This window comes from Kribbella sp. NPDC051620, from assembly GCF_044453825.1.
GTDB lineage: Bacteria > Actinomycetota > Actinomycetes > Propionibacteriales > Kribbellaceae > Kribbella.
In genome coordinates this window covers 56,189-111,115 of the sequence record NZ_JBITDB010000007.1, presented here as the reverse complement: position 1 = coordinate 111,115, position 54,927 = coordinate 56,189, and the positions used below count along the sequence as shown (strand labels likewise).

Here is a 54,927-nt window from a genome sequence, read left to right as displayed (position 1 = left end):
GGGCGATGTCGCGACGATCATCGTTCCGAACGTGCTGCTGGTCCGCAAGAACATGTCGGACGAGCTGGCCGAGAAGCTGACCCGGGCGATCTTCGAGAACAAGGACGCGCTGGTTCAGGTGAACGCGGCGGCCAAGGGCATCACCCTCGAGCAGGCGGCGGACACGGCGCCGGTCGAGCTGCACCCGGGCGCGAAGAAAGCGATCGACGCCCTGAAGTAACACAACTCCACAGACCGTCCTCCCCCGCACTCCAGGCGCAGCGGGGGAGGGCGCAGGGACTCACCGCCGCACACCAGGCGCAGCGGCGGTGGGAACCAGGCCCACCCTCACAACCAGGCGCAGTGGGGGAGGGTTTCAGATCGGGCCCGCACCGTCGGAGGCATCCGGCGGAGGCGGGCCCGATCGCTTACCTAGCCAAGCCACCCGCCAACCCGGACCGGATCGCCTGCCCAGCCACCTACTGCCTCACCCAGAGCGGCGACAGCTTGCGACTACTTCCTGCGCGCCTGGGGAGGTGAGCAAAGCGGAGTGGCGCGCGCTCTTCAGCGAGGTGGGACCGGCGGTGATTCAGGTGAGGGCGGAATCGGGGTGCCGCGCAGGTAGTGCGACAGGGCGGAGTCACGCTTCGGGTGCGCGTGGTACTTCGTCGGCACCACGCGTCCCTCGGCGCTGTCCCAGGCGGTGTCCGCCAGCCGCCACATGCGGTGGGCCAGGCGTCCCGCAGTACCGGTGTGTGGGGAGAACGGGTGCGCCCGGGTCGGCGCCGTCTCCTCGGCGGTGAGCAGCTCGTCGGTCAGCGCGCTCACGCCGTCGTTGTCGAGCTCCTCGCCGAGCATCCGGCTGTACTGCCCTTCGAGCCACTCGTGCTCGTTGAGCAGCCGGTCGATCTCCTGCCAGACCTCATCCGGGCTCAGATGCTGCACCCGGCTGTCGCCGTACTGGCGGGCTTTGAGGAAGCGCAGCGATCTCTCCAGCTGCCGGGCGTTCCCGACGTACCGGTTGACCATGCTGCGGCCGTCCGGGAGCCGGCGGACATGCGGGAGCAGGACGTCCTCGGCGGCGGCCAGGTGCTGGGCCGCGATGGCGTAGAACCAGTCGGTCTCGTGCCGGCGGTCGGGACGCGCGGCGGCCGGCTCCTGCGCGGGAGCGGCCAGCTCGCGAATCTTCTCGTGTTCGTAGGTGAGGGCCAGTTCGAGGGTCGAAGCGGTCATCGTCAACCACCTCCTGGGGGGTACACCCACTGTGTGCCCAAGACGGTGCCGGCGCAACCGGCCCGACACCGTCCGTAACCAAGCCGTCAGGCCTCGGAGCTCTTCTTCCACAGGTTGATGCCGGCCTCGACGGCGTCGGCGTCGATCGCGTCGAGCTCTTCCTGGGTGAACTTGAGGTTGCCGACCGCGGCCAGGTTGTCCTCCAGCTGGGCGACGCTGGAGGCGCCGATCAGGGCGCTGGTGACCCGGTCGTCGCGCAGAGTCCAGGCGAGCGCCAGCTGGGCGACCGACTGGCCGCGCTGCTTGGCGATCTCGTTCAGCGCGCGGACGTGGCCGAGCGTCTCCTCGGTGAGCTGGTCGGTACCCAGCGAGGTGCCCTTCGAGGCCCGGGAGCCCTCGGGGATGCCGTCCAGGTAGCGGTCGGTGAGCAGCCCCTGCGCCAGCGGCGAGAAGGCGATCACGCCGACGCCCAGCTCGCCGACGGTGTCGAGCAGGTCCTCCTCGATCCAGCGGTTCAGCATCGAGTACGACGGCTGGTGGATGAGCAGCGGAGTACCGAGGTCGGCCAGGATCGCGGCCGCCTGGCGGGTTTTCTCCGCGGAGTACGACGAGATGCCGGCGTACAGCGCCTTGCCGGAGCGGACGGCGCTGTCGAGCGCGCCCATCGTCTCCTCCAGCGGGGTGTCGGGGTCGAACCGGTGCGAGTAGAAGATGTCGACGTAGTCCAGACCCATCCGGTCCAGCGACTGGTCGAGCGAGGCGAGCAGGTACTTGCGGGTGCCGCCGCCCTGGCCGTACGGGCCCGGCCACATGTCGTAGCCGGCCTTGGTGGAGATCAGCAGCTCGTCGCGGTACGGCTTGAAGTCGCGGGCGAAGTGGCCGCCGAAGTTGGTCTCGGCCGAGCCGTACGGCGGGCCGTAGTTGTTCGCCAGGTCGAAGTGGGTGACGCCGAGGTCGAACGCGCGGCGGAGGATGTCGCGCTGGGTGTCGAGCGGCCGGTCACCACCGAAGTTGTGCCACAGGCCCAGCGAGATCGCCGGCAGCTGCAGTCCGCTGCGGCCACTGCGCCGATAGGTCATCTGGTCGTCGTACCGGTCCGGAGCGGCTACGTAGTCAGTCACAGTTCCTCAGTCTGCCCCATGTCGTGACAAGTCCGCGAACCCTTGTTTTGCGTGGCTTGTGAGTGTCAGTGCTGCGCCTTCTTGATCAACGTCGGCCACGGGTCAGGCGGTGACGAGGCGTAGAACCGCAGTACGCCGAGTAGCCGGCTGGCCGGGGGAGCGGTCCAGTGCCGCCGGCCTGGTTGCGGTTGTTTCGGGAGCCCGCTGATCCCCCAGCTCAGGTGGAACCACAACGCCGAAGCCTCGAGCCCCTCCGCCTGGTCGGTCCCTCCGCCAGCGGCGCGATAGCCCGGAAGGGTGGCGGCAACTTGCTCGAGGGTGAGCTTGGCGAACTCCATCCCGGGCGGTCCCCAGGCGGCGTCGCCCCAGTCGATGATCGCCCGCAACCGGCCGTCGTGCGTCATCAGGTTCTGCTGCGCCAGATCGCCGTGCAGAAGTACCGGCTTCTGCTCCGGGATCAGCGTGGCGAGGTGGTCGAACACGCCGAGAAGCCACGCCGCGATCCCGACGTCGAGATAGCCCTGCGCCGCCAGGGAGTCCACGGTCGGGCGAGGATCTCCGCCACCGTCATCGTCCGGCGCTCCCATCGGTCGCTCCGCTTGATGGAGCAGGGCCAGCTGGCCGCCGACTTCCTGCCAGAACTCCCGCGGCGGGGTCTCGCCGTCGACCAGGTCGGTGCCGTGGACTCGTTCGAGGACCATGTACGGCTTGTCGATGAGCGTGCGGGTCGTGTCGAACTCGATGATCGCGGGGGTGCGGACACCGGCCGCGATGGCCGCGGGGATGACGGTGGACTCCTTGAGCAGGTCCTGCTCGAAGGCCGCGCTGCGGGGGATCCGGAGGAAGAGGTCGTCCCCCAGCGCGTAGGCGCGATTGGCGACCCCACCTGGTACTTCGTGGACGGCTTCGACCGGTACGCCGAAGCTGGCCGCCAGCGGCTCGAGTTCTGGGTGCGGAGTCATCAGGGAATACTGGCAGCTGTGCGGAGAGACCTGGATCCGGAGATCATCAGCAGCAGGGACTTCTACGCCGTGCTGAACGCAGTGGTCGTGCCGCGGCCGATCGCCTGGGTCTCGTCCCGGTCGGCGGACGGCGTGCTGAACCTGGCGCCGCACTCGTTCTTCACCGTTTCCTGTGTCCGGCCGCCGATGGTGCAGTTCACCTCGGTCGGGCGCAAGGACAGCCTCAACAACGTCGAGGCGACCCGCGAGTTCGTGGTCAACTTCGCGGCCGAGCCGTTGTTCGAGCAGGTGAACGCGACCGCGACGGACTTTCCGCCGGAGATCGACGAGTTCGCCGCCGTCGGCCTGCACCAGGAGCCGAGTGCAACGATCGCTGTACCACGGGTGGCCGAGTCGCCGGTGGCGATCGAGTGCACCCTGCACACCACCGTCGAACTGGGCGACTCAACCGTCGTCATCGGCCGGGTCCGCCGGATCAGCATCGACGAGTCCGTCCTGGACGGCAACCACCCCGAGATCACCAAGCTCCAGCCGCTCGCCCGCCTCGGCCGCAACGAGTGGTCCACCCTCGGCGAGATCCGCGACATCAGCCGAATCCGCTACGCCGACTGGCCAGGCGACTACGCAGGCCCCAGCACCACCTAACCCACCAGACACCGACCCCGCCCACCAGCAAACGCCGGTCAGAGGACCTCCGGGTCGGGGAACGCTGGGGAGGGGAAACGCCGCGCGAGGGAATGCCAGGCGGTGAACGCCGGCCAAGGGAACGCCGGGTGGGGGAAGCCGGTCAGGGAACGCTGGCAAGCGAACGCCGGTCAGTGGATCGTTGGGCGGGGGAACGTTGGGTAGGGGGAATGCCAGGCGGGTGAACGCCGGGCAAGGGAACGTCGGGTGGGGGAAGCCGGTCAGGGAACGCTGGGAAGCGAACGCCGGTCAGTGGAACGGTGGGTAGGGGAACGTTGGGTAGGGGGAACGCTGGGCGTGTGAACGCCGGGCAAGGGAACGCCGGGTGGGGGAAGCCAGTCAGGGAACGCTGGGAAGCGAGCGAACGCCGGTCAGTGGAACGGTGGGTAGGGGAACGCTGGGCGGGGGAACGTTGGGTAGGGGAATGCTGGGCGGGGGAACGCCGGGCAGGGGAAATTGCTGCCAGGGAACGCGGGCAGGGGAATGCCGAGCAGGGGAATGCCGGGTGGGTAAACGGCGGCCAGGGGAACGCCGGGCAGGGGAACGCCGGCCAGGGAAATTCGGGTGGGAACTCCGGGTCGGAAACATTTTGGATTTTTCACCTATCCGGGGTGTGGACGGGACCGAAGTACTGATGTCAGTCGCGACCCAGCGGCGTGTGTCCCCCCACAGAAAGAGATCGTCATGTCTCACACCATCAAGCGTGTCGCCCTGGCTGCCTCCGCCGTTTCGTTGCTCTTCGCAACCGTCGCCTGTGGCAGCGATGACGACAAGTCGAGCGGCAGCCCGTCGGCCGGCGCCTCGACGTCGGCCTCGACCTCGGCCGACACCCCGTCGGCGATGCCGTCCGTCGACAACGCGGCCGGCCTGGTCGGCCCTGGTTGTGCCGACTACGCCAAGGCGAACCCGAGCGGCGCCGGTTCGGTCGACGGTATGGCCGCCGCACCGGTCGCCACCGCCGCCTCCGGCAACCCGCTGCTGAAGACCCTCGTCGCCTCGGTCTCGGGCAAGCTCAACCCGAAGGTCGACCTGGTCTCCACCCTCAACGGCGGCGAGTTCACCGTCTTCGCGCCGGTCGACTCCGCCTTCGCGAAGATCCCCGCGGCCACGATCAACACCCTGAAGACGAACACCGCGCTGCTCACCAAGATCCTGACCTACCACGTAGTCGCCGGCCAGCTCGACCCGGCGGCGGTCGTCGGCAAGCAGACCACCGTCGAGAAGGGCTCCCTGACCGTCACCGGTTCAGGCAACAACCTGATGGTCAACAACGCCAAGGTCATCTGCGGCGGCGTCAAAACCGCCAACGCCACCGTCTACCTGATCGACACCGTCCTGATGCCCCCGGCCTGACCCTCACCGTTGTTGCTTCAGGCAACCATCCTGCCTGCCGCGACCGACCGGGCGCCGCCTCCTCTGCTGGGGGCGCCGCCCGGTCTTCACGTCCCCACCCCCCTGCGATGACGAGCCTGCCTACTCGCCGGATGGACGGCATTTGGCGTTCGTCCGCTACCAGGGCCCGTTCAGCAGCGAGGGACTTCCGGCCGATTGCAGTCTGTGGATCGGCGATCGGCGTACCGGCGCGGCTCGGCAGATCACCAGCAACCTAGGCGCCGAGTGCGATCGCGAGTACAGCCCGACCTGGTCACCGGACGGAAAACGACTGACCTACTGGCGCGATCCGTACGTCGGTGGCCAGCCCGCCGGGACGGCGGTGTTCACAGTCCGCGCAGACGGTACCGGAGGACGCCGGCTCACCAACCCGGCGATGTTCGCCGGCTCGCCGTCCTGGTCACCTGACGGGCGGACGCCCACACATCGTCAAGCAAGGCGGCTCATTCCCCGACTTCTACACCCACGGCACCTGGCAATCCAACGCCACTAGCCGCGGGTGGGGCAGAGCTGAGGTGATGGGCCAGCGTGGCCGCGAGGCGCGGGTGGGCAGAGCTGAGGTGATTGGGCAGCGTGGCCGCGAGGTGCGGAACTGCTCGAGTGTGCGGTAAGTAACCGGCTGATCCGGATGGCCCCGGGGCAGCGCGCGGGATGTGCGGGGCGCTCCAGCAGGCGATGGTGACGAGCGGCGGGCGGCGGGCGGCGGGTGGCTGGTGCGTCGGGGGTCCAGTTTTGTGGTGGGTGGATGCCGTGTGGCAGCGGAGGGCAGGTGCCGGGAGTTGTTGGAGTGCAGGGATGGGCGACGGCGGGAGCTGGCGGGTGGGGAAGTGGTCAGGTGGGTGGGTGGTGGGTGATTGTTTGGAGGGTGGTCAGGGTTTGGGTTAGGTCTTGGGGGGTGGTTTGGTGGTTGGAGATCGAGATTCGCATGTAGCGCTTGTTGTGCCAGGTGGTGCCGCCCATCCAGGCGGTGCCGGTGGATTGCAGGGCGGTGATGACTCGGTCGGTCTCGGTGTCGGTGCCGAAGGAGACGAGGATCTGGTTGAGGACTACCTCGTTGCCGATTTCGTAGCCTGCGGAGGACAGTTGGTCTGCGAAGGACTTGGCCAGGGAACAGCAGTGGTCGACGAGGTGGGCTACGCCTTCCCGGCCCAGCTCTTGGAGGCCGGCCCAGACAGCGAGGCCCCGGGCTCGGCGGGATGATTCGAGGACGTAGTCGCCGGGCTCTGGGGCGCCGGAGCTGACCAAGTAGGACGCGGTGTAGCCGAGGGCGGCAGCGTGGGATTCGGGATGTGCCGAGAACACGAATCCGCTGTCGTAGGGGAGGTTGAGCCACTTGTGGCCGTCGCAGCCCCAGGAGTCGGCTAGCTCGAGGCCGGCCACTTGGTGGCGGTGGGTCGGGCTTGCCGCCGCCCAGAGGCCGAAGGCGCCGTCAACATGAACCCATCCGCCGTACTCGTGGACCAGCTCGCAGGCTTCGCCGAGGGAGTCCGAGGCGCCGGTGTTCACGTTGCCTGCTTGGAGACAGACGATCAACGGGCCTTCGTGACCGATCAGCCGGGTCCGCAGGTCGTCGAGATCGATCTGCCCGTTCTCCTTGCTGAGAACAAGTTCCAGCGCATTCGAGCCGAACCCGAGCAGCCGCAGCGACCGATCGATCGTGGCGTGCCGTTCGTCGCCGGCCAGGATGCGGACGCGCGGTGCACCGGCCAAGCCGTCCTTCTCCACGTCCCAGCCCGCGTTCTTCAGGACGTGATGCCGGGCTGCCGTGAGTCCGACAGTGTTGGCAGCCTGAGCGCCGGTGACGAAGCCGACCGATGCCGTCGCTGGAATGCCGAGCAGATCCTTGAGCCATTCACCTGCGGCATCTTCGGCAGCCGCCGCAGTAGGCGAGAGCACGCTGTTCCACCCGTTCTGATCCCAGCCGACCGCCAGGATGTCGGCAGCACTGGCGGCAGGCAGTGCTCCGCCGACGACGAACCCGAAGTACCGCGGCCCGGCGCTCGCGACGAGTCCACCCTCGGCAAGCGTGACGAGCTCGTCGATCACCTCACCGGGTGGGCGGCCCTTCTCCCCGAGTGGCCGCCGGAAGTCGTCCCTGACTTCGGCGAAGCTCTTGGCCGCACCGACCGGCCGCTCACCCAGTGACTCCCGGTACTCCGCCGCACGCGCCGCCGCCCGCCCGAACAGCTCCCGCAGTTCGGGTCCGGACTGATCTGCCATCTGCTCTTCCATGAAGGCGACTGTGCCATGCCACTCGTCCAGCCCACGCGACGCGCGCATCTCGTCACGACGCCTGGTCGAGTTCGTTCAAGAGTGCGACGAAGCGTGGAGACAGCCCCGGACCTGCGTCCTCGTCGATTCGCGTGGCCAGATGCCAGCCGTCGGCAGCGACCAGGTAGACCCAAGGACTCAGCGGCCCGGGGTCGGTGGCGTGCGACCGCCCCGCCAGGTTGAGCATCATCCCGAGCGCAGGGAGCACGGACAGGTCGGAGATCACGTGCACGAGCAGCAGGTCGCGGACCGGCATCGCCGCGAGTACGCCGTACGGCGGGTTCTCCACGTGCAGGGACTCGCGCAGGACGGTGTCGAGCACGAGCGCCCGGGAGGCGGCGAAACTGCTGCCACTGATCATCGCGACGTGGGTGCCCTCATGCTCCGCGTAGCTCACCCTGTCGGTCATGGCGCGCAGGTTCCGCAGACCGTACGACTCCGCCTCGGCCCAGCTCAGGCCAAGATCGAGCTCCGGGGCGAGATACATCGTGATCGCGCCGGTGGAACTCATCGCCGGTAGCGACAGCAGACCCGGCACGAACTCCGGCGCACCGTCGGCCAAGCGTGGATCCAGCGAGTCCTTCGCCGCCAGGCGCTGGACGAGCTCGGTCCGCGGATCCGTCGGCCGGGGCGCGGGACCCCGGCGCAGGAGGCCGGCCAGGCGGTCGAAATGCTCTCCCACCAGACGCGGCCAGTAGTCCGGTCGTTCGTTTGCGACGATCCGGGCCAGGTTGGTCAGGCCAGCCTCGAGCTGTCCATCCGGCGGTGCCGTCCCCGGTTGGCCGGCTCCGAGCGGTTCCAGCTGCAAAATGAGTGCTCCACGGCCGTCGTACCCGCCGTGCAGGCCGACGGCAGCGGCGGCTTCGAGGCTGAGGCGCACGAGGTGTGCGGCCTCCGCCGGGGACAACGGCGGCAGCGCCGGATCGGAAAGGTTGCCTGAGGCCCGTTCGGTGGAGTCGTCGTGAATGATCATGCTGTCCACCTCCTTCGTCAGAGAAAGTACGAGCGAAGGCCCCGCCATCGGCCGGCATCTGCGGAGCCTGTGGACAACCGGGCGTTATCCTGCGTCAGCCATCGATCGAACCGAACACCGAGGAGTCACCCCATGTCCGGCACCCCCAGCGCAGACCGCACCCCGGCCGAGGGTGTCGTGCGCCAAGAGGTGACGAGCCGGTCCGCCTCGGCCACCCGCATCTCGCTGTCGCACATCACCGCCCAGAACGAGACCAACCTGCTGGGCACCGTGCACGGGGGCGTGGTGATGACGCTGGTCGACTCGGTCGCCGGTGTCGTCGCGGCCCGGCACTCGGGCGGTGCCGCGGTGACCGCGTCGATGGACGAGATGGTCTTCGTGGTTCCGGTCCGGGTCGGTGACGTGGTCCACCTGTCGGCCCAGGTGAACTGGACCGGGCGCAGCTCGATGGAGATCGGCGTCCGCGTCACCGCCGATCGCTGGGACGCGGTCGGGCCGCAGGTACACGTCGCGACGGCGTACCTGGTGTTCGTGGCGGTCGACGAGCACGGCAAGCCCCGCCCGGTACCGCAGGTGATACCGGAGACCGACGACGACCACCGCCGGATGCGCGAGGCGGAGATCCGCCGCAGTCACCGGCTCGCTCGCCGGCAAGCGATCATCGCCTCCCGCGAAGCCACCGAGGCCACAGCCGCCGTCGGAATATCAGCAGCGACGGACCCCGCCGAGGCGACCGAATGAATCTGGTCGGCAGCGCCAGGCGCCACCCCTCCGCCATCCTGCTGGTCGTCCAGTTGCTCGGTGTGCTGATCTACCCGGCAATGGAAGGCTCGCGCACCGGCCGGGTCGCGTTCGAGATCCTCGGCATCGTCTTCCTGACGCTCGCCGTCTTCTCGGTACGCGCGACTCCCGGTCTCACCTGGGTGAGCGTCTGCCTCGGCATCCCCGCCGTCGTGCTGTCGCTGATCGACGCGTTCCGCTCCACGGACACGATCGTCCTGATCTCCAACCCACTGCATGCGGCCTTCTACTTCTATGCCGCCTATTGCCTGCTCCGCTACATGCTCTCCGACCACGACGTCAGTGCGGACGAGCTCTGGGCGACGGGCGCGACGTTCACCCTGGTTGCCTGGGGTTTCGCCTACCTGTTCGTCTTCGTCCAGGCGCTGGTCCCCGGCAGCTTCACCGCAGCGGTCAATCCGGGACAAGACCGCACCTGGATGGAGCTGCTGTTCCTCAGCTTCACCACGCTGTCCAGCACAGGCCTGAGCGACATCGTGCCGATCACGTCCTGGGGCCGCTCGGTCGTGATGATCGAACAACTGGCCGGCCTCGGCTACGTCGCCATGGTCGTGTCCAGGCTGGTCGGCCTGACCGTCGCCAAACGCAATTAGCCCAACTAGCCGCGCGGCCAACCCGCCAGCAGATCGGCCGCGGCGCGATGCGCGACCTCAGGCGCCGACTCCATCGCCGCCACCCGGAAACACACCAGCGCGCCCTCGTGCAGCAACAGCAGCCGATCCGCCAGTTCCTCAACGTCCGAGAACCCGCCCAACGCGGCCTGCGCCATGAACTCGGACCGCATCCACTGCTTCTGCGCCACGATCACCGGCATCGCCGGATGGTCCGGCGCGGCCAATTCGACGCTCGCGTTGATGAAGCCGCAACCACGCCGGGACTCGGCCATCCAGTCCGTCAGCGCAGCGAACAACGCAAGGATCACCTCGGCCGGTGTCTGCGGCCGAAGCGCTGCCAGTTGGTCATCGAGAAACGCGTGCCAGACCCGGTTCCGCTGCTCCAGGTACGCCGCGATCAGCCGGTCCTTCGACCCGAACCGGTCGTACAGCGTCTTCTTCGTCACCTCGGCCGCGTCCGCGATGGCGTCCACCCCGACCGTCCGGATCCCGCGCTCGTAGAAGAGCGTCGACGCGGCCCGAAGGATTCGCTCACCCGCAGGCGTCAGCCGCTCCGCCTCCAGCTCACCGCGGTCCGTCAGCAATCCGACCATACTGACAGTATACCGACCGGTGTGGTTACTTAGGACCATGATCACCCGACGCGCACTCCCCGTCCTGGTCGGCGCCGGCTTCGTCGTGTTCTGGAGTTGCGGCTTCATCGGCGCGCGCTGGGGCACGGAGTACGCCTCTGCCTTCGACCTGCTTGCCTGGCGCTACCTGGTCGCCGGCGCACTCGCTGCCGCAGTACTGCTCAAGCGCCGACCGCACCTGACGCGCAGCGACCTCATCACCCACTCGGTGATGGCATTCCTCACCCAGTGCGTCTACCTGGGCCTGATCTTCACCGGTATCGACCACGGCATCTCCGCGGGCGTCACTGCGCTCATCGGCTCGCTCCAGCCGATTCTGATTGCCACAGTCGCCGGACCACTACTCGGCGAGCCAGTCAGCCCGAAGCAATGGATCGGCCTCCTCCTAGGCCTGGCAGGAGTTGCGTTCGTCGTCGCCGACGACCTAGGCGCCACCGCTACCCCAGCCCTGACGTTCCTACTCCCGGTCGGCGGCCTGCTCGGCTTGGTGATCGGCACAGTCTGGGAGCGGCACCGCAAACCAACGACGAACCTCCTGGACGCGCTTTGCCTGCAAAGCCTGGTCTCCTGCGTCTTCTTCGTCGTAATAGCCGCTGGTACCGGACAGTTGACCGTCCCGAACGACCTGCAGTTCTACGGCGCCGTGGTGTGGCTGGTCGTGCTGGCCACCGGGGGTGGCTGGGGCCTGTACCTCGTCAACCTCCGCCTGTCCGGCGCCACCAGGATCAGCAGCCTCCTCTATTTGGTCCCACCGACGACGATGCTCTTCGCCTTCCTGTTGTTCGGCGAGACGATCGGCGTCCTCGCGGTTGGCGGAATGCTGCTTTGTGCAATCGCCGTTCTGCTCATCACGGCTCGCCCAGGCGGCAGAAAGACCCGGACCTCGTTACGCTGCGACAATGGCGGAACCACGGTGGCTGGATGACCAGGAGCAGCGGGCATGGCGAGCGTTCATCGCGGCCCAGCGCGTGGTGAACGGCCGGATCGAGCAGCAGTTGCAGCGCGACGCGGGCATGCCGCACACGTACTTCGAGATCCTGGTCCGGCTCGCCGACGCGGACGAGGGCCGGCTGCGGATGAGTGAGCTTGCCATGGCCACCCTCGGTTCGCGCAGCCGTCTTTCGCACGCGGTGAACCGGCTCGAGAAGGTCGGCTGGGTCCGTCGCGAGGGGATCGAGTCCGATCGGCGAGGCCAGGTCGCGATCATCACCGAGGACGGCCGCCAGAAGCTCAAGGACACCGCGCCCGGCCACGTCGAGACTGTCCGGCAGGCGGTCTTCGATGCCCTCAGCGCTGAGCAGGTCGACCAGCTGCGCGACATCTGCGCGGCTCTGGTCCGGCACTCGGGTGGTACCTACGACAGCGCCATCTGGGAACCAAAGGCCTCCGGTACGCCGGCGCAGTAACCCCATGGGCCAGAATGGCCGTGATGAACACCACCGGACGCCGGGTACTGGCAGTAGCGGCCGCGGCGACTCTCCTCGCCGGCTGCAGCGACTCGGACACCCCCACTGCGGGACCTAGTACTGCGCCCTCCTCCTCGATCACCCGGCAGACCCCGCCGCCGACCGAGACACCCACGCAGACACCGACGCAGGCGCCCACCAAAACTCCCAGCAGCACGCCGCCCTCCGACGGCTGTGTGGACCAGACGCTGCAGCAGCTGACCCTGCGTGAGCAGGCGGCCCAGCTGATCATGACCGGCATCAGCACCAAGGGCATGACGGCGGCAGAGCGATCCATCGCCAAGGCTCAGAAGCCAGGCGGCCTCCTCCTGATGGGCCCCGGCGCCAGTGCCTCCCACACCCGTACTGCGATGGCCGCTGTCACCACAACGGCCACAGTGAAGGGCATCCGGCCGTTCATCGCCGCCGACCAGGAAGGCGGCAAGATCCAGCGCCTCAAGGGCTCTGGCTTCGACCGCATCCCCGCGGCGACAGTGCAGGCGACCTGGTCCGACGACAAGCTCACTGCTCGCGCCAAGTCGTGGGGTGCCCAGCTCAAGCAGGCGGGGGTCAACATGGACCTCGCGCCGGTCGCAGACGTAGTACCGGCGTCTCTGGGGGACAAGAACGCTCCCATCGGGGCGCTGGACCGTGGCTACGGCGACACGCCCGGCAAAGTCGGTCCGCATGTCGCCGCCTTCGTCAAGGGGATGGAGCAGGCCGGGGTGATGACTTCGGTGAAGCACTTCCCTGGCCTCGGCCGGGTCAAGGGCAACACCGACTTCTCCTCTGGGGTGGTCGACACCGTCACCACCCGCAACGACGACTCACTGTCGTCCTTCGCCGCGGGGATCCAGGCCGGCTCGGACCTGGTGATGGTCTCCACCGTCACCTACACCAAGATCGATCCGAAGAACCGCGCCGTGTTCTCACCCACGGTCATCGGCGGCATGCTGCGCGGTGACCTCGGGTACGCCGGAGTCGTGATCACCGATGACGTCGGGGCGGCAGCAGAGGTCGCGTCGGTCCCTGCCGGCCAGCGGGCGACCCGCTTCGTCGCGGCCGGTGGCGACATCGTGATCACCGCCAAGGCCTCGCTCACCTCGACGATGGTCAACGCACTGGTCGTGAAAGCCCAGCAGGACAAGACCTTTGCGGCCGAACTCCAGAGCAGCGTCGGCCGGGTGCTCGCCCTCAAGCAGAACCGTGGCCTGCTGAGCTGCTGATGAGCGACCCGACCCAGGAGCCCGACTACCGGTTCACGCTCGCCAATGAGCGGACCTACCTGGCGTACCTGCGGACTGCGCTGGCCTGCTACGCGGGCGGCCTGTCCGCCGTGCAGTTCCTGGATCTCGGCCCCGACCGCTGGCCTGCGCGCGTCATCGGCGTAGTACTGGTCGCTGCAGGCATCACCACCACAGCCCTGGCCTTCCGCCGCTGGCAGACCAACCTGACTGCCATGCGGACAGGCGGACCGCTGCCGGTGACCCGGCTGCCTTTGATGCTGGGGGCAACCATCGTCACGGTCGGCCTGATCGGCCTGCTGTTCAGCCTGTGGCGATGAACACCCCGCGTGACCCTGGCCTCCAGCCCGAGCGCACCTTGCTCGCCTGGCGCCGGACCTCGCTCGGCCTGGTCGCCAACGGTGTCCTGCTGCTGGCCTCCGGTCACGGTACGTCGGACGTCCGGCTCGGCCTCGGTATCGTGGTCACCGCGCTGGCCCTGTCCTGCTGGGCCGCCGTGACCGCCGTCTACCGCCGGCGCGTCGAACCGACGGCCCTGGGGTCCGAGCGGATCCTGCGGCTGGCGGCCGGGCTGGTCCTCGTAGTCGGCCTGTTCGACCTCTATGCGGTGATGACGCGCTGAAGTCTCCCGGTCACTTTGCGGTCGGATTGAGTCTACGTGTTCATCATCTCGCGGTACCTTGAGCAGGCGGATGCTCCGTCAGCGGTCCGTTGCCCCTAGCATGTTCACGGTTTGTCCCTCGTTCACCCGGAGCTTGAAGTGCCGTTACGTCTGCGTCCGAACGACCCGACGTTCTACGACCTTTTCACCGAATCCGCCAACCACCTGGTCGACGGGTCCCGGATCCTCGCTGAGCTGCTCGGCAGCACGGCGGGAACCGGCCTGTCCGCGAGCCAGCAGATCGCTACCCAGATGAAGGATGCCGAGCACGCCGCGGACGAGACCACCCACTCGATCATCCGCCGCGTCAACTCCACCTTCGTGACCCCGTTCGACCGCGAGGACATCTACCGGCTGGCCTCCGACCTCGACGACGTCATGGACTACATGGAGGAGGCGGTCGACACCATCCACCTGTTCAACCTCGACAAGCTGCCGGCCGAGGCGGCCGAGCAGATCGAGGTGCTGCAGCGGATGGCGACGCTGACCGCGGAAGCGATGCCGCGGCTGCGCACGATGAAGGACCTGGCCGAGTACTGGATCGAGATCAACCGGCTGGAGAACACCGGTGACGCGGTCCACCGCCGGATCGTGGCCAAGCTGTTCAGCGGTGAGTTCGACGCGCTGACGGTGATGAAGCTGAAGACCGTGGTGGATCTGCTGGAGGCCGGGATCGACGCCTTCGAGCACGTCGCCAACACGGTCGAACAGATCGCCGTCAAGGAGAGCTGAGCGTGGAGCTCGCGCTCGTCATCGCGGTCGTCGTGATCGCGCTCGCCTTCGACTACACCAACGGCTTCCACGACGCCGCCAACGCGATCGCGACCTCGGTCTCGACCCGGGCGCTGACGCCGCGGGTGGCGCTGGTGATGGCGGCGTTCTTCAACTTCGTCGGCGCCTTCCTCGGTACCGAGGTGGCCGACACCGTCGGCAAGGGCATCATCACCCTGCCGAGCGGGCGGCACGGCCTGGTGATCGTGATCGCCGCGCTGGTCGGCGCCATCACCTGGAACCTGATCACCTGGTACTTCGGTCTGCCCAGCTCCTCGTCGCACGCCCTGATCGGCGGCCTGGTCGGCGCCGGCCTGGCCTCGACCAGCGTGGTGCTGTGGTCCGGCATCGTCGACAAGGTCGTCATCCCGATGGTGCTGTCACCGGCCATCGGCTTCCTCGGCGCCTTCCTGCTGATGACCGCGATCCTGTGGATCTTCCGGCGCCGGAACCCGGGCCGGACCACCCGCGGGTTCCGGCTGGCCCAGTCGCTGTCGGCGGCCGGGATGGCGCTCGGCCACGGTCTGCAGGACGCCCAGAAGACGATGGGCGTGATCTTCCTGGCCCTGCTCACCACCGGGCACGTGGACAAGAACGAGGGCATCCCGACCTGGGTGAAGATCTCGGCCGCGACCGCGATCTCGCTGGGCACGTACTCCGGTGGCTGGCGGATCATGCGGACACTCGGCCGCCGGATCATCCACCTCGACCCGGCCCGCGGCTTCGCCTCCGAAGCGGTCGCCGCGACCGTGCTCTACGTGATGGCGATCGGCCTGCACGCGCCGGTCTCCACCACCCACACGATCACCTCGGCGGTGATGGGCGCCGGCGCCACCAAGCGGCTGTCAGCCGTGCGCTGGGGCGTCGCGAAGGGCATCGTCCTCGCGTGGGTACTGACCATCCCGGCCGCCGGCCTGGTGGCGGCCGCCGTCTACTACGTGGCCCACTTCATCCTCGAATAGTTCATTCTTCGAGCAGTTCACCGCGATTTCACCCGGCGCGCTTAGCGTGAGAGCGCTCCTGACGCCGCCCTCCCTCTGGGATGTGATCGTGATGGACCTTTCGTTCCTCGTCATCGTGGTGATCATCACCGCCCTGGTCTTCGACTTCACCAACGGCTTCCACGACACCGCCAACGCGATGGCGACCTCGATCGCCACCAGAGCGCTGAGACCGAAGGTCGCCGTCGCACTGTCCGCGGTACTGAACCTGGTCGGCGCGTTCGTCTCCACCGAGGTCGCCAAGACGATCTCCAGCGGGCTCGTCGACGATGCCAAGGTAACCGTGCCGATCATCTTCGGCGGCCTGGTCGGCGCGATCCTGTGGAACCTGCTCACCTGGTACGTCGGACTGCCGAGCTCCTCGTCCCACGCGCTGTTCGGCGGCCTGATCGGCGCCACCTGGATCGCGGCCGGCAGCGGCGCGGTCCACTTCGGCACCGTCGTCCAGAAGATCATCATCCCGGCCGTCGCCGCCCCGATCGTGGCCGGCGTGGTCGCCCTGCTCGGCACCTACCTCGTGTACACGATCACCCGGCGGGCCCGGAAGAAGAACGTCGACGACGGCTTCCGGGTCGGCCAGATCGCCTCCGCGTCGCTCGTCTCGCTGGCGCACGGTACCGGCGACGCGCAGAAGACGATGGGCATCATCACGCTCGTGCTGATCACCTCGGGCAGCCTGGCGTCGGGCTCCAAGCCGCCGCTGTGGGTGATCTTCGCGGCCGGCCTGGCGATCGCGGCCGGCACGTACCTCGGCGGCTGGCGGATCATCCAGACGATGGGCAAGGGCCTGACCGAGATCGAGTCGCCGCAGGGCTTCGCGGCCGAGACCAGCTCCACCGCCGTACTGCTCGCCTCGTCGCACCTCGGCTTCCCGCTGTCGACGACCCAGGTCTGCTCGGGCAGCATCCTCGGCGCCGGCCTCGGCAAGCGTCTGGCGGAGGTCCGCTGGACGGTCGCCGGCCGGATGGCGCTGGCCTGGCTGTTCACGCTGCCGGCCGCCGCGATCGTCGGCGCGCTGGCCGGCCGGGTCGCCAACTCCGGCAACATCGGCGTGACGATCATCGCCATCGCCGCGGCCGCCGCCGGTGGCTTCATCTACCTGGCATCGCGCCGCAAGCCGGTCACGGCCGACAACGTCAACGAGTACCCGGGCACGACGGCCCCGGCGTCCGCAGTACCGGCTGCCTGAGGAGGATCTGATGCACATCGACTGGAGCGCACTCGGCCAGGTAGCGATCGCGAGCCTCGCCTTCGGGGTCGGCATCGCGGTGCTGTTCGCCGTCGGGATCAACGCGATGTCGCGGCGCGCGGTCGCGGTCGAGGCGAAGAAGAGCCCGCCGCCGGTGGACACCGCGGTAGCCGGCCTCTGCTTCCTCGCCTGCCTCGCCGCGGTCTTCTACGGCCTGTACCTGATCATCCCGCAGTTCCACTGAAACTGAGCGCGTCAGCGGTTCCAGCGGCGGACCGACCTCGCTACGTCCTTGGGGCGCAGCGAGGCGACCGCGCTCTCCCAGTTGTTGTAGAGCGAGTCACCGAGCAGGGTGAGGCTCAGGAACGCCTGCGGGCGGACCGCCATCACCCAGGTGGCCGCGGCGGCGTGGCCCTGCTGGTAGAGCAGCCGGTCGGCCGTCGCCTCGATCCGGGCCTTGCGGTCGTCGGGCGCCATGTTGATCGTCGCCCAGGCCTTCACGATCGCCGAGTCCTTGGCGGTCATCTGCGCCAGATAGGTCAGCGGGCCGCGCCAGGAACCCCGGCGGCCGAGACCGTCCAGGCTCTCCAGCGGGAACCAGCCGTTCTGGCAGCGCCGGCCGTTCACCGCCGACTCGATCTCCCTGGCCTGATCCGGGCGCAGGTTCTGCGTCGCCCAGTACAAGAAGTAGACCCCGACATCCGGGATCTCCTCGGCCACATTGCCGGGGATGCTCAGCTTCCCCGGTTCGAAGAGGTGCAGCTCCTCGTCTGATCCGTACAAGATCGTCATTTCCCCCCGCCCAGCCCGATCATCGCCGGCGGACCCCCCAGGTCCAGCTTTCGACATACAAGGGTTCTTGGTACCCCCGGCTCGCGCCTCGGTCAACCCCTCGTCCGGATACCGACTGTCCCCATAACCCAAATCGGTGGGGAACGCTACTTGCGGCGGCGAGCCGCCCGCTCCCGGAGTTCCTCGGCGTCGAGGCGGTCGGCTTCCTCGGGGGTCGGCGCGCTACCGCCGTACGACGCGGGCAGCCACCACGCCCCGGCCGGCTTGTCCGGGGACGCCTTGATGGTCCGGTCGAGCATCCCCGCCATCGTGGTCCGCAGCCGGGCAGTGGCCTCGACGGCGTCCTCCTCCTTGCTGACCGCCATCGGCTCGCCGACCGTGATGGCGACCCGCTGGTGCCGGGAGAAGTCCCGCGGGTGGTCCTTGGTCATCATCCGCTGGGTGCCCCACAGGATCATCGGGATCACCGGTACGCCGGCCTCGGCGGCCATCCGGACCGCGCCCGACTTGAACTCCTTCAGCTCGAACGACCGGCTGATCGTCGCCTCGGGGAAGACGCCGACGATCTCGCCCTCGCCGAGGTACCGGATCGCCTCCCGGTACGACCCGGCGCCGGCGCCACGATCCACCGGGATGTGGTGCATGCCGCGCATCAGCGGTCCGGAGTACCGGTTGCGGAACAGCACCTCCTTGGCCATGAACCGGACCAGCCGCTTGCTCGGCTGCGCGCCGAACCCGCCGATCACGAAGTCCACGTAGCTGATGTGGTTCAGCGCCAGCACGGCACCGCCGGTCCGCGGGATGTTCTCCGTGCCGACCATCGTGAAGCCCAGGTCGAGCACCTTGAAGGCGGTCTTGGCGAAGCCGATCACCGGCGGGTACAGGATGTCGCGCATGGTCTGACGCTATCGGGTCGGTCAACGGCGCGCGGATCCAGTACGCAGTAGGCAATCAGTGGTTAGAGTTGCCGACGACAAGTTGATACCGCGGGAGCTCGCGCTGTAGCGGGCTGAGAGGGCGGCTGGGTTTCGGACCCGGCGCCGCCGACCGCCGAACCTGTCCGGGTAATTCCGGCGTAGGGAGCAGCATCGTGACAACGATCGACAATTCTGTCCGCCCGCAGGTCACCACTGGGCCGATCTCAGGATCGGAGAAGATTTACACCGGTGAGCTGAAGGTTCCACAGCGGCGGGTGCACCTCACCAACGGCGAGCACTTCGATCTGTACGACACCTCGGGGCCGTACACCGACGTCAACGCCACCATCGACGTTCAGGCGGGCCTTCCGCCGGTACGCCGGGACTGGATCGCCGGCCGTGAGCCGTTGACCCAGCTGGCGCAGGCCCGGGCCGGCGTCATCACCGAGGAGATGCGCTACATCGCGGTCCGGGAAGGTGTCGAGCCTTCGTTCGTGCGGGACGAGGTGGCGCGAGGGCGGGCCGTGATCCCGGCGAACCACAAGCATCCGGAGTCCGAGCCGATGATCATCGGGAAGAAGTTCCTGGTGAAGGTGAACGCCAACATCGGCAACTCGGCCGTCTCCAGCTCGGTCGAGGAGGAGGTGGAGAAACTCGTCTGGGCCACCCGTTGGGGCGCGGACACGGTGATGGACCTGTCCACCGGCAAGAACATCCACGCGACCCGCGAGTGGATCCTGCGCAACTCGCCGGTCCCGATCGGCACGGTGCCGCTCTACCAGGCGCTCGAGAAGGTGAAGGGTGATCCGACCGAGCTGACCTGGGAGGTCTACCGCGACACGGTGATCGAGCAGTGCGAGCAGGGCGTCGACTACATGACGGTGCATGCCGGAGTACTGCTCCGGTACGTGCCGTTGACCGCCCAGCGGATCACCGGGATCGTCTCGCGGGGTGGCTCGATCATGGCGGCCTGGTGCCTGGCGCATCACCAGGAGTCCTTCCTGTACACGCATTTCGCGGAACTGTGCGAGATCCTGCGGGAGTACGACGTGACCTTCTCGCTCGGCGACGGACTCCGGCCGGGGTGTATCGCGGACGCGAACGACGCGGCCCAGTTCGCCGAGCTCAGAACCCTTGGTGAGTTGACGAAAATCGCCTGGGAGCACGACGTCCAGGTGATGATCGAGGGCCCGGGGCACGTGCCGATGCACAAGATCGCGGAGAACGTCCGGCTCGAGGAGGAGCTCTGTGGCGAGGCGCCGTTCTACACCTTGGGGCCGTTGGCAACCGATATCGCACCGGCCTACGACCACATCACCAGCGCGATCGGCGCGGCCCAGATCGGCTGGCTGGGAACGGCGATGCTCTGCTACGTCACGCCGAAGGAGCACCTCGGCCTGCCGGATCGTGACGACGTGAAGACCGGCGTGATCACGTACAAGATCGCTGCCCACGCGGCCGATCTGGCCAAGGGGCATCCGGGCGCGCAGGACTGGGACGACGCGTTGTCGAGGGCAAGGTTCGAGTTCCGCTGGGAGGACCAGTTCAACCTGTCGCTGGATCCCGACACGGCCCGCTCGTACCACGATCAGACGCTGCCGGCCGAGCCGGCCAAGACGGCGCACTTCTGCTCGATGTGCGGGCCGAAGTTCTGTTCGATGCGGATCACCGCGGACATCCGCAAGTACGCCGAGGAGCACGGTCTGGACTCGGCCGAGGCGATCGAGGCCGGCTTCGCGGAGATGTCGGAGACCTTCAAGGCCAAGGACTCCAAGCTCTACCTGCCACTGGCTGACTGAGCTGCATCCGCAACAAATCTAGACTCGCCGGTCCGCGGCCCGATCCACCCGAAAACATCCTGACTCCGTGTGAAGGTGGCGGTGAGTCGGGGCGCGGAACCGGCCGATTTCAGCGGAGAATTGGAAGATCGGCGGCCTCCCGAGTGGTCACGGTGGGTGATCGGGCGAACCGGTTCAGGTTTTTGCCTTCACTCTGAGTGAATAAGACTGTAGCCTTAACCTGCGTCGGGAAGGAGGTACAAGGCGGTGGTCTTCGTTCTCACGGTAGATCAGCGAGGCAGCCGGAGCATCGGCGATCTCGTACCCGAGCTACTGAATACGCTGAACCGGCGGCCGCGCCGGATCGGCCTGCTGCGCAAGTTCGAGCGCACGGCCGGCGACGAGGTCCAGGGCGTGCTCTCGGAGGCCCGGGCCACGGTCGACGTCATCGTGCAGCTGCTCCGCGCGGACACCTGGCACATCGGTCTCGGCGTCGGCGCGGTCGACCAGCCGCTGCCCCGGAGTACCAGGGCAGGCAGCGGGGAGGCGTTCGTCTTCGCGCGCGAGGCGGTCAACCGGGCCAAGGCGAGCCCGCACCACGTGAGCGTCGTCGGTGCCAACGAGCACGCGGCGGAACAGGTGGAGAGCGTCATGTGGCTGATGGCGTCGGTACTGCGTCGCAGGAGCGAGCGCGGGTGGGCTGTGGCCGACCTGCTGGCCGAGGGGCTGACCAGGCGCGAGATCGGCGTCAAGCTGGGGATCAGCCAGTCCGCTGTCACGCAGCGGGCGCAGGCGGCCGGTTTCGCCGAGGAACAGCGCGGCCGGGTGCTTGCGGCAGAGTTGCTCGAGGCTGGGGAGGTTGCATGACGGCAGCGGTACTAGTGCTGACTGGGGTGGCTCTGGTGCTCGCCGTAGTGGCGTGGGTGCCCAAGTCGGGCGCCACGCTGGAGATAGTGCTCAGTGGCGTGATGCTGGCCTGCCTGACGGCGACCGGCATCCTGCTGCTGGCGGGACACGGCGTACAGGGCTGGCGGGAGGCCTGGTGGAACATCCTCCTCATGGTCTCCGGCGGCCTCGCAGTAGCCGGTGGAGGTCCGCTGACGACGTCGGTGCTGGCACTCGTTGACCGGGGCAACACCAGGTCGCAGTCGACCCAGCAGGCGGGCGAGGTGCTCCGCGGTGGCGCGCTGATCGGCGCCCTGGAACGCGGCGCCATCTACGGCTCGATCGTGGCGGGCTGGCCCGAGGGGATTGCGATCGTGCTGGCCATCAAGGGGCTGGCGCGGTATCCGGAGCTGCGTAGTCCGGACCAGCCGGCCTCGGTGACGCCCACAGCGGTGGCGGAGCGATTCATCATCGGCACCTTCACCAGTGTGCTGTGGGCAGTCACCTGCGCCGGTCTGCTGCTGTCTCGCTAGACCTTGATCACGTACGTGCTCATCACCTTGTCGTGCCAGGTCTGCTTCTTGTCGTCCCACAGCGGCCACAGTGAGTTGAGCAGGCAGGCGTTGTCGAAGATGCCGCGCAGGATGTCGCGCAGCAGCGACCGGCCGGCGCCGATCGGCTGGAAGTAGGTGGCGTCCACCAGCTTGATCTTCAGCACGCTCTTGCCGACGCTCTGGCCGGTCTTGCCCTGCCGGATCACCCGGTTCCACACCCACAGGCCGATGCTGGCCAGGACACCGATGATCAGCACGACGAAGGCGAACGCGCTGGGTCCCTCGTCGCTGGAGGTCGTGTAGCTGTCGCCGTCGGAGTTGGCGATCAGGTTCGCGATGAAGATCCCGTACGCGATGAGAGCCGGGATGCCGGACAGCAGGCCGTCCAGGAGCGCCGCGCCGACCCGGGATCCCCAGTCGGCCAGCTCGGACCCACCAGGGCCGCCGTAGCCGAAGCCCTGCTGCCCGTACATCGGCTGGTCGTACTGCGGCGGACCGGGTTGCCCATACTGAGGCTGCCCGTACTGCGGCGGCCCAGGCTGCCCGTACTGCGGTTGACCGGGCTGACCGTACTGCGGCTGGCCAGGCTGGCCGGGCTGGCCGTATTGCGGTGGCTGCCCGTACTGCGGCTGGTCCTCGGGACCGTTCGGAGGGGTGGTCACTGAAATTCCCTTCAAAGCCTTCCGGCTCAGAGCTTGACGACCAGCGTGTTGTTGATCTTGTCCGCGAACGTCTGCTTCTTCTCGTCCCACAGCGGCCACAGGTAGCCGACGTAGCAGACGAGGCCGTCGAGGATGTGGGTCAGCTGGCGGACGAACGCCTTGGCCGGACCGACCGGCTGCCCGGTGGCCGCGTCGACCAGCTTGATCTTGACCACGGACTTGCCGACGGTCTGGCCCTCGTTGCCCTGCTTGATGACGACGTTCCAGATCCCGACACCGATGGCGATCAGCCCGAACAGCACCAGGAAGATGCTGCTGACCGACCGGGCCAGCGCCAGACCGATGAAGTACGGCACCGCGACCAGCAGGGAGTCGATGATCGAGCCACCGACCCGCAGCGGCCAGTCCGCCAGCGCGCCCGTAGGAGCGCCATAACCCGGCTGCTGCCCGTACTGCTGCGGATACCCCGGCTGCTGCTGCCCGTACTGCGGTTGCCCGTACTGCGCCGGCGGCTGCCCGTACTGCGGCGCCTGCGGCGGCTGACCGTACTGCGGCGGCTGGCCGTACTGGCCGGGCTGTTGGCCGTACTGACCCGGTTGGTTCGGGTCTTGCGGGCCGTAACCCGGCGGTGGCGTCGGAGTGCTCACGACGATCCCTTCTACTGACATGAGGAGTGGTAGCGCTCTGACGGATCAGCTGCCTCGGCGGATCCCATCAAGTTGCCTGCGGTAGGAGATACCTTGGTGGATGTGACCCTGACACAGCAAGCTGTTGAACTCCGGCCGCGTGGGCCGGTCGAACCGCTCGACCGCCGGGTGCTCGGCGTGGCCGGCGTCGGTGTCGGCGGGTTCGCTCTCGCAGGTGTCTATCAGCTGTCCGGCTCACTGCACCTCGGCATCCCATGCTTGCTCCACGCCACTACCGGGCTGAACTGCCCGTTCTGCGGAGCGACCCGGATGGCTGCCGCATTGCTGCGCGGCGATCTGGACGCCGCTTGGCACTTCAACCCGGTAGTGCTTGTCCTCGGCCCACTGATCGGTGTTGCCGTCGGCTACCAACTGCTCACCTGGGGTCTGGAGAGCGCGCGGCTGATCAAGCTGCCCCGGCTGCGGATCAGCCCGGTGACGCTGAAATGGCTGCTCCGGGCGCTGGCGGTTCTATTGGTCGTCTATGGGATCGCCCGCAATCTGAACTGAGACACTAAGGTGTTCCAGTGACTCAGCCTCCTTTGCCAGATGAGAACGGCCAGCAGCTCGAGCCCTTCCAGCAGCAGCCTGGACCGCAGGATCAGTTGCCGACGGCCCCGCAGTACGGCGCACCGCAGTACCAGCCGCCGCAGAACCCGCAGTACCAGCAGGTCCAGGGTCAGCCGGTGCCGCAGCCGCCCGCCCAGGCGCTGCCGGCCGGGCCGGTGCTGGTGACGATCGGCGACATCTCCGTCGAGCAGTACCGGATCGTCACTCCCGCGGGCGTGCTGCCCACCCAAGGGACGAACTGGTCGGCCATGGACATGACCCGGACCGAGGAGAAGATCCCCGCCTACGCCATCGTGCTGGCGATCATCTTCTTCCTGTTCTGCCTGCTCGGCCTGCTGTTCCTGCTGATCAAGGAGCGCAAGACGACCGGCTTCGTCCAGGTGACCGTTCAGCACGGCGCCCGCACGCACAACACGCATGTGGCCGCGGCCAACCAGACCCAGGTCGCCGACACGCTGGCCAGAGTCAACTACGCCCGCACCCTCTGCGTCTGACCCCTTGTAGACAAGGGACCTCAGGCGCAATGGGTACGGGCGCGTAGTACCGGGCTCAGCCGAAGCGGCCGGTGATGTAGTCCTCGGTGGCCTTCTCGTTCGGGTTGGAGAAGATCTGCTTGGTCGGACCCATCTCGATCAGCCGGCCGGGCTTGCCGGTGGCGGACAGGTTGAAGAAGGCGGTCTGGTCGGAGACCCGGGCCGCCTGCTGCATGTTGTGGGTCACGATGACGACGGTGAACCGGTCCTTCAGCTTCTCGATCAGGTCCTCGATCGCCAGCGTCGAGATCGGGTCCAGGGCCGAGCAGGGCTCGTCCATCAAGATCACCTCGGGCTCGACCGCGATCGCCCGGGCGATACAGAGCCGCTGCTGCTGACCACCCGACAGGCCCGCGCCGGGCTTGTCGAGGCGGTCCTTGACCTCGTTCCAGAGGTTGGCGCCCTTCAGCGACGCCTCGACCACCTCGGCGAGCTTCTTCTTGTCCTTGACGCCGTTCAGCTTCAGGCCGGACGCGACGTTGTCGAAGATCGACATGGTCGGGAACGGGTTCGGCCGCTGGAACACCATGCCGACCACGCGGCGGACCGCCACCGGGTCGACCCCGGTCGCGTACAGGTCCTGCTGGTCCAGCAGCACCTTGCCCTCGACCCGGGCGCCGGGGATCACCTCGTGCATCCGGTTCAGGGTGCGCAGGTAGGTGGACTTGCCGCAGCCGGACGGGCCGATGAACGCGGTGACCGAGCGGGGCTCGATCGTCATCGACACGTCCTCGACGGCCTTGAAGTCGCCGTAGTAGACGTTGAGGCCGCTGACCTCGATGCGCTTAGCCATATCGACTCAGAACCTCTCTGACTATTTGGACTTGATCGTGCTGAACCGGGCGATCAGCCGGGCCAGCACGTTGAGGGCGAGGACCAGGAGGATCAGCGTGAGTGCCGCCGCCCAGACCCGGTCGGCGGCGGCCGGCAGGGCCATGTCGCCGCGGTCGTTGTTGATCATGGTCGGCAGCGCGCCCATGAAGCCCGAGAACGGGTTGTAGTTGATCACCTTGGAGTAGCCGACCAGGATCAGCAGCGGAGCGGTCTCGCCGATCACCCGGGCCAGGCCGAGCATCACGCCGGTGATGATGCCGCCGAAGGCCGTCGGCACGACGATCTTGAGGATCGTCTTCCACTTCGGCACCCCGAGCGCGTACGACGCCTCGCGCAGCTCGTCGGGTACCAGCTTGAGCATCTCCTCGGTGGAGCGCAGGATGACCGGCATCATCAGCAGGACCAGCGACAGTGAGACCGCGAAGCCGATCCGGTTCTGGCCCAGGATGGTGACCCAGACCGCGTAGACGAACAGCGCGGCGACGATCGACGGCACACCGGTCAGGATGTCGACCATGAAGCTGACCACCTTGGCCGGCTTGCTGCCGTTGCCGTACTCGATCAGGTAGACCGCGCCGAGAATACCGAGCGGGACCGCGATCACCGCACAGATCAGCGCCATGATCAGGCTGCCGACCAGCGCGTGGTACGCGCCGCCACCGGCCCGGCGCGACGTGATGCCGCGCTGCGACTGCGACCACCAGTTGGCGTCCAGCACCAGGTGATAGCCCTTCGAGACGACCGTCCAGAGGATCCAGCACAGCGGGATCAGCGCGATCAGGAAGCACAGCGAGATCAGCACCGTGGCCAGCAGGTTGCGGAACGCGCGGGCGCCGGACCTGCCGGTCAGGTCGAGAACCTTGCCGTCGTACTGCGGACGGTTCGCGGCGATGGTGCTCACGCGGGCGCTCCTTGCTTGGCGGCGGGCTTCGGCCGGCGGGTACGGCGCTTGGCGCCGGGGCCCGAGCGGGCGACGATGATGCGGGCCGCCGAGTTGACGATGAAGGTGACGACGAACAGCACCAGGCCGGCCGCGATGAAGGCGCCGGTCTTGGCCGGGGTGTCGAGCTCGGCCGCGCTGGAGGCGATCTTCGAGGCGAAGGTCTCACCGCCGGCGAAGATCGACGGGTCCCACGGGGCGATCGGGTTCGGTTGGGACAGGATGATCATCACGGCGACGGTCTCGCCGAGGGCCCGGCCGAGGCCGAGCATGGCGGCGCTCGTCACGCCGGAGCGACCGTACGGCAGCACTGCCATCCGGATCATCTCCCACTTGGTCGAGCCCAGCGCCAGGGCGCCCTCGCGGTGGGTGACCGGGGTCTGCGCGAAGATCTCCCGGCTGATCGCGGTGATCACCGGCAGGATCATGATGGCCAGTACGAGGCCCGCGGTGAACACGGTGCCGCGGTCGGCGTTGACCGCCTCCTTGAACAGCGGGACCCAGCCCAGCACGTCGGCGATCGCGTGCGAGACCGGCTGGACCACCGGCGCGAAGAAGACGATGCCCCACAGGCCGTAGATGATCGACGGTACGGCGGCGAGCAGGTCGACCACCGACGCGACCGGACGGGCCAGCCGCGGCGGAGCGTAGTACGTGATGTACAACGCGACGCCGATCGCGATCGGGACCGCCACCGCCATCGCGATCAGCGAGCTGATCAGGGTGGTGTAGAACAGCGCCGCGATCCCGAAGTTCGGGTGGTCGCCACCGGGCAGCCAGGTACGGGAGAAGAGGAAGTTGCCCTCGTTGTCGGCCAGCGCCGGGATCGCCAGCGCCAGCAGGAAGATGCCGACGAACGCGACGATCGCGACGACCAGGCCGCCGGAACCGCGGGCCAGACCTGCGAACAGCCGATCACCGAGGTGACCGACCGGGCCCAGCTCGACACCCTTGCCGGGGTCCGCGGGCGCGGCAGTCGTACCAGCCGGGTGCTCGGCGGCTTCGTGCTCGGCGTGCTCCTCGGCCAGGCCCTCGAACCGTGGGGTCGGTCCGGAGGTCTCGTGGACCAGGTCCTCGATCCGGGGTTCTTGCGTACCTTCCGGCCGGTCGGGCGGTTCCGTGCCGTCTGGACTACTCATCGATGGTGCTCCAAGCGCCTGGGTCGGGTGGTCAGGTCTGACCACGAGCCGAAGCCCCGGCCGTCTGAGATGGACTCTCGGACCGGCCGGGGCTCGCAGGTGGTGGTGTTCTTCGTCAGCTGATCGACTGGATCGCGGCGTCGACCTTGATCCGGATCTCTTCCGGCAGCGGCGCGTAGTTCAGGTCGGTCAGGGCAGCCTGGCCGTCCTTGCTGGCGAAGTAGCTGAGGAAGCTCTTCACCATCGCGGTCTTCTCGGCCGGCAGGCCCTTGCTGCAGACGACCTCGTAGGTGGCCAGGATGATCGGGTAGGCGCCCGCCTCCTTGGTCGCGTAGTCGAGCTTCAGCGCCAGGTCGCTACCGGTACCGGCCGGCTTCGCGGCGGCCAGCGCCTTGCCCGCGGACTCGGCGGTCAGCTCGACCGGCGCGCCCGAACCGTTGTCGATCTGCGCGATGCCGAGCTTGTTGTCGACCGCGTAGGACCACTCGACGTAGGTGATCGAGTTCTTGGTGCTCTTGACGCCCTCGGCGACACCCGCGGACTTGTCCTTGCCGGCGCCGGTACCGGTCCACTTCTTGGCCGGCTCACCCTTCCAGGCACCCGCGCCGGAGGCGGCCAGGTACTTGGTGAAGTTCTCGGTGGTACCGGACTCGTCCGAGCGGAAGAAGACCGAGATCGGGGCCGACGGGAGCGTGACGCCCGCGTTCAGCTTCGCGATCGCCGGGTCGTTCCAGGTCTTGACCGTGCCCTGGAAGATCTTCGCGGCGGTCGGGCCGTCGAGGACCAGCTTCTGCAGACCGTCGACGTTGTAGGCGATCGCGATCGGGCCGATCACCATCGGCAGGTCCAGCGCCGGGTTGTTCTGGCAGCGCTTGGCGGCCTGGGCCGTCTCCGGCTCGGCGCCGTCCTTGCCCTCGGTCTTGAGGGCGGAGTCCGAACCGGCGAAGTCGACCTGGTTCGCGTTGAACTGCTTGATGCCCGCGCCGGAACCGGTCGGGTTGTAGTTCACCGTGACGTCGGCGCACTTCTCGTTGTACTTGGAGATGACTTCCTCGATGGCGTTCTTCTGCGCCGAGGAGCCCTCGGCGTTCAGGGTGCCCTTCGGGCAGTCGCCACCGGCGGAGGAAGTGTTGCCGCCCGGGCTGGAGGAGCCGGACGGCTCCGGGTCGGAGCCACAGGCGCTCAGGGCGAGGACGCCGAGGGATGCCACGGCGACGGTGCCGACGCGGAGCAGGCGATTGACGGACACGAGAGTGTTGCCCTTCTGCAGGATTCAGACTTGTTGAACTTCCACAGACGGTAGGCAGACCAAGTGACCGACCGGTCCGTCGCCGGTGAACGACCGGTGAACGGTTCCAGTAGCGTGTGCGACGCCTGGCGTGCCGTCAGGCGGCCATCAGGTGAACTGAGTTAAGACCCGTGACGCTGAGTCACCTGAAACACTCATTTACTCACGTTCCGGTAACGCTCAGCACATCCCGCGGAACGCGGCCCCGGCCCGCGCCAAGAGTAGGCGCGGGCCGGGCCGGTGCTACATCTGGGCCGTGGTCGTCTTCGACGAGCCGCAGACGTAGATGGTGCCCTTGCAGACGGTGGCGATGACCCGCAGCTTGAGCTTGCAGCCGGACCCGGCCGTCCAGGTGCTCGACCCCCTGCGGGAACACCTTGATCCAGAACTGCGCGGCGTACCCGTTGCCACCAGCAAGAACCCCGCCGCGACTGCAACTACCTGCAATCGCGGCGGAGGCGTCAGCTGACAGCGAGTTTGAACGTTCGGCCGGCGGTCGCCAGAATCGGCTTCCCGTAGTACGACATCTTCGGCACCACCACTCGCCAGGAGCGGGTCGTCCCACGTCCCGCCGCCTTGACGTTCAACGTGCCTTTGCCATTTACCAATGGCACGTAACCCGCGTGCCGCCAGACCTTCCCGTCCCACACCTGCAGATCGGCCTTGACGGTTCCGGCCGGGCGCACGTCGACCACCAGCTTGACCACTTGGCCCACCTGAGCGGCGCGCTTGTTGAACCAGGCTGTGACGAAGTACGCCTGGGTCGCGGAGTAGCGCGCGCTGGTGGCCGCAGCTGGGGTGACGATGCGCCGGTCGTTGCTGATCTCGGTCGAGGCGGGGATGTAGATGCGGTACTGCAGACCGCCCTGCGATCCCACGTGCCTGGTGAACCGCTCGCCCTCACCGCGGTAGATGCCGATGGTCTTCCATGGACGGGACGCGTCGATACGGCTCTGGAGATAGGTGACGACGTTGGGCCCCGAGTCCTCGGCGCACCCCGCGCACGCCTTGGCCGCCGCGACGACGTCGAAGGCCAGGCTGGTACGACCGTAGATCCCTAATGGGTCGATCCGGAACCCGGCGGTCATCGTTCCGAAGTCGATGGAAGAACCCTTCGGCTGGTCGGCTCCCCATTCGTTGGCGGCGTTCAGGTGCACCGTCCACGGCCGCGGGTGCGGCGGGATCGTCGTCGTGGTGGTCCCGAGCGGTAGGGAGTAGGTGTCAGTACCGACCGAGGCGGTCAGCGTCTCGTCCGACACCGGCCGGTCGAGCGGGTCGTTCGGAGTGAGGTCCGGCGTCGCCGCCTGGGTCCAGCTCAGCCTCAACGACAGGTCCGCTGACGGCGTCGCACCGGTCACCTTGGGCTGGGCCGGCTTCTGCGTGTCGAACCACACCGAAGCCGCCCGGGCGGTCTCCGACGGGGTGTTGTTCCGGACGGTGACCCGAACCTTGTCCTCACCGGTGAAGGGGTGCTTGAGGATCGCCTCGTTGTTGCCGTCGGCATCTGTCTCGACTTCCCAGTAGGTCGGGTTCAGAGGCAACCTCTCGATCTCGAAGGCCAGGAAGTTGGCCTGCCCCTGATCTGTCCAGGTGACCCGGAGCCAGCGTTTGGCCACGTCCGCCCAGCTCACCTGCACGTCGGTCGGGACCTCCGCGGTCGTCGCCGCCACAGCAGGAGACAGCGAGCTACCGAGCAGAACCGCCGCCATCGAGGCAGCGATGAGTGTTTTGCGCATGTGTCTGTGGTCCTCGGGTCAGCGGACGGTGAGTTTGAAGGTTCGGCTGGCGGTGGCCACGATGGGGAGGCCGTTCATGGTCATCTTGGGAACGACCACTCGCCAGGAGCGGGTGGTGCCGCGACCTGAAGCTTTGAGGTTGAGGGTGCCCTTGCCCTTGGTGAGGGGGATGTAGGCGCCGTGGCGCCAGGCCTTGCCGTCGTACCACTGCAGGTCGGCCTTGACCGTGCCGGCGGGCTGGACGTCGACCGTGGTCTTGACCAGCTGGCCGACCTTGGCGGTGAACGTGTTGAAGCCGACGACACGGAAGTACGACTGGGTGGGGATGTAGCGCGCACTCGTCGTCACCGCGGCGCTGACGTCCCAGTCGTCCTGGTAGCGGTACGTCCAGGCCGGGACGTAGAAGCGGTACTCGCGGCCGCCGACCGCGACGCCCGCGGTTTCGAACCCGACGTTGTAGTTGGTGGTGTCGGCGAATGCCGTGTAGTGGCCGGCGTACTGCCAGGGCTTGGTCGCGCTGGGCCGGGCCTGCATCGTCACGGGGATCCCCGACCCCTGCCACAAACTGCAGAAGTCCCGCGAGAGACAGCTGTCCTGCCCCGCCTGGCCTTTGATCACCAGCGGCCGGCCGTACTGCCCGTAGGCAGGGACCTTGCGGAGGAGCACCTTCATGTCGGAGGCCATCACGTACTTCGACCACACCGTGCCCCACTCGTTCCGCAGCTGGACGAACGCGGGGTACGGAAGCGCCCGGGCCGGAACGACTCCTGTGCTCGCACCGGCCGGCTGCGGGAAGACTGCTTCGGGCATGTCGTAGTGCGGCATGCCGACCTTCAGGTAGACCGCCGCTTCCGACCCAGGGGCAAGGTCGAGCGGGTCGTTCGGGGTCGAGTCGGTGACCGCCGTGCGCTTCCAGCTCAGCCGCAACGAACCGCCCGGCAGCGCGGTGGCCGCGGTGACGGTCGGCTGCCCCAGCAGATTGGTGTCGAACCACGGCGACACGGCTGCCGCACTCTCGACGCCCGCGGTGTCGACCGAGACGACCCGGATCCGGGCGACCTTGTTGACCACCGGCTGCCCGCCGATCACCTCGTTGGTCAGGCTCGCCTTGCGAGTGGCCCAGGCCGCCGTCGTACCGTCCTTGTACTCGATCAGCAGCTTGTTCGCCTCGCCGGTGTCGGTCCAGCTGGTCCGTACCAGCCCCGCGGCTGCATCACTCCAACTGACCTGTACGTCGGTAGGCGCGGCCGGCGCAGCGGCCCAAGCCGGCACCTGGACCCCGATACCGGCAACCCCTGCGACCGCTACGACTGCAATGGATCTACGCATCTCAACGCACCGCCAGTTTGAACGTGCGACTCGTGGTCGCGAGGATCGGAAGGCCCTTCATCGACATCTTCGGAACGACTACGCGCCAGGACCGCGTCGTGCCGCGGCCCGACGCCTTGAAACTCAACGTGCCTTTGCCTTTGGTCAGACCGATGTACGCCGCGTGCCGCCACACCTTGCCGTCCGACCACTGCAGATCGGCCTTCACCGATCCCGCCGGCAGCACGTTGACCGTTGCCTTGATCAACTGACCGACCTTGGCGGTGGTCGTGTTGAACCCCACAACGGAGAACTTGGCCTGTGCGGCGGAGTACCGGGGAGCGGTGTAGAGCGCCGGGGCGACCCGGATGTCAGAGCTGTAGTAGCTCCAGGCCGGTACGTAGAGGCGGTACTGCCTACCGCCGTAGACACCGATGGCGGCTGAGAACTTCGGCGGTTCGGCGTTGTACTTGCCGATGGTCGCCCACGGCTTCGTCGCGTCCGCGCGTGCCTGCAGGTAGACGGGACCGTATCCGCAGTTCACCCCGTAGCACTCCGGCGATCCGATTTCGGCGCTGAACTTGACGGTGCTCAGGTACTGACCGATGGCCGGCATGCCGAGGGTGGCGGTCAATGTGGTGACCTGGACGGTGGAGTCGCGGTCGGCGATGACAAAGCCCCACTCGTTCTGGGTGCGGACTATCACGCTGTACGGCCGCGGACGAGGCGGGACGGTCGCCGTCTTGACTCCGGCCGGTGCCGGGAAGCTCTCTATCGTTCCGGACTTGGGATGGATGGCCGGTACGACGTGCTCATTCGTCGACGGCTGGTCGAGTGGGTCGTTCGGCGTTGTGTCCTGGAGGGCCGGCTCGCGATACCAGGTCAGCTGAATCGCACCGGTCGCCAGAACGTCGGCCCGCTGGATCTCAGCCACACCAGGGAGGTTGGTGTCGAACCATGGCGAACTGGCCGGGGCACTCTCGGCGTTGTTCTCGTCGAGGCTGACCACGATGATCCGGGCGATCATGTTCCGGCGCAGCCGGGCGCCCTGCCCGAGGTACTCATTCGGCTCGCCGGCTTGCGGCAGTGCCAGCCAGACGGCCGGGTCACTGTCCTCGTACTCGATCTTGACCCGGTTCGCCTCGCCACTGTCCTGCCAGGTGATCTTGAACTTGCCGGTGGCGGCATCGGCCCAACCGACCTGAAGATCGGTCGGCGCGGCGGCGGCCGCCGAGGCGGGAAGCTGGGCTCCGCCGAAGAGGATCAGGGCAGCCGTGGCGGCGGCCAGTGGTTTGCGCATGGAGCGGAGTCCCCCGGGAGAAGGTGACTGGCGAGTGGCCCCCCGGCCGCCAGTACGTCGGGGTGCAACCTAGCGCACGGAGTACAGCGTGTAGAAGCCTGGTTGCAGGTTGTTGCAATCAGGTCAGCTGGAGAAGTCCTCGGGGTGTACGCCGTCGAGGAACTGGCGGAAGCGTTCGAGCTCGGCCTGCTCCTCCTCCGGGGTGGCCACGCCGGCCTCCTGGAGGACCTGCTCGGTGCAGCGGATCGGGGTGCCGAGGCGGACGGCGAGGGCGACCGAGTCGCTCGGGCGGGCCGAGACGCGGGCGCCGTTGCCGAGGACGAGTTCGGCGTAGAAGACCGCGTCGCGCAGCTCGACGATCTCGACCGCCTCGATGGTGACGCCGAACGCCTCGATCACGTCGCGCATCAGGTCGTGGGTGAGCGGCCGGGACGGGCGCAGGCCCTGTTCCTCGTAGGCGATCGCGGTCGCCTCGACCGAACCGATCGAGATCGGCAGGTAGCGATAGCCCTCGGTCTCGCGCAGCATCATCACGGGCGCCCGGTTGGGCGACTCCATCCGGATCCCGATCAGAGTGAGCTCCCGCATCGTCATGGCGCCCCGACCTCTCCGTGAGCCGGCGCCCGGTGGGACGCCTCGGTAGGAACATACCCGTCCTGGCCGACGTCACCCGGTACGGCCCTGGGCTGTTGCAGGAACGTCGAACAGATTGTGCACGGACCGTGAGTATCGCAGCCTGTTGGTAGACGGTGACGAACTGTCGCCGTCGTTCGGAAAGAAAGCAACCCCCGCGGCACGCTCCGGTCGCGGGATCGACGGCTACAGGCTTGGGGGCCGCATGCCGACAGGTCGGGGGACCGCAGGACCAGCAGCAACAAGACAGGTGACGGTGCTGATCGTCGCGCCCAACCAGGTGGTCAGGGCCGGCGTCCGGACGCTGGTCGACGAACAAGGCCGGATCGAGGTCGCCGGTGCGGTGGCCGGGTACGCCGAGGCCGCCGCCGTACTCCGGTCCCGCGGGCCCGAGGTACTGCTGGTGGACACGACCCTCGGCCGCGGAATCGTGGATCTGGTCCGGGTCCGCGACTCGACCGGCAGCCGGTCGGTCAGTGTGGTCGCCCTCGTCACCGGCGATGTGCCGACTGTGGCCGAGCTCCGCGAGTACGTCGCGGCCGGGGTGGACGGGATCGTCTCGACCGCCGAGGACATCGGCGCGAGCCTGCTGGCGATCCGGTCCGGCCAGGCGCCCGGCGGCTGGATCAGCCCGACGCTCGGCGCGGACATCCTCCGCCACGAACCGCCGGTGCTCCGGCCACTGCCGGACGACGATAAGCCGGTACTACGGGCAGCCCACGACCTCGTCACACCCAGCGAGCACGAAGTACTGCGACTGGTCGCCGACGGCCACACCGATCGCGAGATCGCCACCCGGCTGCACCGCAGCGAACGGGTCGTGAAGTTCCACGTGTCGAACCTGCTCGCCAAGCTCCAGGCGCGCAACCGGGCCCACGTCGTCAAGCTGGCCCTTCGGACAGGGCTGCTGCCGACGGCCTGTCCGTGCGGGCAGGTGACGGGTGGCCGAACGACACGGGTCTCCGGGTGACGGAACGGATTGACTACTGCTCAGGCCGTCGGTGGCGGCCGGAGAATCCGAAACCAGGGAGTGGGAACATGCGCGTAATCACGAGGATCGCCGGGGGGCTGCTCGCGACGGCGGCGATGGGCGTCACGGGTGCGACGATGGCCGGCGCGGTCGACCGCGGCGACGGCCAGTTCGCCTGCAACTCCGGCGAGATCTGCTTCAGCGAGGACGCCGGTGGCGGCGGCGGCCAGCGGCACTTCTACTACGGCTCGCTGGCGCACGCCAACGAGGGCAACTTCTCCGGCGGCCGGACGCTGCCGTTCTGGCACAACGCCAGCGCGATCTGGAACCGGGACACGGTCAGCAACGTGTGCGTGACCGAGTCCGGCGACTGGATCAACGACAGCTGGCAGTTCCCGGCCCGGTCGGGTTCGTGGTCGAACTTCGCCAACGACCTGAACGACGAGAACAACAAGCACGAACGCCGCAACTGCTGACGATCGTCCGCTGCGGGGACGGACCGCCCTCCGTCCCCGCTGTGCGATCAGCCGACCAGATCTCGAAGCCTCGAAGGGGGAGCGATGCGTGCAGTGGCAGCGGTCGTGGGTGCGGCGGTACTGGTGATGACGGCCGGTTGTGGCTCGGATCCGGCGCCGCGAGTGGCCGAACTGCCTTCGCTGCCCGCGGGGGCGAAGCCGTTCGATCTCTACCGGCAGGCGGACGTGACGGTGATCGAGAAGGCTGATCTCAAGCTGTTCCTCGACTGTCTCGCCGACAACGGCTATCCGCAGGAGCGCGAGCTCAGCTCGGGGCCGGGGGTGGCGGCGGCCGCTCTGCTGCGTCCGGCCATCAGCCCACGGACCGAGGCAGAGGCGCGCAGACACGGCTTCGGTACGCCGGAACCGGCCCAGCCGGCGATGATCACCCGCACGCAGCCGGCCTTCCATCAGGTCTCCGCCAAGTGCGAGACCTCCTCCCGGGCCGCGCTCGGCGACTCGCACGAGATCGGCTCCCTGCGCAGGCTGTACGCCGAACTCGGCAACTCGATGGTGCAGGCCCGGGCGAAGCGGATCCAGGAGACGATCGTTGCCCATAGCAAGGGATTGACCGGCTGCCTGGCCGGGGGCGGGTATCGGCTGAAGGTGGGCGACAGCTTCAACCCGCGAGGCGATCTGACGCAGTACGGGATCAAGCCTGGCGCGCATGCGGCCGTAGTACCGGCTCGGACGCCGCGGCCGGCTGGATTGCCCGCCGACGCTCAGGTGCAGGCGGCAGTACCGGCTCGGGAGTACAAGCCGAGCAAGGCCGAGGTGGCGTTCGCGCTGGCGTTCGTACGGTGTGGCAAGTCGACCGGGCTGTTCGCCGCGATCGACGAGGCGGAGATTCCGATGCAGCAGGCGATCGTCGAGCGGCACAGGTCGGAGTTCAGCGGACTGAACCCGAAGATCGAGGCGCTGGCGGCGAAGGCTGCCGAGGTGCTCAGGGCGCCCTGAAGCGCTCGTAGACCAGCCGGCCGCCCTCGAGCTGGTGGGCGATCAGGAAGGCGCCAGGGGAGAACTTGCCGACCTTCAACCCGAGTGCCTTCGACAACGCGGGCAGCACCGGACGGTGCGAGCAGACGACGGTGATCTTGCCGGGCTTCCAGGAATGGCCGGCCATTCCCTTGAGTGCGGACGGATCGGACTCGTACCCGCGCTCCGAGATCTCCGGGTGGACGTGGATCTCGCGGCCGATCTCGGCGGCGTACGGGCTGATGGTGGCGATGCATCGCTCGGCGTTGCTGCTGCGGATCCGGTTGACGCCGACAGCGGCCAGTATGTCCACCAGGCGCTCAGCGGTGGCGTGGCCGACCTCGGTCAGCGGCCGGTTGGTGTCCTTGCCGTCCCAATCCTTGCGTTTCACCGCCTCGGCGTGCCGGATCAGCACCAGCGTCGAGATGACCGGTGTGACCCTGGCCAGTGCGTCGAGGATCTCGACGTCCCGCGGGTAGCTGAGCTTGCGCCGCGCGCTCTCGATCGGCAGCCACTCCAGCTTGTCGACCTCGTCGTTCGGTACGAACTCGCGCTCGGGGCCGACCAGTTCCGCCGACCAGTAGTGCACCATCTTGGGCACGGTGCCGCCGTTCTTGCGGACGTCGTACCGCTGGATGCCGAGCGGTGGACCGAGCAGCACCCGCTGGCCGGTCTCCTCCTCGATCTCCCGGCGAGCCGCGACCAGCACATGCTCGTGCGGGGTCAGCTTGCCTTTGGGGAGGGACCAGTCGTCGTACCGCGGCCGGTGCACCAGCAGGATCTCCCGGCCGTCCGGGCCATCCCGCCACACGACACCGCCCGCGGCGATGACCGTCGCCGGGCTGCTCACGATTTCTACCTTAGGTAATGGGATCGGCTTGCCGGCGGCGGCCACGCGTCGAGATCAGGCGTTCTTGCAGATCCCGGAGTGGTTCGCCGTCCGCGTCGGTCAGCCGGGCTTGCCAGGTGTCGTCGGGCTGCAGCCACCAGGACCCGGTCCGCTCGTCGAAACCGAGGTCGAACAGGTCAGCGAGCTCGTTGAGGTGGTCCTGCTCCTTCAGCTGGACCAGTACCTCGACCCGGCGGTCCAGGTTGCGGTGCATCAGGTCCGCCGACCCGATCCACACCTCGGGCTCGCCACCGTTCTCGAAGAAGAACACCCGGCTGTGCTCGAGGAACCGGCCCAGGGTGCTGCGGACCCGGATGTTCTCCGACAGCCCGGGCACACCTGGCCGGATCGTGCAGATACCCCGGATCCACAGCTCGACCGGTACGCCGGCCTGCGACGCCCGGTAGAGCGCATCCGAGAGGGCTTCGTCGACCAGGCTGTTCACCTTGATCCGCACCCGCGCAGGGCGGCCAGCGAGGTGGTGCTGTACCTCCCGCTCGATACGGTCGAGCAGCCCCCGGCGTACCGACTGTGGCGCGACCAGGAGCCGGCGGTAGCCGCTGGAGCGGGCGAACCCGGACAGGTGGTTGAACAGGTGCGCGATGTCCTCGGTGACCACCTTGTCGCTGGTCAGCAGGCCGAGGTCCTCGTACAGCCGGGCGGTCTTGGGGTGGTAGTTGCCGGTGCCGATATGGGCGTACCTGCGCAACCCGTCGGGCTCCTCGCGGACCACCATGGACAGCTTGCAGTGCGTCTTGAGGCCGATCACGCCGTACACGACGTGACAGCCCGCGTGCTCCAGCTGCCGGGCCCACTTGATGTTGGCCTGCTCGTCGAAGCGGGCCTGGATCTCGACCAGGACCAGGACCTGCTTGCCCGACTCGGCTGCGTCGATCAGGGCGTCCACGATCGGTGAGTCGCCGCTGGTGCGGTACAGAGTCTGCTTGATCGCCAGTACGTGCGGGTCGGCGGCAGCCTGCTCGATGAAGCGCTGCACGCTGGTCGAGAACGAGTCATACGGGTGGTGGACCAGTACGTCGCGCTGCTTGAGCGCGTGGAACATGTCAGCCGGGTTGGAGGTCTCCACCTCGGCCAGGTGCGGGTGCGTCGACGGTACGAAGGCCGGGTACTTGAGCTCGGCCCGGTCCAGCGCGGCGATCGTGAACAGCCCACGCAGGTCCAGCGGGCCGGGCAGCTCGAACACCTCTGCCTTGGTCACGCCCAGCTCGTTGATGAGCAGGGCGAGCACCTTCGGGTCGATCGACTCCTCCACCTCGAGCCGGACCGGCGGGCCGAACTTGCGCCGCAGCAGCTCCTTCTCGAGCGCGGCGAGCAGGTTCTCCGCGTCGTCCTCCTCGACCTCGAGGTCCTCGTTGCGGGTGACCCGGAAGGTGTGGTGCTGGGTCACCTCCATGCCGGGGAAGAGCTGGCTCAGGTGCGCGGCGATGACGTCCTCGAGCGGGACGAACTTGCCGTCGGCGACCGTGACGAACCGCTGCAGCAGCGGCGGCACCTTCACCCGGGCGAAGTGCTCACCGCCGGTGTCGGGGTTGCGGACCACGACGGCCAGGTTCAGCGACAGGCCGGAGATGTACGGGAACGGGTGCGACGGGTCGACGGCGAGCGGGGTCAGTACCGGGAAGACGCGGTCCCGGAAGAACCGGGTCATCGTCTCGCGCTCGTCGGTGCTCAGCTCGTCCCAGCGGAGGATGTCGATGCCCTCCTCGACCAGCGCGGGCAGCACCACCTTGCGCCAGGTCTCGGCCTGCCGGTCCATCAGCTCGCGGCTGCGGCTCAGGCTCCGGTCGAGCACCTCACGCGGCAACAGCCCGCTGGCGGCCCGTACTGCGACGCCTGCGGCGATCCGGCGCTTCAGCCCGGCGATCCGGACCATGTAGAACTCGTCCAGGTTGCTGGCGAAGATGGCCAGGAACTTGGCGCGCTCGAGCAGCGGCACGCGGTCACTCTCGGCCAGCTCGAGCACCCGCTGGTTGAACGCCAGCCAGCTCAGCTCACGGTCCGAGAACCGGTCCTGCGGGAGATCACCGGCCTCCGTGATGTCGTACGGGGGTTCGACGTCGTACTCCCGGTTGTGCGACGCCAACAAGTCTCCAGCCACGTTGACCAGCATCCCATCCCTGGGTGAACAGCAGGTTGCCTGCCCGGCGAGGCGGTGGTTGTTGCTAGCGTCACTCCTTGTGAACCGACGACTGGACACGTTGCTGCGAACCGCACTGGACTCGGTGCAAGGCAGTGCCCTGAAGCCTGTGACGGCACTGCCTGTGGCGCTCCGGCGGCGGCTGGCCGGCGCCCCGATCCAGATCGACGGGAACGTACTGGACCCTGATCTGCAGCTGTTGATGCGGATCGACGGGCTGTTGCCGGACGCAAAGAAGCAGTCCGTCGCCACCCGTCGCGCGAATCTGCTGACCATGGCCAAGCTCGTCGCCGGGCACCCCCGGGAGCTACTGCGGGTGACCGACCTCACCGTCCGCGGCGCCGACGGCCAACTAGGAGCCCGCCTGTACGTCCCGCGCGCGGCGCCGTCCTCAGGCAGCGGCCTGCTGGTGTTCTTCCACGGCGGCGGCTGGGTGGTCGGCGACCTGGACAGCCACGACGCGTACTGCCGCGACCTGGCCGAAGAGGCCGGCATCCGGGTCCTCTCGGTCGACTACCGCCTGGCCCCCGAGGCCGAGGCCCCCGTAGCCGCCGAAGACGCGATCGCAGCCTTCAGTTGGGCCATCGAACACGCCGAGGACCTAGGCGCCGACCCGTCGCGGGTCGGCGTAGGCGGCGACTCCGCCGGCGGCAACCTCTCCGCCGTGGTAGCCCAGCAATGCGTCCTCCGCGGCCTACCGTCGCCCGCCCTCCAGGTGCTCCTCTATCCCGCGGTCGACCTCGCCTACCGCCGCCCCAGCCGAGACCTCTTCGCCGAAGGCTTCTTCCTCACCGAGGACGACATCACCTGGTACCGCGACCACTACACCCCGGACCCCACGATCCGAACCAACCCCCTGGTCTCCCCGATCTACGCCGAAGACCTGACCGGCGTAGCCCCCGCCTACGTGGTAACCGCAGGCTTCGACCCCCTACGCGACGAGGGAAACGACTACGCCACCCGCCTCCGCGACGCCGGCGTCCCCACCACCCACACCTGCGAACCCACCATGGTCCACGGCTTCGCCAACATCCTCGCCCTCCCCGGCCAAACCCGCACAGCCCAACTACGAATCCACACCACAATCCGCGCAGCCCTCAACCCGGCAAACTGAGCGCCGAAACCAGCCAGCAAACCGTGGCCATAGTCCGAAGAACTAGATAAGTACTGATGGCTCTGCTCAACGTGGCGGGTCGACAAGCACCGGCACAGCCTCCCGCACCTGCAAGCCCGTCGCAGGCCCGGTAATCGGCACGATGCCCGCGTACTGCCAGCCGGTCCCAGCGACATTGAACTGTGCTTCGTAGTTCACGGTAACGGTCAACGAGACACTGCCGCGCTTCATATATTTGTGCGTAATCTCTTTGGCCGGATACGGACTACCGGGCGTTTCGGTTGTCGCGGTGTTCCCATCGCCAAAATTCCACCTGTAGCTTATTGGTGTGGCTTGGATAACGACGGGAAAGCCGAGTAGTTGAATGGGGAAAGTCGTCGTCTTCTTCGGATCCGTGTAGACGATCGTATCCAAGTTGATCAGCGTTCGTCCGGTGGGCTGTACCTTGACTGTCAGCTTCGGAAAATGCGTATCCTTGGATTCGCTCAGCACCATCTCCCACGTGACATCCTGGGGATCGGGCAGTTGAGTTACGACCACTCCAGTAGGTGGTGTCCGTGGTGCCGGCCTCCACGTCAGTGCCGGCCGGCATCTGACCGGGCCAGGGATGGTGCCCGTTGGGTCCATGCGACCGCAAAGCCCGAGGTCTAGTCGTAGTTGCTCTTCGAGAGACGTTGGTGGACTGTCGCGGCGCTGCGACGAGTGCTTCCCGCCGCCGCTGGCTTGATCGTTCCTACCCGGCTTCAGTTTTTTCCCTGGCGCGCCTGCAGGCTTCGACGAGCGATGGATCATCCGCTCGTCGGCATGCGCTCGAGTCCCCTCCCTCGTCGGTGTGACGATCACAGGAGGCGGCGACTTGCCGCGATTCGGGGTGGGGCTCGGCTTCCCCTGCGCCGCAGCCGCTGCGGTCGGTGCCGATCCGAGATGATGGCACGCCAGCAAGGCGACGACCAATACGCCGGTCGCCGCGACTCTCTCCAATAGCCGAGTCATTGCGGAACGAGATCCATTTCGTACATCACCCACGCGCCCTGTTGCGGAGCAAGCGTGAACTCGCGCTTGTATTTTCTGACGGTGCTTGTCACTGGCTTGGCGGTCGGCGAGTCCTTGGATGTGTAGGCGCCGACCGTCACCTTTGCGTAGCCGCCCAGTCGACCGTTCTCGCCGCGGAACAGGTCAGGTATGTCATCGACCCGTTCACTGAAGTCCCCGGACAGGCCGCCGTTCGCTGCGTTGACCTTCTTGACGTAGTCCGCATAGATCCGGCACTGACGGCAACCGCTATCGCTGGCCGACAGCAGCGGCGGAGTGTCCCCGGTCGCTGATGCATAGTTCATCAGTTCGACGTAGTGCCGTACGAAGGCTTCGGCTGCAGGCAGTGTGAGCCCTTCCGCCGCCTTCGGGCGTTCGGGGGCAGCGCTTGGCGTGCTAGTGATCTGGGTGGGGTTGCCCGCGGTCGGAGTCGATGTCGCCGACGAGGTTGGGCCAGAGCCTGGTGGTGCTGTGTTGGGTTGGCCGGCTTCGGGGCTTTTGTTGTTGCAGCTGGTCAGGATGGCGGCGCAGAGGCAGGCCAGGGTTAGGGCGGTGGCTTGCCTGTTGCGGGTTGTCACGCTTGGCACCTTTTCGTTGTTGATCGTGGGTCGCTGTTGGCGCGGGTTGAGTAATGTCTGCAGCTTTCGATCCTGCTCAGCCGCCGGGCTTGACCAAGACGGGCACTGCTTCCCGCACCTGCAGTGCGGTGGGGGGTCCGGTGATCGGCACGGTTCCTTCGACGTACTGCCAGCCGGTGCCGGCTACGTTGAACCGGGCCGCGTAGTTGGTGGTGAGGCTCAGATTCACCCCAGCCTTCTTCATGTATTTGTGCGTGATGTCCTTGGCGGGATAGGGCCTGCCCGGTGTCGTGGTCGTCACCGATGCCCCGTCTCCGAAGCTCCAGGTGTAACTCATCGGCATCGCCTCGACCTCGACGGGGAACCCGAGGACGGTCACCGTCTGCCGATACACCTGGCTCTCGTCGGTATAGACGATCGTGTCCAGATTCACCAACGTCCGCCCCGCCGGCTGCACCTTCACATGCAACTTCGGGAACAACACGTTCTTGCTCTCAGCCAGCACCTGCCCCCACTGCACATCCTCCGGCCGAGGAATCCGCACCCGCACCGCCATACTCGGCGAAACCTCCGGCCGCCCCGGCCCACCCGGCAACACATCATCTTCCATAGCAGGCAGACAACGGGTCAGGTTGGCGGTATTCGGCCCGCGAAATCCGCAGAGGCTGATGTTGAGCCGGAAGGGCTGGGTGTCGTCCGCGGCAGGTCTGGTGGATGGTTGCCGGGACGATTTGCGCCCGCCTGACGTCTTACGTTCCTTGCCTGCCTGACGTGTGGGATCGGTCGATGACTCGAATCGGTTGGTCTGATTCGCTCCGACCGATGCTCCCCATTTGCGTCGCTCGAGGTGCGCCTTCGGCGGTGGCGGCTTCGGCCTGGCGGTTGAGAGTTCCATCGGGCGGAGTTCTGCGCGGGTTTGGGCGGCGTCGGCGACATCGCCAGCAAAGGTCAGCGCTAGGCCGGCGACTAGCGCGACAGCCGCGCTGGATGCCGCCAGTCTCAGCCCGTGGGACCTGTTCATTCGTTGATCTGCATTTCGTACATCACCCAGTGCCCGGCGCTGGCGGCGAGCGTGAACTCCATGGTCCCCGTGCCGGCCGGTTGGGGAATCGGTGTGGCCCCGGGGGTTGCCCGCTCCTGATAAGTGCCGGTCTTCAATGAGGCCGATCCACCAAGGCGTCCGGACTTGCCGCGATAGATTTCCTTGACATCGACCAACTGATCCTTGAAGTCGCCTTGCAGCCCACCGTTCTTGGCATTGATCTTCTGGACATAGCCCGCAATCCCTTTACAGCCGACACAGCCCTTATCGCTCTCTGCCAGTAGCTGTTGGGGGTCGCCTGTGGAGTACGAGTAGTTGAGGAGGTCCACGTAATAGCCAATGAAGGCTTCGCCCGCGGCCAGGGTTGAACCGACCGCCGCCGCTGGACGAGTTGGCACATCTGTGGGCGTTCCTGAAGGAGTCGATCCACCGCTCGAAGGCGTCGAGGTGTTCGTCGGTACCGAGGACGGTGGTGGTGCTGTGTTGGGGCGGCCGGCCTCGGGGCTTTTGTTGGTGCAGGACGGTAGTAGGGCTGCGGCGCAGAGGCAGGCCAGGGTTAGGGCGGTGGCTTGCCTGTTGCGGGTTGTCACGGGGGGCACCTCTCCGTAGTCGAATTTGATCGTAGCTGGAGAGGGGAGCGGTGGGGATGTCAGTTGGTGCAGGTTGTGGATAAGTGGGTGGGGGCCAGGAGCCGCCCGGCTGGGGGGTAAGAGGCTCGGACGGCTCCTGGTTATGGGTGGGACGGCGGCGGGGGCGGATTATGACGCGGAGTTACTGGGTGAGTTCGGTGTGACACCGTTCACAGGGGCGAACTGGACGTCCAGGGCGGCTGTGGTGAAGCCGAGGTTGGTGTAGAGGGTGTGGGCGGGGGTGTTGGTGCCGTCCACGTAGAGGACTACTGAGGAGAGGCCTCGGTCTTCTTGGAGGTGGCGGATGCCCTCGAGGGTCAGGGCCTTGCCCAGGCCGGTGCCCTGGTGGTCGGGGGAGACACCGACCACGTAGACCTCGCCGAAGGGTTCCGGGCCCTCGTCCTCGTGGACCTTGGTCCAGTGGAAGCCGGCCAACGTGTCGTCGGCGGTGACTGCGAGGAAGAAGCCGGCTGGGTCGAACCACGGCTGCTGGAAGCGGTCGGCTAGGTCTGCCTGGGTCCAGCTGCCCTGTTCGGGGTGGTGCGCGAAGGCGGCGGCGTTCACGGCGAGCCAAGCACTGTCGTCCTGTCCCCGTACGAACGTGCGCACCGACACCCCCTCCGGCCAGACCGCTGCGGGCACCGGCGCGCTCGCCCGGCGCAGGAAGTACAGCTCGCGAGCCACCTCAAGCCCCAGCCGGGCAGCCAACTCATCCGACCCAGCGAGTCGCCCATGCGCCCAGACGCGCAGTTCGGAGCCGCCGTGGTCGAGCAGCATCCGCAACAGCGCAGTACCGAATCCCTGGCGCCGGTACGCCGGGCCAACGACCAACTCCGCCGACCCGTCCGGCCCTAGTGCGCCGTACCCGGCCAGCTCGGCCGAGCCGGGTTCACCGGCGTATGCGAGGAAGTGCGCGTCGCCCGGGTGCTCTCCTTCCAGGTGTAGCAGCGTGTGCTCGGAGAGTGGGTTGACGCCGTCGCTCTCAGCAGCGGAGCGAGCGAGCTCGGTGATGGCCGAGGCGGTGGCCGGGGGCAACGGTGAGGGAACGGCTTCGAGGGTCACCCCGATACCGTAAAAGGTCCTGGTGAGTTCATCGTCGAGACCTTGGTCAGCCACGCCGCAGCAAGGTAATTTTCGGGCACCGCACACCAGCGGCGCTCGATTCGACGACAGAGAAGACGAAGACATGGCCTTCACAGGACGAGACAAGACGTGGCTGAGGGGACCCCGGGCCGTTGCCCTGGTGGCCGCCGGAGCCGCTGTGGTACTCGGCTTGGCCACGGGGGGAACCGTGACCCAGGCTGCGCCGGCGAAACCCAAGCCGACGCACACCCAGATCCAGCTGCTCGCGATCAACGACTTCCACGGAAACCTGGCGCCCAACCCGGCGACCAGCTCCGGCGGCAACGTGAACGGCACACCGGCCGGCGGCGCGGAGTACCTGGCGACCCAGCTGGAGTTGCTGCGCGACTCGGCGAAGGCGCAGGGGCAGGACACCGCGACCGTGGCCGCCGGTGACCTGATCGGCGCCTCGCCGCTGCTGTCCGCGGCGTTCCACGACGAGCCCACCATCGAGGCGATGAACGAGATGGGGCTGGATGCCACCTCGGTCGGCAACCACGAGTTCGACGAGGGCTACAAGGAACTGCTGCGGATGCAGAAGGGCGGCTGCCTCGACGACGGCGACGGCCAGAACAACCAGAACTCCTGCCCGGACCCGGAGGAGGAGTTCAAGGGCGCCGACTTCGACTACCTGTCGGCCAACGTGTTCTACGAGAACACCGACAAGACCCTGTTCGCGCCGTACACGATCAAGAAGTTCCGCGGTGGGCAGAAGGTCGCCTTCATCGGTATGACCCTGGAGAACACCCCGAACATCGTCACCAAGTCCGGCGTCGAGGGCCTGTCGTTCAAGGACGAGGTGGAGACCGCCAACGCGCTGGTGCCGAAGCTGACCAAGGACGGCGTCAAGTCGATCGTCGTGCTGCTGCACGAGGGTGGCCTGCCGTCCGACCCGAAGGCGTTCAACAGCTGCCCCGGGATCTCCGGCCCGATCACCGACATCGCCAAGACGCTCGACCCGGCGATCGACGTGATCATCTCCGGTCACACCCACGCGGCGTACAACTGCTCGATCAACGACCCGGCCGGCAAGCCGCGCCTCGTCACCAGCGCGTCGTCGTTCGGCAAGCTGGTCACCGAGGTCCGGTTGAGCATCGACCTGGCCACCAACGACGTGGACCGGCTGAACACGCTGGCGAACAACCACATCGTCACCCGGGACGTGCCGAAGGACCGGCACCTGACCGAGCTGATCACCAAGTACCAGACGCTGGTCGCGCCGATCGAGTCCAAGGTGATCGGCCACATCACCACCCCGTCGGTGGTGAAGACGCCGGACGACTCGCAGGAGTCCCCGCTGGGCAACCTGATCGCGGACGCCCAGCTGGCCGACCCCTCGACCGTCACCAACGGCAAGACGCCGGTGGTCGCGTTCATGAACCCGGGCGGTATCCGGGCCGACCTCGCGTCCACGGGCGGCGCGGTGACGTTCGGTCAGGCGTTCACGGTTCAGCCGTTCAACAACTACCTGGTCTCGATGGACATGACCGGGACGCAGATCAAGGCACTCCTCGAGCAACAGTTCTCCGGCGTCAACCAGGCGTCGAACAAGGTGCTCCAGGTCGCGGGCATCACCTACACCTACAACCCGGCCGCCGCGCCGGGCGCCAAGGTGGTGGCGGGCTCGATCAAGATCGCGGGCCAGCCGCTGGTCGACGGTACGACGTACCGGATCTCGACGAACAACTTCCTGTCCGACGGCGGCGACGGCTTCCCGGCCTTCATCACCGCGACGAACAAGTTCTTCGGCGGTCTGGACATCGACGCCTTCGCCAACTACCTCGCAGCACACGACCCGTACACCCCGGGCCCGACGGACCGAATCTCCATCGGTTCCTGACGCAACACCAGCAGCCGCGACCCCCGGGCGGTCCTCCACTGCCCGCCCGGGCGTCGCCTGCCGCCGCTCTGCGCTGTAGCGGAGCCGAAGGTCGTCCGGTGGGGGTCGTTGGGCTCATGCCCTGCGTGATCACGTCCTCGATGTCGAGGTCCGAGTAGTAGAGGGAGGTGGCCGGCGCTGTCAGGGGGTTGGCTGGGTGGTCATGGCTTTGAAGGCTTGTTCGGCGATGGTGGCGGACTTCTGCAGGGCCTCGCGTGGTACGCCGGCCGCCGCGTGGATGGCGTGACCCTCGGATACCACCATCAGGAACCGGGCCAAGGCGTCCGCATCGGCGTCGGCCGGTAAGTCTCCCTGCTCGATCGCAAGCCGGAACCGGTCAGCGAAAGCCTTCTCCCCGCCGAGCCGGCTGGCCGCGAGGAACTGCGACACGTCCTGGTTCTCGGCGCTGCACGACACCCCGCCCTGGATCGACAGGCACCCGTTCGGCTTGTCGTCGAGCGTCACGGCGACCACGTTGTCGCGCAGAAACCGCTGAGCGACAAGCAACGCGGTCGGTTCGGCGATGGCAGCCCGCGCGTAGGCCATGTCGTGCTCGGCGTAGTGCGCGATCACCCGCCGAAAGAGATCCGCCTTGCCGCCGAACACGGCGTACAGGCTGGGCTTGTTGACGCCCATCGCGGTGGTCAGGTCGGTGATCGACGTGCCCTCGTATCCCTGCCGCCAGAACACCTCGACGGCGCGCTCCAGCGCCTCGTCCTCGTCGAACGTGCGGGGTCGTCCTCCCGGCATCAGCCACCTCCTGGTCAGCTCCCACACTACGGTTCTTAACCGCTCGGTTCAAAAATTTGCCTGAACCTTCAACCACTGCTAGCTTGAGTTTCTAACCGAACGGTATGAAACCCAAGGAGGCAGACCATGAGCGGCAATCCTGAGCAGCAGGCCCTGGGGCGCGTCGGCATCTGGAGCATGGAACTGCGCAACGCCGGCCAGCCAGGCGTCGACGCGGCGGCCGAGCTGGCCGATCGGGGGATCAAAGCCCTCTGGATCCCAGGCCTCGACGGCCGCGGCATCTTCGACGACACCGACAACCTGCTGACCGCGTCGCCCAGCACGTACGTCGCACTCGGCGTGCTCGGCATCTGGCGACAGGAAGCCAAGGAGCTCACCGCCAAGCTTCACGAGCTGGACCGCCGGCACGGCCCGCGGACGATCGTCGGCCTCGGCGTGAGCGACCGCAATACAGCCGCGGCAGTGGGGCGGACGTACAAGAGCCCGGTCGGCGCTGTCAGCGAGTACCTCGACGAGCTGGCGAAAGAGCAAAACCCAATCCGAAGCGATCGGCTGCTGCTAGGCGCGCTCGGTCCGAAGATGGCCCAGCTAGCGGCGGACCGCACCGCCGGCATCCATCCCTTCCTGGTGAGTCCGGAGTACACCGCCGGCATGCGGGCTCAGCTAGGAGCCGAGGCGTTCATAGCCCCACACCAGGCGGTCGTATTCAGTACGGACGCCGAGCAGGCCAGAGCGGTGGCGCGCGACCAGCTCGGCATGTTCATCGGATTCGATGCCTACCGCAACAATCTCCGCCGGCTCGGCTACACCGACAGCGATCTCGTCCCCGGCGGCAGCGACCGGCTGATCGACGCGCTCGTTGCCTGGGGTGACGACGAGGCGATCAGCCGCCGGCTGCGCGAACAGCTCGACGCCGGCGCCGATCACGTCGCCGTACAAGTTCTCTCCACCGCACCAGACGGAAAGGGCCTTCCGCGCAAGGACTGGCGCCGCCTGGCCGACCTCACCCTCTAAAACAACAGAAAAGGACCTCATCATGGGACAGCTGGACAACAAGGTCGCACTCGTCACGGGTGCCACCAGCGGTATCGGCCTCGCCTCGGCCCGCCGCCTGGCCGCCGAAGGCGCACACGTCTTCATCACCGGCCGCCGCAAGCCCGAACTCGACGCCGCCGTAGCGGACATCAAACAAACCGGCGGCCAGGTCACCGGCATCGCAAGTGACGTAGCGAACCTCGACGACCTCGATGCCCTCTTCGAGGCCATCACCCAGTTCGGCCACGGCCTGGACATCCTCCATGCCAATGCGGGCGGCGGAGGCTTCGCCGCGCTGGGCACCATCACCCCAGAGCACTTCGACCAGATCTTCGGAATCAACGTCCGCGGCACGCTCTTCACGGTGCAGAAGGCACTCCCGCTGCTCAACGACAACGCCACGATCGTCCTGACCGGCTCCACCGCGGCCACCGATGGCACTCCCGCGTTCAGCGTGTACGCCGCAACGAAGGCCGCCATCCGATCTTTCGGCCGCACGTGGGCCGCGGAGCTGGCGCAGCGTGGGATCCGCGTCAACACCGTCATTCCCGGCCCGACCAACACGCCCGGCCTGGCCGGCCTCGCGCCAGACGCGGAGCAGGCATCCGCGCTGCTGGGCTCGATCGCGTCCGGCGTACCGCTCGGGCGGCTCGGTGAGCCCGAGGAGATCGCGAACGCCGTACTGTTCCTCGCCTCCAGTGAGAGCAGCTTCATGACCGGCGCCGAGATCTTCGTCGACGGCGGCACCAACCAGCTCTGACAGCCAGGGCTCAGAGCAGGAACTTGAGGACCACCAAGGCGAACGCGATCCCGGTCGAGAGCGCCGCCTTGGTGGACCCGATACCTTGGCGCAGACCGGTGGCGAAGACGGCCACCGTGAGCGGCACGAGCATCACCAGCAGAGTGACACCGGCCGCATGCACGCCCACGTGGGAGCGACCGGTGAGGACCAGGCCGAAGATGAGCGCAAAGGTCAGGCCGAGCCAGGTTGTGGGCTGGATCGGGCCGTCGGTGCGAATCTGACGGTGTGAAGCGCGAGCGCCTCGGCGGTGCGAAGTCGGAGCAGCGTGCGCCATCGGTCACCTTCCGTGAAAAGACCGAATACGCACCGTAGCAGCACGAATACGCCGCGGGTCAAGCCCGGAACTCACAGCGGCTGGTCCAGTCCAGAACTGCAGGATCAGACGTTGACGTCAGCTGTTTCGCGATCCTTCGAGGGCGGGATGACAAACCGGTACCCGACGTTGCGGACGGTGCCGATCAGCGCCTCGTGCTCCGGCCCGAGCTTGGCCCGCAGCCGGCGCACGTGCACGTCGACCGTCCGGGTGCCGCCGAAGTAGTCATAGCCCCAGACCTCCTGAAGCAACTGCTCCCGCGTGAACACCCGCCCCGGGTGCTGAGCCAGGAACTTGAACAGCTCGAACTCCTTGTACGTGAGGTCGAGCGCGCGCCCGTTGAGCTTCGCCGTGTACGAGGCCTCGTCGATCACCACGTCACCGCTGCGGATCAGCGAGGTGTCGGGGTCCTCGTTGCGGGCGGCGGCCAGGCGGCCGATCACCAGCCGCAGCCGGGCCTCGATCTCGGCCGGGCCGGCCGTGTCGAGCAGCACGTCGTCGGCGCCCCAGTCCGCGTTCACCGCGGTCAGGCCGCCTTCGGTGACGACCAGGATCAGCGGTACGTCGACACCGGTGGTACGGATCAGCCGGGACACCCCGCGGACCGAGACCAGGTCGCGGCGGGCGTCGAGGAGGACCGCGTCGGCGTCGGGCGCGTCCACAAGGGCGGCGACCTCGGCGGGCAGGATGCGGATCTGGTGGGGCAGCAGGGCGAGCGACGGCAGCACCTCGGTGGAGGCCTGCAATGCGTTCGTCAGCAGAAGCAACGTGCTCACGCTGTCTCCTTGTGCTGGTCGTCGGATCCCTGGTGAGCGACCCGGTCCTTATGCACGTCAGGCCCCAGCGGCGTCATTGCCGGGGGCCCGAGTCACACTGGATAGCAACAGCAAGCTGACATAATAGCTGATGACAAACCCGATCAGTGAGGCCCAACTCAGATGCCGGAAGTGACCATCAGGTACTTCGCCGCTGCGCGGTCCGCCGCGGGCGAATCGACCGCGACGGCCCAGGCGGCATCCGTCAAGGATCTCGTGGACGCGGTCTCAGCGGGGAGACCCGAGCTGGCCCGGGTGCTCGGCATCTGCACGTTCCTGCTCGACGGGGAGCGCGTCGAGCCCGACGCCGGCCTCTCCGACGGCGCGCTGGTCGACGCCCTGCCACCCTTCGCCGGCGGCTGAGGACCCTCCCGGAGCGGTAGATTGCCCGACTGTGGCGATGGAATCGGGGACGTTGCTCACTACGGTGGGCCGCGCGGGGGCACTGTTCGGGAAGGCCTGGCCTCGGCTGCTGGCTGTGTTCCTGATCGCGCAGCTGGCGCATCGGGGGCTGCAGTGGGTCGCCGTGCAGGCGGGAGCCAAGGCCGAGGCGGCCGGGATCGCCGTACTGGCGGCGCTGGTCGTGGTGTCGCTGGCGATGTACGTGACGATGTTCCTGGTACTCCGCGGCGAGCTCCCTTTCCACAAGCGGGCCGTCGCCGAGGGGATGCTCGCGCCTGACGGTGTCGAACCCGGCAAAGAGCACCGGCCGATCGACGCGATGGCGGCGGCCCTGCTGCCGTTCCTGGCGTTCTACGCCGCGTACAAGTTCCTCCAGAACGAGGCGCTCGACTACGAGTACCAACTGGCCGTCCACAAGGCCAACGACACCCTCGCGACCGTCCTCAACGGTGGCACGGTCGCCGAGCAGTCGACCGGGTTGCAGTCGCTGTCCACCTGGCTGTTCATCGGCCTGGGCGCCACGGCGTACCTGCTGCGGTTCTTCTTCAAGCGCAAGGGCAAGAACACCGGGGGTCCGGTACGCCGGCTGTTCGTCACCTATCTCGAGGCGCTCTGGATCTTCGTCGTGGTCTACCAGGCCTCCTCGTTCATCCCGTCGCCGAAGGACTGGCTGAAGGACCGCCAGGTCTGGGCCTGGCTGCACGACGGCTACGGCTGGGTGCTCGACCACCTCCTCGGCGTCGAGACGGTCCGCGAGATCTGGGACACCGTCACCGGATTCGTTGCCGCGGGCATCGGTGACCTGTGGAACGCCGCGGTCTTCCCGCTGATGTGGATCACGATGACCGCGGTGATCTACGGCCGGGCCGTGCACAAGGCGGAGCCGGCCGAGCGGCGCTGGCGGTTCGACCGGATCACGCACCGCTGGCAGCAGACGCCAAAGCTCGTCCGGGTGGCCGGCAACTCGGTGGTGTCGGACTGGAAGGACCGGTGGACGCCGGTGGCCGAGGCGTTCCGGCTGGTGGTCCGGTCCGGGCTGCGGCCGATGCTGGGCTACTTCCTCGCCTGGGCGGTGGTCACGTTCCTGGCCAGCGAGGTCTGGATCTTCCTCAAGCTCTACGTGCTCGGCCCGCACTCGCTGCCGTTCTGGCTGGTCATCGACGAGCCGCTGACGCTCGTCACCGACGGCCTGAAGATCATGCTCCAGGTCTGCCTGCTGGCAGCGGCGTACGACCGGATGATCGGCGGCCTGGCCGGCTACCTCAAGACCAGGACGCACGCGGCGCACGCGGCTCCCGGGCCGCAGGCGGACAAGGGCGTCGCCGACCTGACCGCCGCTACCTCGGGAATGCCAGATACTCAGGAAGTTTCGTAGCCCAGGTGATCGTCGGCTCGACCGACGCCGCCACCGACTCCGGCACGATGAAGATCGCCACCGCCTCGAACGGCTTCCCGGCCACCGGCTTCAGGAAGTACGGCGCGATCTTGGGATCCCGGTAGCTCGCGGGCTTGTCGTCATAGCCGCCGGTGCAACCCGTCGGCCGGTCCTGGAAGTCGTCCTCCAGGATCGACTCGTCCCAGATCCGCCCGTCCGGCGCCCGGAGGTGGACCTGGCAGCCGCTCAGCTTCTCGAGGTTCTTCAGATCGGCCACCTGCATCCGCAGGTACACCCGCACCCGCGTCGTGCCGGACGGCAGGGTGCTCGGCACGGCGTTCTTGCGGGCCGGCTGCGGATCGACCTCGACACTGGCCGCGTACCAAGTAGCGCCCTGGTACTCCGTACCGCCGGCCGCCACCGTCACCGCGTCCCGGGGTTCGGCGTCGTACCAGGATTTGTAGTCCGACCGCGTCGTCCACCAGCCGGCCAGCGGCACTGCGACGACCAGCGACAGCAAAGCCGCCGTGTTCTTCCGAAGCCATCCCGGCCGGGCCCGTCGCGCGCTGCTCACAACGCATCCGCGGCGTTGAAGATCGCCACATCCTTGCGCAGACCGGGCAGCTGATCCGTCGAGACGCCGAGCGGGATCGTTGCCTGCGGCTCCAAATCGTTGAGGAACGCCTTCTCCATCACCTGCAGCACCGCCCCGGGCACCTTGTCGGCCGGCATCTCCACCACGAACACGCCCCGGGCGGGAATGTCGGGCGCGAACTCGTAGCTGGTCAGATCGACCCGCTCGAGTCCGGACCGATCGGCACCGAGATAGGTGGTGCCGTCCGAGGCCTTGATCGACACCTTGTTCAGGTGCATCGGCTCCCGCAACGCCTTCACCTCCGCCTCGATCACGACGAAGTCGGACAGCGAGTCGCGATCCGGCGCCGAGCGCGGGATCCGCAGCTTCTTGCTGATCTGGACGCTCTTGACGGTCAGCTCGAAGCGCGGCGTCCTGACCGGCTTGCCGACGATGCCGTGCACCTCGACCGGATCCTGGATGTCCTTCTGCGTCGGCGTCAGCCGGTACAGCCCGATGATGGCGACCAGCACCACGAGCACCAGCCCGAAGTTCACCAGCTTGCGCGGCAGGCCGTTGCGGGAGGCAACTTCCAGCGGCGGCGGTGCCCCGTCCGGCGGAGGTGGGCTGACGACCGGCGCGCTCACTTCGTGTTGTCCTTCACCTTGACGGTGCTCTCGGCCGCGATCTTGTCCGGCATCCACTTCTCGTGGTGGTCGAGGATCGACTCGTCGGTGTGCTCGTAGTGCTGCACGGTGAGCTTCACCTCGGTCGGCAGGTCGCTGAGCTTGGGCAGCTTCCAGACGTAGGCGACGTCCTCACCGAACTCCGGCGTCAGTACCGGATCGCGGGTCTCGTCCTTGATGGTGGTGGTGCCCATCGGCGGGTCGGTGTCCTTGATGCCCGGTACGCCGATCAGCCGGAGCAGGTCATTGGGCGGGGTCGTGCCGGTGTCGTCGGTCACCTTCAGCTTGGTCACCACCGCGATCAATGCGCCGCCGTCCTCCGGCTGGAACAGCGGCTTGAGGTCCTTGACCGTGACGACGCGCTGGATCGTCACCTCGATCTGGCCGGTGTCGATCGCCGTCCCGGCCGCCACCTGCGGGGTCTCGTCCGCAGCCTTCTCCAGGCCGCCGAACGCTGCCGAGACGACCAGCAGCACCGCGCCCGCGCTGAGCCCCCAGGTCTTCAGCGACCGTCCGCGCACCTTCAAATCCTGCAGTTCCGGCAGTTCTTCCTCGCCGGCCCCGCTCCCCGTTGCTTCTGGCACGCCCGAAGCCTAACGACCAAAGGGGGCGTCAGTCGGTGGGCCGTCCCCGGAGGCGTTTGGTGTCACCGCGGCGCTTCTTGTCGTCCAGTCGCCGCCGGACCGCGTTCTTGCTGGGCCGGGTCGGCCGCCGCTTCCGGGGCGGTGCCGCGATCGCCTCCCGGAGCAGCGCCGCCAGCCGGGTCCGCGCCGCCTCCCGATTACGCCACTGGGACCGCTGCTCAGACGCTGCCACGGTCAGTACGCCGTCCACCAGCCGCGACCCGAGTCGCTCCAGCGCCCGCGCCCGCAGTACTTCGCTGAGCGCCGTACTGGCCGCCACGTCGAAACTGAGCTCCACCCGGCTGTCGGTGGTGTTCACCGACTGCCCACCCGGCCCGCTCGACCGGGAGAACCGCCACGCGAGCTCGGATTCCGGGATGACAACGCCGTGGCGCACGATCAACCCGGTCTCCATGGGGCTATTCAATCCGATCCCGGTCCCTGTCCGCCTCCTGTTTGGCGCCGAGTGGTGGCGGCGATCCGTCCATGGCCGCGGTCAGCAGCGACTGCGTCGACCACTTCATCAACCGGATCGCCTCGGCCCGCGGCAGTTTCGCCACGTCCAGCAGCCAGCTGAAGGCCTCGATCCCAGCCACACTCCGGATCGCGATCGCGAGCTGGTGAACGGTCTCGGCAGACAGGTCGTCCCGCAGCGGCAGCAGCGCCTCTTCGATCCAGGCGATCGCCCGGCCCTGGCGCAGTGGGAGGGCCGCTCGCTCGGCGGGATCGGCCTCGAGGGAGAGCCGGAGCATCGTCCGTTGCTGGTCCTCGGTCTCGACGACCAATCCGATGAAGGTGTCGATCACCGTCGCCAGACGTGCGCCCGCGTCTCCCGGTGGATCCGCCGGCAGCAAGGAGGTGGTCGTGGTCTCGGGATGCGCCGCCGAGAGCAAGGCGTGCTGATTCGGGAAGTACCGGTAGGCGGTCGGCCGGGACACCTCTGCGGCCGCGGCTGCCTGCTCGACGGTCGGCGTCACCCCGGCGGCGACCAGCTCGCGGGCGGCTGTGACCAGGGCGTCTCGGGTGCGTTGCTTCTGCCGGCTGCGGCCGCCGGACACGTAGGGCATTGACACGAGGCAAATGATACCGCAGTCTCTTGGTGAGACCTAAGTATCATAAAC

Annotated in this window: 62 protein-coding genes and 1 riboswitch (1 of these 63 running past the window's edge); of the genes, 29 read left to right on the top strand and 33 right to left on the bottom strand. The window is 67.6% G+C overall.

The features are described 5' to 3' along the window. Nucleotides 1-220: the 3' portion of a TAXI family TRAP transporter solute-binding subunit gene (locus ACIA12_RS33760; RefSeq protein WP_396371322.1), read on the top strand. Its footprint begins 764 nt before the window's first position; only the last 220 of its 984 coding nucleotides appear in the window; its start codon lies off the left edge, out of view; the stop codon is at nt 218-220. Between the two features lie 323 nt (nt 221-543). On the opposite strand, the gene ACIA12_RS33755 is transcribed toward ACIA12_RS33760, so the two are convergent. The 3 genes from ACIA12_RS33755 to ACIA12_RS33745 all read right to left on the bottom strand — a co-directional run bounded on the left by ACIA12_RS33755 (nt 544) and on the right by ACIA12_RS33745 (nt 3,295). Beyond that, nucleotides 544-1,212: a hypothetical protein gene (locus ACIA12_RS33755; protein ID WP_396371321.1), complete on the bottom strand. Its 669-nt coding sequence runs from the start codon at nt 1,210-1,212 to the stop codon at nt 544-546. Nucleotides 1,213-1,298: 86 nt separating this feature from the next. Further along, nucleotides 1,299-2,333: an L-glyceraldehyde 3-phosphate reductase gene (gene mgrA, locus ACIA12_RS33750; RefSeq protein WP_396371319.1), complete on the bottom strand. Its 1,035-nt coding sequence runs from the start codon at nt 2,331-2,333 to the stop codon at nt 1,299-1,301. Nucleotides 2,334-2,398: 65 nt separating this feature from the next. Then, nucleotides 2,399-3,295 carry a phosphotransferase family protein gene (locus ACIA12_RS33745; protein ID WP_396371318.1) on the bottom strand — a complete coding sequence of 299 codons (897 nt, stop codon included), beginning with the start codon at nt 3,293-3,295 and terminating at the stop codon, nt 2,399-2,401. Nucleotides 3,296-3,313: 18 nt separating this feature from the next. Between ACIA12_RS33745 and ACIA12_RS33740 the strand changes: the two genes are divergently transcribed. Together ACIA12_RS33740 and ACIA12_RS33735 are read left to right on the top strand one after the other, a co-directional pair. Continuing rightward, a complete protein-coding gene (locus ACIA12_RS33740; RefSeq protein ID WP_396371317.1) occupies nt 3,314-3,940 on the top strand; it encodes a flavin reductase family protein in 627 nt (208 codons plus the stop codon). A 723-nt stretch (nt 3,941-4,663) separates the two neighbouring features. Continuing rightward, nucleotides 4,664-5,332, top strand: coding sequence for a fasciclin domain-containing protein (locus tag ACIA12_RS33735; protein ID WP_396371316.1), 669 nt, complete (start codon nt 4,664-4,666; stop codon nt 5,330-5,332). A gap of 870 nt (nt 5,333-6,202) precedes the next feature. On the opposite strand, the gene ACIA12_RS33730 is transcribed toward ACIA12_RS33735, so the two are convergent. After that, entirely contained in the window at nt 6,203-7,651 is a 1,449-nt protein-coding gene (locus tag ACIA12_RS33730) for a pyridoxal phosphate-dependent decarboxylase family protein (RefSeq protein ID WP_396371315.1), read from the bottom strand. A 4-nt stretch (nt 7,652-7,655) separates the two neighbouring features. Next, entirely contained in the window at nt 7,656-8,615 is a 960-nt protein-coding gene (locus ACIA12_RS33725) for a hypothetical protein (RefSeq protein WP_396371314.1), read from the bottom strand. A gap of 132 nt (nt 8,616-8,747) precedes the next feature. Here ACIA12_RS33725 and ACIA12_RS33720 point away from each other — a divergent pair, with 132 nt between their 5' ends. After that, nucleotides 8,748-9,356, top strand: a complete 609-nt coding sequence (locus ACIA12_RS33720) for an acyl-CoA thioesterase (protein WP_396371313.1) — start codon at nt 8,748-8,750, stop codon at nt 9,354-9,356. Further along, nucleotides 9,353-10,009 (top strand): potassium channel family protein, encoded by a 657-nt coding sequence (locus tag ACIA12_RS33715; protein WP_396371312.1) that lies wholly within the window; start codon nt 9,353-9,355, stop codon nt 10,007-10,009. The genes ACIA12_RS33720 and ACIA12_RS33715 overlap by 4 nt, the downstream gene beginning before the upstream one ends. A gap of 5 nt (nt 10,010-10,014) precedes the next feature. Here ACIA12_RS33715 and ACIA12_RS33710 read toward each other — a convergent pair whose 3' ends face one another. Next, nucleotides 10,015-10,623, bottom strand: coding sequence for a TetR/AcrR family transcriptional regulator (locus tag ACIA12_RS33710; protein ID WP_396371311.1), 609 nt, complete (start codon nt 10,621-10,623; stop codon nt 10,015-10,017). A 37-nt stretch (nt 10,624-10,660) separates the two neighbouring features. On the opposite strand from ACIA12_RS33710, the gene ACIA12_RS33705 reads away from it, so the two are divergent. From ACIA12_RS33705 to ACIA12_RS33665, 9 genes are all read left to right on the top strand, one after another. Then, a complete protein-coding gene (locus ACIA12_RS33705) occupies nt 10,661-11,587 on the top strand; it encodes a DMT family transporter (RefSeq protein WP_396371310.1) in 927 nt (308 codons plus the stop codon). Next, a complete protein-coding gene (locus ACIA12_RS33700) occupies nt 11,562-12,068 on the top strand; it encodes a MarR family winged helix-turn-helix transcriptional regulator (protein WP_396371309.1) in 507 nt (168 codons plus the stop codon). The genes ACIA12_RS33705 and ACIA12_RS33700 overlap by 26 nt, the downstream gene beginning before the upstream one ends. Before the next feature lie 23 nt (nt 12,069-12,091). Continuing rightward, on the top strand, nt 12,092-13,333 hold the full coding sequence (locus ACIA12_RS33695; RefSeq protein ID WP_396371307.1) for a glycoside hydrolase family 3 N-terminal domain-containing protein: 1,242 nt from the start codon (nt 12,092-12,094) through the stop codon (nt 13,331-13,333). Further along, on the top strand, nt 13,333-13,671 hold the full coding sequence (locus tag ACIA12_RS33690) for a YidH family protein (protein WP_396371305.1): 339 nt from the start codon (nt 13,333-13,335) through the stop codon (nt 13,669-13,671). The genes ACIA12_RS33695 and ACIA12_RS33690 overlap by 1 nt, the downstream gene beginning before the upstream one ends. Next, a complete protein-coding gene (locus ACIA12_RS33685) occupies nt 13,668-13,973 on the top strand; it encodes a DUF202 domain-containing protein (RefSeq protein ID WP_396371303.1) in 306 nt (101 codons plus the stop codon). The genes ACIA12_RS33690 and ACIA12_RS33685 overlap by 4 nt, the downstream gene beginning before the upstream one ends. A gap of 138 nt (nt 13,974-14,111) precedes the next feature. Then, nucleotides 14,112-14,744: a DUF47 domain-containing protein gene (locus ACIA12_RS33680; RefSeq protein WP_396371301.1), complete on the top strand. Its 633-nt coding sequence runs from the start codon at nt 14,112-14,114 to the stop codon at nt 14,742-14,744. A 2-nt stretch (nt 14,745-14,746) separates the two neighbouring features. Continuing rightward, nucleotides 14,747-15,745, top strand: coding sequence for an anion permease (locus ACIA12_RS33675; protein WP_396371299.1), 999 nt, complete (start codon nt 14,747-14,749; stop codon nt 15,743-15,745). 88 nt (nt 15,746-15,833) lie between these two features. Then, nucleotides 15,834-16,973, top strand: a complete 1,140-nt coding sequence (locus ACIA12_RS33670; protein ID WP_396371297.1) for an anion permease — start codon at nt 15,834-15,836, stop codon at nt 16,971-16,973. Nucleotides 16,974-16,983: 10 nt separating this feature from the next. Continuing rightward, a complete protein-coding gene (locus ACIA12_RS33665) occupies nt 16,984-17,217 on the top strand; it encodes a hypothetical protein (RefSeq protein WP_396371295.1) in 234 nt (77 codons plus the stop codon). Nucleotides 17,218-17,228: 11 nt separating this feature from the next. Here the strand turns inward: ACIA12_RS33665 and ACIA12_RS33660 are convergent, their stop codons facing one another. Both ACIA12_RS33660 and ACIA12_RS33655 read right to left on the bottom strand, forming a co-directional pair. After that, on the bottom strand, nt 17,229-17,765 hold the full coding sequence (locus ACIA12_RS33660) for a hypothetical protein (protein WP_396371293.1): 537 nt from the start codon (nt 17,763-17,765) through the stop codon (nt 17,229-17,231). Between the two features lie 146 nt (nt 17,766-17,911). Further along, entirely contained in the window at nt 17,912-18,661 is a 750-nt protein-coding gene (locus tag ACIA12_RS33655; RefSeq protein ID WP_396371291.1) for a lysophospholipid acyltransferase family protein, read from the bottom strand. Nucleotides 18,662-18,741: 80 nt separating this feature from the next. Beyond that, a riboswitch (TPP riboswitch) is annotated at nt 18,742-18,866 on the top strand. On the opposite strand from ACIA12_RS33655, the gene thiC reads away from it, so the two are divergent. The 3 genes from thiC (at nt 18,856) to ACIA12_RS33640 (ending at nt 21,878) form a co-directional block, all read left to right on the top strand. After that, nucleotides 18,856-20,481, top strand: a complete 1,626-nt coding sequence (thiC, locus tag ACIA12_RS33650) for a phosphomethylpyrimidine synthase ThiC (RefSeq protein WP_396371289.1) — start codon at nt 18,856-18,858, stop codon at nt 20,479-20,481. (Overlaps the previous riboswitch by 11 nt.) 246 nt (nt 20,482-20,727) lie before the next feature. Then, nucleotides 20,728-21,327 carry a transposase gene (locus ACIA12_RS33645; protein ID WP_396371288.1) on the top strand — a complete coding sequence of 200 codons (600 nt, stop codon included), beginning with the start codon at nt 20,728-20,730 and terminating at the stop codon, nt 21,325-21,327. Continuing rightward, complete coding sequence (locus tag ACIA12_RS33640; protein WP_396371287.1) at nt 21,324-21,878, top strand: hypothetical protein; 555 nt, start codon at nt 21,324-21,326, stop codon at nt 21,876-21,878. Before ACIA12_RS33645 ends, ACIA12_RS33640 begins: the two co-directional genes overlap by 4 nt. On the opposite strand, the gene ACIA12_RS33635 is transcribed toward ACIA12_RS33640, so the two are convergent. After that, nucleotides 21,875-22,561, bottom strand: coding sequence for an RDD family protein (locus ACIA12_RS33635; protein WP_396371285.1), 687 nt, complete (start codon nt 22,559-22,561; stop codon nt 21,875-21,877). The two genes, ACIA12_RS33640 and ACIA12_RS33635, sit on opposite strands and share 4 nt — an antisense overlap. A gap of 26 nt (nt 22,562-22,587) precedes the next feature. Beyond that, nucleotides 22,588-23,208, bottom strand: a complete 621-nt coding sequence (locus ACIA12_RS33630; protein ID WP_396371284.1) for an RDD family protein — start codon at nt 23,206-23,208, stop codon at nt 22,588-22,590. Nucleotides 23,209-23,310: 102 nt separating this feature from the next. Between ACIA12_RS33630 and ACIA12_RS33625 the strand changes: the two genes are divergently transcribed. Beyond that, nucleotides 23,311-23,757, top strand: coding sequence for a DUF2752 domain-containing protein (locus ACIA12_RS33625; RefSeq protein ID WP_396371283.1), 447 nt, complete (start codon nt 23,311-23,313; stop codon nt 23,755-23,757). Between the two features lie 17 nt (nt 23,758-23,774). Beyond that, on the top strand, nt 23,775-24,311 hold the full coding sequence (locus tag ACIA12_RS33620; RefSeq protein WP_396371280.1) for a hypothetical protein: 537 nt from the start codon (nt 23,775-23,777) through the stop codon (nt 24,309-24,311). Nucleotides 24,312-24,366: 55 nt separating this feature from the next. On the opposite strand, the gene pstB is transcribed toward ACIA12_RS33620, so the two are convergent. The 4 genes from pstB to pstS form a co-directional block, all read right to left on the bottom strand. Beyond that, nucleotides 24,367-25,143: a phosphate ABC transporter ATP-binding protein PstB gene (pstB, locus tag ACIA12_RS33615; RefSeq protein WP_396371278.1), complete on the bottom strand. Its 777-nt coding sequence runs from the start codon at nt 25,141-25,143 to the stop codon at nt 24,367-24,369. Nucleotides 25,144-25,164: 21 nt separating this feature from the next. Beyond that, complete coding sequence (pstA, locus tag ACIA12_RS33610) at nt 25,165-26,085, bottom strand: phosphate ABC transporter permease PstA (protein ID WP_396371277.1); 921 nt, start codon at nt 26,083-26,085, stop codon at nt 25,165-25,167. Continuing rightward, nucleotides 26,082-27,065, bottom strand: coding sequence for a phosphate ABC transporter permease subunit PstC (gene pstC, locus ACIA12_RS33605; RefSeq protein WP_396371592.1), 984 nt, complete (start codon nt 27,063-27,065; stop codon nt 26,082-26,084). Before pstC ends, pstA begins: the two co-directional genes overlap by 4 nt. Before the next feature lie 313 nt (nt 27,066-27,378). Continuing rightward, a complete protein-coding gene (pstS, locus tag ACIA12_RS33600; RefSeq protein WP_396371274.1) occupies nt 27,379-28,512 on the bottom strand; it encodes a phosphate ABC transporter substrate-binding protein PstS in 1,134 nt (377 codons plus the stop codon). A gap of 349 nt (nt 28,513-28,861) precedes the next feature. On the opposite strand from pstS, the gene ACIA12_RS33595 reads away from it, so the two are divergent. Further along, nucleotides 28,862-29,020 (top strand): hypothetical protein, encoded by a 159-nt coding sequence (locus ACIA12_RS33595; RefSeq protein WP_396371273.1) that lies wholly within the window; start codon nt 28,862-28,864, stop codon nt 29,018-29,020. Here ACIA12_RS33595 and ACIA12_RS33590 read toward each other — a convergent pair. The 4 genes from ACIA12_RS33590 to ACIA12_RS33575 all read right to left on the bottom strand — a co-directional run bounded on the left by ACIA12_RS33590 (nt 29,013) and on the right by ACIA12_RS33575 (nt 33,483). Beyond that, the gene (locus ACIA12_RS33590) at nt 29,013-30,287 is read right to left on the bottom strand and encodes a hypothetical protein (RefSeq protein ID WP_396371272.1); all 1,275 of its coding nucleotides are present in this window, start codon (nt 30,285-30,287) and stop codon (nt 29,013-29,015) included. The genes ACIA12_RS33595 and ACIA12_RS33590 overlap by 8 nt on opposite strands. An 18-nt stretch (nt 30,288-30,305) precedes the next feature. Continuing rightward, complete coding sequence (locus ACIA12_RS33585; RefSeq protein ID WP_396371271.1) at nt 30,306-31,616, bottom strand: hypothetical protein; 1,311 nt, start codon at nt 31,614-31,616, stop codon at nt 30,306-30,308. Nucleotide 31,617: 1 nt separating this feature from the next. Next, on the bottom strand, nt 31,618-32,895 hold the full coding sequence (locus ACIA12_RS33580) for a hypothetical protein (RefSeq protein WP_396371270.1): 1,278 nt from the start codon (nt 32,893-32,895) through the stop codon (nt 31,618-31,620). 123 nt (nt 32,896-33,018) lie between these two features. Beyond that, entirely contained in the window at nt 33,019-33,483 is a 465-nt protein-coding gene (locus tag ACIA12_RS33575; RefSeq protein WP_203589974.1) for a bifunctional nuclease family protein, read from the bottom strand. 295 nt (nt 33,484-33,778) lie between these two features. Here ACIA12_RS33575 and ACIA12_RS33570 point away from each other — a divergent pair, with 295 nt between their 5' ends. The 3 genes from ACIA12_RS33570 to ACIA12_RS33560 all read left to right on the top strand — a co-directional run bounded on the left by ACIA12_RS33570 (nt 33,779) and on the right by ACIA12_RS33560 (nt 35,970). Beyond that, nucleotides 33,779-34,498 (top strand): LuxR C-terminal-related transcriptional regulator, encoded by a 720-nt coding sequence (locus ACIA12_RS33570; RefSeq protein WP_396371269.1) that lies wholly within the window; start codon nt 33,779-33,781, stop codon nt 34,496-34,498. A gap of 68 nt (nt 34,499-34,566) precedes the next feature. Continuing rightward, entirely contained in the window at nt 34,567-34,974 is a 408-nt protein-coding gene (locus ACIA12_RS33565; RefSeq protein WP_343969949.1) for a hypothetical protein, read from the top strand. An 84-nt stretch (nt 34,975-35,058) separates the two neighbouring features. After that, nucleotides 35,059-35,970: a hypothetical protein gene (locus ACIA12_RS33560; RefSeq protein ID WP_396371267.1), complete on the top strand. Its 912-nt coding sequence runs from the start codon at nt 35,059-35,061 to the stop codon at nt 35,968-35,970. Here ACIA12_RS33560 and ACIA12_RS33555 read toward each other — a convergent pair. Together ACIA12_RS33555 and ACIA12_RS33550 are read right to left on the bottom strand one after the other, a co-directional pair. Then, nucleotides 35,957-36,838, bottom strand: a complete 882-nt coding sequence (locus ACIA12_RS33555) for an NUDIX domain-containing protein (protein ID WP_396371264.1) — start codon at nt 36,836-36,838, stop codon at nt 35,957-35,959. The genes ACIA12_RS33560 and ACIA12_RS33555 overlap by 14 nt on opposite strands. Before the next feature lie 10 nt (nt 36,839-36,848). Continuing rightward, on the bottom strand, nt 36,849-39,008 hold the full coding sequence (locus ACIA12_RS33550; protein ID WP_396371263.1) for an RNA degradosome polyphosphate kinase: 2,160 nt from the start codon (nt 39,006-39,008) through the stop codon (nt 36,849-36,851). Between the two features lie 67 nt (nt 39,009-39,075). Here ACIA12_RS33550 and ACIA12_RS33545 point away from each other — a divergent pair, with 67 nt between their 5' ends. Further along, the gene (locus tag ACIA12_RS33545; protein ID WP_396371262.1) at nt 39,076-40,149 is read left to right on the top strand and encodes an alpha/beta hydrolase; all 1,074 of its coding nucleotides are present in this window, start codon (nt 39,076-39,078) and stop codon (nt 40,147-40,149) included. A 66-nt stretch (nt 40,150-40,215) separates the two neighbouring features. On the opposite strand, the gene ACIA12_RS33540 is transcribed toward ACIA12_RS33545, so the two are convergent. The 5 genes from ACIA12_RS33540 to mshD all read right to left on the bottom strand — a co-directional run bounded on the left by ACIA12_RS33540 (nt 40,216) and on the right by mshD (nt 44,546). Continuing rightward, a complete protein-coding gene (locus ACIA12_RS33540) occupies nt 40,216-40,644 on the bottom strand; it encodes a PKD domain-containing protein (protein ID WP_396371261.1) in 429 nt (142 codons plus the stop codon). Nucleotides 40,645-41,138: 494 nt separating this feature from the next. Beyond that, on the bottom strand, nt 41,139-41,759 hold the full coding sequence (locus tag ACIA12_RS33535; protein WP_396371258.1) for a DUF6318 family protein: 621 nt from the start codon (nt 41,757-41,759) through the stop codon (nt 41,139-41,141). A gap of 76 nt (nt 41,760-41,835) precedes the next feature. Next, on the bottom strand, nt 41,836-42,369 hold the full coding sequence (locus ACIA12_RS33530; RefSeq protein WP_396371257.1) for a hypothetical protein: 534 nt from the start codon (nt 42,367-42,369) through the stop codon (nt 41,836-41,838). 407 nt (nt 42,370-42,776) lie between these two features. Further along, nucleotides 42,777-43,391, bottom strand: coding sequence for a DUF6318 family protein (locus ACIA12_RS33525; RefSeq protein ID WP_396371256.1), 615 nt, complete (start codon nt 43,389-43,391; stop codon nt 42,777-42,779). A gap of 168 nt (nt 43,392-43,559) precedes the next feature. Further along, the gene (gene mshD / locus ACIA12_RS33520) at nt 43,560-44,546 is read right to left on the bottom strand and encodes a mycothiol synthase (protein ID WP_396371255.1); all 987 of its coding nucleotides are present in this window, start codon (nt 44,544-44,546) and stop codon (nt 43,560-43,562) included. A 175-nt stretch (nt 44,547-44,721) separates the two neighbouring features. On the opposite strand from mshD, the gene ACIA12_RS33515 reads away from it, so the two are divergent. Further along, nucleotides 44,722-46,392: a bifunctional metallophosphatase/5'-nucleotidase gene (locus ACIA12_RS33515; RefSeq protein ID WP_396371254.1), complete on the top strand. Its 1,671-nt coding sequence runs from the start codon at nt 44,722-44,724 to the stop codon at nt 46,390-46,392. A 180-nt stretch (nt 46,393-46,572) separates the two neighbouring features. Here ACIA12_RS33515 and ACIA12_RS33510 read toward each other — a convergent pair whose 3' ends face one another. Continuing rightward, entirely contained in the window at nt 46,573-47,181 is a 609-nt protein-coding gene (locus ACIA12_RS33510) for a TetR/AcrR family transcriptional regulator (protein ID WP_396371253.1), read from the bottom strand. A gap of 126 nt (nt 47,182-47,307) precedes the next feature. Here ACIA12_RS33510 and ACIA12_RS33505 point away from each other — a divergent pair, with 126 nt between their 5' ends. Then, on the top strand, nt 47,308-48,195 hold the full coding sequence (locus ACIA12_RS33505) for a TIGR03620 family F420-dependent LLM class oxidoreductase (protein ID WP_396371252.1): 888 nt from the start codon (nt 47,308-47,310) through the stop codon (nt 48,193-48,195). A 22-nt stretch (nt 48,196-48,217) separates the two neighbouring features. Continuing rightward, nucleotides 48,218-48,976, top strand: coding sequence for an SDR family NAD(P)-dependent oxidoreductase (locus tag ACIA12_RS33500; protein WP_396371251.1), 759 nt, complete (start codon nt 48,218-48,220; stop codon nt 48,974-48,976). Nucleotides 48,977-48,986: 10 nt separating this feature from the next. On the opposite strand, the gene ACIA12_RS33495 is transcribed toward ACIA12_RS33500, so the two are convergent. Together ACIA12_RS33495 and ACIA12_RS33490 are read right to left on the bottom strand one after the other, a co-directional pair. Then, nucleotides 48,987-49,292, bottom strand: coding sequence for a hypothetical protein (locus ACIA12_RS33495; RefSeq protein ID WP_396371250.1), 306 nt, complete (start codon nt 49,290-49,292; stop codon nt 48,987-48,989). A 104-nt stretch (nt 49,293-49,396) separates the two neighbouring features. Next, nucleotides 49,397-50,107, bottom strand: a complete 711-nt coding sequence (locus ACIA12_RS33490) for a winged helix-turn-helix domain-containing protein (RefSeq protein WP_396371248.1) — start codon at nt 50,105-50,107, stop codon at nt 49,397-49,399. Between the two features lie 162 nt (nt 50,108-50,269). Here ACIA12_RS33490 and ACIA12_RS33485 point away from each other — a divergent pair, with 162 nt between their 5' ends. Next, on the top strand, nt 50,270-50,509 hold the full coding sequence (locus ACIA12_RS33485) for a MoaD/ThiS family protein (protein WP_396371247.1): 240 nt from the start codon (nt 50,270-50,272) through the stop codon (nt 50,507-50,509). A 37-nt stretch (nt 50,510-50,546) separates the two neighbouring features. Further along, nucleotides 50,547-51,923: a hypothetical protein gene (locus ACIA12_RS33480; RefSeq protein WP_396371591.1), complete on the top strand. Its 1,377-nt coding sequence runs from the start codon at nt 50,547-50,549 to the stop codon at nt 51,921-51,923. Here the strand turns inward: ACIA12_RS33480 and ACIA12_RS33475 are convergent. From ACIA12_RS33475 to ACIA12_RS33455, 5 genes are read right to left on the bottom strand one after another with little or no spacing between them, the layout of a single operon-like run. Continuing rightward, entirely contained in the window at nt 51,886-52,497 is a 612-nt protein-coding gene (locus tag ACIA12_RS33475) for a hypothetical protein (protein ID WP_396371246.1), read from the bottom strand. The two genes, ACIA12_RS33480 and ACIA12_RS33475, sit on opposite strands and share 38 nt — an antisense overlap. Then, on the bottom strand, nt 52,494-53,144 hold the full coding sequence (locus ACIA12_RS33470) for a hypothetical protein (protein WP_396371245.1): 651 nt from the start codon (nt 53,142-53,144) through the stop codon (nt 52,494-52,496). Before ACIA12_RS33470 ends, ACIA12_RS33475 begins: the two co-directional genes overlap by 4 nt. Continuing rightward, nucleotides 53,141-53,767: a hypothetical protein gene (locus ACIA12_RS33465; RefSeq protein ID WP_396371244.1), complete on the bottom strand. Its 627-nt coding sequence runs from the start codon at nt 53,765-53,767 to the stop codon at nt 53,141-53,143. The genes ACIA12_RS33470 and ACIA12_RS33465 overlap by 4 nt, the downstream gene beginning before the upstream one ends. 28 nt (nt 53,768-53,795) lie before the next feature. After that, nucleotides 53,796-54,221 (bottom strand): alternative ribosome rescue aminoacyl-tRNA hydrolase ArfB, encoded by a 426-nt coding sequence (gene arfB, locus ACIA12_RS33460; protein ID WP_396371241.1) that lies wholly within the window; start codon nt 54,219-54,221, stop codon nt 53,796-53,798. 4 nt (nt 54,222-54,225) lie between these two features. Next, nucleotides 54,226-54,873, bottom strand: coding sequence for a TetR/AcrR family transcriptional regulator (locus ACIA12_RS33455; RefSeq protein WP_396371590.1), 648 nt, complete (start codon nt 54,871-54,873; stop codon nt 54,226-54,228). Nucleotides 54,874-54,927 lie beyond the last annotated feature (54 nt).

Excerpts from the sequence above, each read along its gene's own strand:
- ACIA12_RS33755 (WP_396371321.1), bottom strand. The coding sequence starts at position 1,212 with ATGACCGCTTCGACCCTCGAACTGGCCCTCACCTACGAACACGAGAAG.
- ACIA12_RS33745 (WP_396371318.1), bottom strand. The coding sequence starts at position 3,295 with ATGACTCCGCACCCAGAACTCGAGCCGCTGGCGGCCAGCTTCGGCGTA.
- ACIA12_RS33735 (WP_396371316.1), top strand. The coding sequence starts at position 4,664 with ATGTCTCACACCATCAAGCGTGTCGCCCTGGCTGCCTCCGCCGTTTCG.
- ACIA12_RS33730 (WP_396371315.1), bottom strand. The coding sequence starts at position 7,651 with ATGCGCGCGTCGCGTGGGCTGGACGAGTGGCATGGCACAGTCGCCTTC.
- ACIA12_RS33725 (WP_396371314.1), bottom strand. The coding sequence starts at position 8,615 with ATGATCATTCACGACGACTCCACCGAACGGGCCTCAGGCAACCTTTCC.
- ACIA12_RS33720 (WP_396371313.1), top strand. The coding sequence starts at position 8,748 with ATGTCCGGCACCCCCAGCGCAGACCGCACCCCGGCCGAGGGTGTCGTG.
- ACIA12_RS33715 (WP_396371312.1), top strand. The coding sequence starts at position 9,353 with ATGAATCTGGTCGGCAGCGCCAGGCGCCACCCCTCCGCCATCCTGCTG.
- ACIA12_RS33710 (WP_396371311.1), bottom strand. The coding sequence starts at position 10,623 with ATGGTCGGATTGCTGACGGACCGCGGTGAGCTGGAGGCGGAGCGGCTG.
- ACIA12_RS33705 (WP_396371310.1), top strand. The coding sequence starts at position 10,661 with ATGATCACCCGACGCGCACTCCCCGTCCTGGTCGGCGCCGGCTTCGTC.
- ACIA12_RS33700 (WP_396371309.1), top strand. The coding sequence starts at position 11,562 with ATGGCGGAACCACGGTGGCTGGATGACCAGGAGCAGCGGGCATGGCGA.
- ACIA12_RS33695 (WP_396371307.1), top strand. The coding sequence starts at position 12,092 with ATGAACACCACCGGACGCCGGGTACTGGCAGTAGCGGCCGCGGCGACT.
- ACIA12_RS33690 (WP_396371305.1), top strand. The coding sequence starts at position 13,333 with ATGAGCGACCCGACCCAGGAGCCCGACTACCGGTTCACGCTCGCCAAT.
- ACIA12_RS33685 (WP_396371303.1), top strand. The coding sequence starts at position 13,668 with ATGAACACCCCGCGTGACCCTGGCCTCCAGCCCGAGCGCACCTTGCTC.
- ACIA12_RS33665 (WP_396371295.1), top strand. The coding sequence starts at position 16,984 with ATGCACATCGACTGGAGCGCACTCGGCCAGGTAGCGATCGCGAGCCTC.
- ACIA12_RS33660 (WP_396371293.1), bottom strand. The coding sequence starts at position 17,765 with ATGACGATCTTGTACGGATCAGACGAGGAGCTGCACCTCTTCGAACCG.
- ACIA12_RS33655 (WP_396371291.1), bottom strand. The coding sequence starts at position 18,661 with ATGCGCGACATCCTGTACCCGCCGGTGATCGGCTTCGCCAAGACCGCC.
- ACIA12_RS33640 (WP_396371287.1), top strand. The coding sequence starts at position 21,324 with ATGACGGCAGCGGTACTAGTGCTGACTGGGGTGGCTCTGGTGCTCGCC.
- pstB (WP_396371278.1), bottom strand. The coding sequence starts at position 25,143 with ATGGCTAAGCGCATCGAGGTCAGCGGCCTCAACGTCTACTACGGCGAC.
- ACIA12_RS33595 (WP_396371273.1), top strand. The coding sequence starts at position 28,862 with ATGACCCGCAGCTTGAGCTTGCAGCCGGACCCGGCCGTCCAGGTGCTC.
- ACIA12_RS33590 (WP_396371272.1), bottom strand. The coding sequence starts at position 30,287 with ATGCGCAAAACACTCATCGCTGCCTCGATGGCGGCGGTTCTGCTCGGT.
- ACIA12_RS33585 (WP_396371271.1), bottom strand. The coding sequence starts at position 31,616 with ATGCGTAGATCCATTGCAGTCGTAGCGGTCGCAGGGGTTGCCGGTATC.
- ACIA12_RS33580 (WP_396371270.1), bottom strand. The coding sequence starts at position 32,895 with ATGCGCAAACCACTGGCCGCCGCCACGGCTGCCCTGATCCTCTTCGGC.
- ACIA12_RS33575 (WP_203589974.1), bottom strand. The coding sequence starts at position 33,483 with ATGCGGGAGCTCACTCTGATCGGGATCCGGATGGAGTCGCCCAACCGG.
- ACIA12_RS33565 (WP_343969949.1), top strand. The coding sequence starts at position 34,567 with ATGCGCGTAATCACGAGGATCGCCGGGGGGCTGCTCGCGACGGCGGCG.
- ACIA12_RS33560 (WP_396371267.1), top strand. The coding sequence starts at position 35,059 with ATGCGTGCAGTGGCAGCGGTCGTGGGTGCGGCGGTACTGGTGATGACG.
- ACIA12_RS33550 (WP_396371263.1), bottom strand. The coding sequence starts at position 39,008 with ATGCTGGTCAACGTGGCTGGAGACTTGTTGGCGTCGCACAACCGGGAG.
- ACIA12_RS33540 (WP_396371261.1), bottom strand. The coding sequence starts at position 40,644 with ATGGTGCTGAGCGAATCCAAGGATACGCATTTTCCGAAGCTGACAGTC.
- ACIA12_RS33530 (WP_396371257.1), bottom strand. The coding sequence starts at position 42,369 with ATGGAAGATGATGTGTTGCCGGGTGGGCCGGGGCGGCCGGAGGTTTCG.
- ACIA12_RS33510 (WP_396371253.1), bottom strand. The coding sequence starts at position 47,181 with ATGCCGGGAGGACGACCCCGCACGTTCGACGAGGACGAGGCGCTGGAG.
- ACIA12_RS33505 (WP_396371252.1), top strand. The coding sequence starts at position 47,308 with ATGAGCGGCAATCCTGAGCAGCAGGCCCTGGGGCGCGTCGGCATCTGG.
- ACIA12_RS33500 (WP_396371251.1), top strand. The coding sequence starts at position 48,218 with ATGGGACAGCTGGACAACAAGGTCGCACTCGTCACGGGTGCCACCAGC.
- ACIA12_RS33495 (WP_396371250.1), bottom strand. The coding sequence starts at position 49,292 with ATGGCGCACGCTGCTCCGACTTCGCACCGCCGAGGCGCTCGCGCTTCA.
- ACIA12_RS33485 (WP_396371247.1), top strand. The coding sequence starts at position 50,270 with ATGCCGGAAGTGACCATCAGGTACTTCGCCGCTGCGCGGTCCGCCGCG.
- ACIA12_RS33480 (WP_396371591.1), top strand. The coding sequence starts at position 50,547 with ATGGAATCGGGGACGTTGCTCACTACGGTGGGCCGCGCGGGGGCACTG.
- arfB (WP_396371241.1), bottom strand. The coding sequence starts at position 54,221 with ATGGAGACCGGGTTGATCGTGCGCCACGGCGTTGTCATCCCGGAATCC.
- ACIA12_RS33455 (WP_396371590.1), bottom strand. The coding sequence starts at position 54,873 with ATGCCCTACGTGTCCGGCGGCCGCAGCCGGCAGAAGCAACGCACCCGA.